The sequence below is a fragment of the Zoogloea sp. genome, assembly GCF_028689785.1.
Taxonomy (GTDB): Bacteria; Pseudomonadota; Gammaproteobacteria; order Burkholderiales; family Rhodocyclaceae; genus Zoogloea.
Map to the genome: position 1 here is coordinate 111,614 of NZ_JAQVCN010000005.1, position 53,965 is coordinate 165,578.

Consider the following 53,965-nt stretch of genomic DNA (forward strand, 5'->3'; position numbering starts at 1 on the left):
GATGGCGCCGGGGGTCACCCCGTCGGAGACGATGTCGGCGCCCAGCCGGCTGTGCTCGAGGCGCGGCCCGGCCAGGCGCAGGCCCATGCGGTCGCGCTGGCGGGTGAGCTGGAAAGCTTCGGTATAGAAGCGCTCGAGGGCGGCGGCGCTGAAGTGTTCGTCCTGGGGGCCGGGGATGACCCGGATCGGGCCGTCTTCATGGCTCAGGGCCAGGTTCTGTCGCTCGCTGCCGTGCCCGCGGGCGGTTTGGCAGGGCAGGGTGGTGGCCAGGTGGATCAGTCCGGCCCGGGCATAGGTGGAGCGGCTGCCGAGCAGGGGCGGGGTGAGCAGGCCGCCCTCGATGGCGATGTAGCCGACGCCCCGGGGGCTGCCCACCTGCAGCTGCTCGCCGGGCTGCAGGGTCAGCGTGGACCAGGCCGGCATGGCCCGGCGGGTGCCCGCGCTGCCCAGGTGCCGGGCGCCCATGGCCCCGGCCAGGGCGATGCGCACCGGCGCGTCGAGGGCCTCCAGAACGGGGCCGGCGAGCAGCACCTCGAGCCCGGCGCTGTCGGCCGGATTGCCCAGCAGGCCGTTGGCCGCAGCCAGGAAGATCGGGTCCAGGGCGCCGGACAGGGGCACGCCGATGTGCCGGTGGCCGTGGCGGCCGCCATCCTGGATGCTGACGCCGAGGCCGGGGGCGCGGATCGCCAGGCGGGCGCTCACGGTGCAGCCAGGGCGTCCGGCCCCACCGCCTGCCAGCGCACCCGGTCGCCCGGGGCGAACAGGGCCGGGCGCGCGGCCCGGGTGGCGTCGAAGAGGCTGACCGGGCTGCGCCCCACCAGGCGCCAGCCGCCGGGGCTGTCCCAGGGGTAGATGGCTCCCATGCGCCCGGCGATGGCCACGGAGCCGGCCGGCACCCGCGGCCGTGGCGTGGCCAGACGGGGCATCTCCAGGCTGGCGGGCAGGCCGCCGAGATAGGGAAAACCGGGCAGAAAGCCAAGCATGCAGACGGTGAATTCAGTGGCGGTGAGCTGCGCCACGACAGCCTCGCGGCTCAGCCCCCGGGCGCTTGCGACGGCCTCCAGGTCGGGGGCGAACTCGCCCTCGAAGCACACCGGGATGGTCCATTCACGCCCGCTGCCGGTGGCCTGCCGGCCTTCGCCGGCCAGGGCCTGCAGGCGGGCGGCGAGGTGGCGGGGCGGGCAGCGGTCGGGGTCGAAATGCACGGTGACCGAGCGGAAGGTGGGCACCCATTCGATCACCCCCGGCAGCGCGCCGGCGGCCTGCAGTTCGGCCAGCCCGGCGGCCAGGCCGAGCACCCGGGCCTGGGTGTCCGGGGTGAGCTGCGGGCCGAACTCCACCGTGAAGGCGGCATCGCCCAGGGCGAGCAGGCGGGGCTGTGGATGCACGGTGGCAGGCGGGGCCGCAGCCCCCGGCAAACCCGGGCTACTGCCCGATGGCGCCGAAGACCTTCTTGGCCAGTCCGCCGGCGGCGCCCACCGGATCCTTGCGGATGGCCTTTTCCTCTTCGGCGATCATCAGGAAGAGGCCGTCCAGGGCCTTGCGGGTCACGTAGTTCTCGATCTTCAGCTCGTCGCCCTTGGCCAGGCCGAACTGGTTGGCCTTGCTGGCGAGCTTGTTGTACTGGGCCGAGAGGGCCAGCTTGTCGGTGGCTTCCTTGACGGTGGGCAGGAAGGACTCGGCCAGCTGGGCGCCGGTCTTGTCCTTGAAGTAGCGGGTGGCAGCGTCGTCGCCACCGCCGAGGATCTTCCTGGCGTCCTCGACGCTCATCTTCTTCACCGCCTCCACCAGCAGCGGTTTGGCCTTGGGCACAGCCTGTTCGGCGGCCTTGTTCATGGTGCTCACCAGGGCGTCCAGGTCCTTGCCGCGGCCCATGGTGCGCAGCATGTCTTCCATGGGCGCCAGGCTGGAAGGCAGGCCGATCTTCACCTTCGGGTTGTTGAGGAAACCACCGTCAGTCCCCAGCTGTCCCACGGCTTTCTCGGCCCCCTGGACGAGGGCTTCCCGCAAACCACCGGAGGCATCCTTGTCGGTGAGGTCGGCAAGACCCAGGGCCCAGGCCTGACCACAGATGACAAGTAGCAGCAAAGCTCGCAGAATCCCACGCACGGCACACCTCTCTCTTCCGGTTAAAAACAATGTTTCTCAAGGCTATCACGCGCCTTCTGGGCGCAGTCGCCCTCCTTGCATTCCTTAACGCTTGCAGCCAGCCCGCGGCGCCGGATGTGCGCTACACCACGCTGGATGGCCAGAGCGCCCGCCTCGGCGCCCTTAAGGGCAAGGTGGTGCTGGTGAACTTCTGGGCCACCACCTGCACCACCTGCGTGGCCGAGATGCCCAGGCTGGTGGAAACCCACCGCAAGTTTGCCGCCAGGGGCTACGAGACCGTGGCCATCGCCATGAACTACGATCCGCCGGAATACGTGCGCAACTACGCCGCCCGCAGCGGCCTGCCCTTCACCGTGGCCCTCGACACCACCGGCGAGGCGGCCAAGGGCTTCGAGGAGGTGCGCCTCACCCCCACCACCTTCATCATCGATCGCCAGGGGCGCATCGTCCAGAAGTTCCTCGGCGAGCCGGACTTTCCCAAGCTCCACGCCCTCCTCGACAAGCTGCTGGCCGAGCCGGCATGAAGCGCCGCAACCTGATCCTGGCGCTGGCCGCGGCCGGCCTGGTGGCGGCGGCCGTGCTGTGGCCGCGGGGGCGTGAGGTGGAGGTGGTGAGCGTTACCCGGGCGGCCTTGACCCAGTCGGTGGTGGCCACCGGGCGCATTGCCACGCCGGCGCGTATCGTCATCGGCAGCCCGCTGGCCGCTACCGTGCTGGAGGTGACGGTGCGCGAGGGCGATCCCGTGCGCCCTGGGCAGCTCTTGGCCCGCCTGCGTGCCGACGACGCCGAGGCCCTGGTGAGTCAGGCTGCCGCGGCCCTGGCCGAGGCCGAGGCACGCTTTGTCCAGATAGAGAGCGTCGGCCGCCCCGTGGCTGCCCAGCAGCTCGCCCAGGCCGAGGCCAACCGCAAGGTGGCCTTGGCCGAGGCAGAGCGGGCACGCCAGCTTGTGGCCAAGGGCTTCTACGCCCAGTCGAAGGCCGACGATGCCCTGCGCAACGCCGCCAATGCCGCGTCCGCGGCCGATACGGCACGTGCCCAGCTGGCCGCCCAGCAGGCTGGCGGCAGCGAGCGCGAGGCCGCCCGTGCCCGGGTCGATCAGGCCCGCGCCCAGCTCGTCAATGCCCGTGCCCGTGCTGCCCAGCTCACCTTGACCGCCCCGGCTGCTGGAGTGGTGCTGACCCGCAAGGCCGAGCCCGGCGATGTGGCCACCGCCGGCAAGGTGCTGCTGGAGCTGGCCGAAGCCGGTGAGACCCGCGTCTACGCCACCGTAGACGAAAAGAATCTGAGTCTCCTCAAGCCCGGCCAGAAGGCCCGCGGCGTGGCTGACGCCTTTCCGGCCCAGCCCTTCGACGCCGAGCTCTACTACCTGGCGCCGGCGGTGGACCCCCAGCGCGGCACCGTCGAGACCCGCTTCCGGGTGCCGGCTGCCCCGCCCTTCCTGCGCCCCGACATGACCGTCTCCGTCGAGACCATCACCGGCCACCGGGATGCCACCCTGGTGCTGCCCGCCGAGGCGGTGCGCGACCCGGACAGCGGCAAGCCCTGGGTGCTGGTGGCCCGGGACGGCATCGCCACCCGCGCCGAGGTCGGCCTCGGCCTGAGCGGCATCGGCCGCGTCGAGATCCTCACCGGCCTGGCCGAGGGTGACCAGGTGCTGCTGCCCGCCGGTGGCGCCCTGGAAGGCGACCGGCTGCGCATCCGCGAAGCCCGCAAGCCCAAGGTGTCGGGCGTGCAGGTGCCCCAGGGCATGACCCGCTGATGGCCGCCCCGGCTGGCCGGCGGAGCACGCTGGGATGAAGTTCCGGCTCCCCTTCGCGCCCCTCGTGGCCCTGCGCTTCCTGCGCGAGGGGCGCATGCAGACCCTGCTGATTCTCGCCGGCACTACCGGCGGCGTGGCGGTGATCGTCTTCCTCACCCAGCTCATCACCCAGCTCCAGGCCCAGATCGTGGACCGGGTGCTGGGCAGCCAGGCTCATGTGGTGATCCGCCCGGCCGAGGAGGTCAACCGGCGCGCCATCGATGATGCCGGCTTTGCCTCCATCATCGAGCCCCGCGCCCAGCGTCTGCGCTCCATCGACCAGTGGGAGAACATCGCCCGGCTGGCTGCCGACATGCCGGGGGTCACCGCCGTGTCGCCGGTGGTCACCGGCCCGGCCTTCGCCGTGCGCGGCCAGGCCAGCAAGTCGGTGGCCCTGATGGGGGTGGACGCCGAACGCTACCGGCGCATCGTGCGCATGGAGGAATACATGGTGGCCGGCCGCTTTGCCGTGGACGGCACCCGGGCGGTGATCGGCTCCGAGCTGGCCAAGGACCTGGGCATCCGCATGGACGACAAGCTGCGGGTGGCCTTGCCCAATGGCCGTGACGAGCTGCTGCAGGTGGGCGGCATCTTCGACATCGGCAACAAGGATCTCAACCGCCGCTGGATCTTCGTGACCCTGCCCCTGGCCCAGAGCCTGCTCGACCTGCCCGGCGGCGTGTCCAACCTGGACCTCACCGTGGCCGACATCTTCGAGGCCCAGCCGGTGGCCGACCGCCTGCGCGGCGCCACCAGCCTGACCGTGGAGAGCTGGATGCAGACCAACGCCCAGCTGCTGGCGGCCCTGCGCAATCAGTCCGTGTCCAACAACCTGATCCGCAGCTTCGTGGTCATCATCGTGGCCCTGGGCATCGCCAGCGTGCTGGTGGTCAGCGTGGTGCAGAAGCAGAAGGAGATCGGCATCCTGCGTGCCATGGGGGCCAGCCGCAGCATGATCCTGCAGGTCTTCCTGATCCAGGGCGCGGTGGTGGGGGCGGTGGGCTCGGTGCTGGGTAGCGCCCTGGCCTTCACCCTGCTCAACGTCTTCTCGGCCATCTACCGCAACGCCGACGGCCAGCCGCTGTTTGCGGCCGAGCTGGAGCCGCGTTTCATCGTGATGGCGGCGGTGGTGGCAACGTTCGTTGGCTTGTTGTCAGCGCTCATTCCCGCGCGCCGGGCGGCGCGCATGGACCCGGTGCAGGCGATCCGCTCGTGAGTACGCCCGTCATCGCGCCCGTCATCGAACTCGCCGGCCTCACCAAGGCCTACAACCTGGGCACGCCGGTGGAGACCGAGGTGCTGCACGGCATCGACCTGAGCCTGGCCGAGGGCGAGTTTGCCGCGCTGATCGGCCCCTCGGGCTCGGGCAAGAGCACCCTGCTCAACATCATCGGCCTGCTGGAGCGCCCCACCGGCGGGCGCCTGTCCATCGGTGGGCGCGACACCGCCAGCCTGTCCGAAGCCGAGATCACCCAGCTGCGGGGGCGCAGCATCGGCTTCGTGTTCCAGTTCCACCACCTCCTGCCGGCCTTCACCGCCCTTGAAAATGTGATGATGCCCACCATCATCGCCCGGGGCCGTGCCGACGATGAGGCCGAGGCCACGGCCCTGGAGCTGCTTGACGCGGTCGGCCTCAAGGCCCACGCCCTCAAGAAGCCGGCGGCGTTGTCCGGCGGCCAGCAGCAGCGCGTCGCCATTGCCCGCGCCCTGGCCTTGCGCCCGCGCCTGATCCTGGCCGACGAGCCCACCGGCAACCTGGACACCCACACCGCCGACGACATTTTTGCCCTGCTGCGGGAGTTCAACCGCCAGAGCAACTGCGCCTGCCTCATCGTCACCCACGATCCGCGCCTGGCCGCCCGTTGCGATCGCATCGTGCGCCTGGTGGATGGGCACATCGCCGACGACAGCCCGGCCTCGGCCTGAGGCCCGATGACGTGCCCGCCCTGCCGCTCCCTGCGCTGACCCGGGCTGCCTGAAGGCAGAAAGTGGCCTTTCCGCAGAGCCTGCCCGTCGGCCATAATCACGCCCACGCTCGCAACCCACCTTACGTTTTCTCGATTCCATGAAGGCCAGGACCACCCTTTACGAACTGCTCGGGCTTGGCCCTGACGCCACCGAGGCCGAGATCCGCGCCGCGCATCTGCTGCTGGTCGAGCGCTACCAGTCGGGCACGCACGGCCTGCCGCCGGTGGATGCGGACAACCGCATCAAGGCCATCAAGGAGGCTTACTGGATTCTCTCCGAGCCCGGCCGGCGTGCCGCCTACGACGCCAGCTTGATCCAGGCCAAGGCTTCATCGCCGCTCCCGCTGGCAGATGGCGGCCTGCCCTTGAAGGTGGAGATCAGTGACGTCAAATGGACACCCGGCCGCATCATGCTGACCATCATCGGCGGCTTGATGATCGTCGGTATGGTCATCCAGATATTTTTCTCCCTGTTCGCCTTCAAGCAGGCCGGGCGGGCGGCCAGCGGCGAGATGGCCGCCGAGGCCCAGGAGCGGGTGATGGCTGCTGAACGGCGTCAGATGTACGGCAACATGAGTGACGCGGAGATCGCCGAGCAGGAGAGCCGGGAGCGTCAGGAACGGGCCGACTCCGCCAGCCGCTACGAGCAGGAGCGCCAGGAGCGGGCCCGCCGGGACGAGGAGCGTCGGCGTGAGGAGGCTTTGCGCGAGCGCACCTACTACGCCGACCGGGTGTCCTCCGACCTGGAGCGTGCCGAGCATGCCGCCCGCCAGCAGGCCGAGCGCGAGAAACGCCAGAAGGAAGAGGCCGAGCGCCGTGTCGAGATGGAAGAGCAGCGGCGCGTGCAGGAGCGCCTGTCCCGGGAGCGCGCGCGCTGGCAGCAGGAGCTGCGCAACTGAGGGGTTGCGCTGGCTGCACATGGTGCCGGCAGTTTTGTGGGTTTGTGGGGGAAGGATCTGCCGTTCGGCCTGATTTCGGCCCCGCTTTCCGGGATAATCCGGCATGAACTCGACCTTGCCCCCGCTGCCGGACGCTGATTCCGGCCAGGCTTCAGACGCCGCCTTCATTCCGCCTCCTGCCGCCGTCGTGGCGGCGCCCTTCGATCAGCTGCCCCTGCCGGCCCCGGTCATCGCCAACCTGGCCCGCCTCGGCTACCACAGCATGACGCCGATCCAGGCCGCGAGCCTGCCGGTTGCCCTGGCCGGGCACGACCTGATTGCCCAGGCCAAGACCGGCAGTGGCAAGACGGCTGCTTTCGCCCTGGCCCTGCTCGACCGCCTCAACCCGCGCAGCTTCGCCGTGCAGGCCCTGGTGCTGTGTCCGACCCGCGAATTGGCCGAGCAGGTCACCCAGGAGATCCGTCGCCTGGCCCGGGCCGAGGAGAACATCAAGATTCTCAGCCTGTGCGGTGGCACGCCGATCCGCCCGCAGGCAGACAGCCTGGAGCACGGTGCCCACATCGTGGTGGGCACGCCGGGGCGCCTGATGGACCACCTCTCCCGCGGCAGCCTCAAGCTCGACGCCCTCCTCACCCTGGTGCTGGACGAGGCCGACCGCATGCTCGACATGGGCTTCTTCGACGACATCGCCTACGTCGCCAAGGCCTGCCCGAAGACGCGCCAGACCCTGCTGTTTTCGGCCACCTATCCGGAGGGCGTGGTGCGCCTGGCGCGCCAGTTCATGCGTCAGCCCCAGGAGATCTCCCTGCCCGAGCAGCACGCCGCCGAGACTATCCGCCAGCGTTTCTACGAAATCACGCCAGAGCAGCGCCTCCACGCGGTGGGCCTGCTGCTGCGCCATTACCGCCCGGAGAGCACCCTGGCCTTCTGCAACACCAAGCAGCAGTGTCGCGACCTGATCGACGTGCTGCACGCTGAAGGCTTCCATGTGCTGGCCCTCCACGGCGAGCTCGACCAGCGTGATCGGGACCAGGTGCTGGTGCAGTTTGCCAACCGCAGCTGCTCGGTGCTGGTGGCCACCGACGTGGCCGCCCGCGGCCTCGACATTGCTCGCCTGGAGGCGGTGATCAACGTGGACGTGACCCCCGACCCGGAAGTGCACGTGCACCGCATCGGCCGCACCGGCCGGGCCGGCGAGGAAGGCTGGGCCCTGAGCCTGGCCAGCCCCAACGAGATGAACCGGGTGAACAACCTGGCCCGGGCCCATGGTTTCGAGCCGGAGTGGGAGTCCATCGACGCCCTCCAGGCCGAAGACCAGACGCCCCTGGTGCCACCCATGGTGACCCTGCAGATCCTCGGCGGGCGCAAAGAGAAGATCCGCCCGGGCGACGTGCTCGGCGCCCTCACCGGCGAGGCCGGCTTTGCCGCCAGTCAGATCGGCAAGATCAACGTGAACGAGCAATCCACCTACGTGGCTGTCGAGCGCAGCATTGCCCGCAAGGCCCTGAAGCGGCTGGGTGACGGCAAGATCAAGGGCAAGAAGGTCCGCGTCCGCCTGCTCGACGAGTAAACTGGCGCGTCCGCTGCAACGACCGATCAACCGCCCTGTACGGGGTCTCCATCATGGCCGACAACGCCCACCGCTTTCCGGATGCCGATGTGGCAGCCATCTACCGCGTGATCGCCGAACGGCGTGACATGCGCCACTTTCGCCCGGATCCGGTCGATCCGGACCTGCTGGCGCGGCTCCTGTGGGCCGCCCACCACGCCCCCAGCGTGGGCTACATGCAGCCCTGGCGCTTCATCCGCATCACCGACCGGGGCCTGCGGGAGCGCATGCATGCGCTGGTCGAGGTGGAGCGCTGTGCCACCGCCCGGGCCTTGGGCGAGCGCGAAGAGGATTTCATGCGTCTCAAGGTGGAAGGCCTGCTGGAGGCCGGTGAGGTGATCGTGGTGGCCCTGGCCGACGGGCGCGAGAAGCACGTCTTCGGCCGCCGCACCCTGCCCGAGATGGACCTGGCCTCGGTGGCCTGTGCCATCCAGAACATGTGGCTGGCGGCGCGGGCCGAGGGCATCGGCCTGGGCTGGGTGTCGATCTTCGACCCGGCGGCCCTGGCCGAGCTGCTGGGCATGCCGGCGGGGGCCAGGCCGGTGGCCATCCTGTGCATCGGCCATGTGGAGGCCTTCTACCCCCGTCCGATGCTGGAGATCCACCAGTGGGCCGAGCGCATGCCCCTGGATACCGTGGTCTTCGAGAACGGCTGGCAGGCGCCCGCGGTTTCTGCCGACGCGGGGTGATTCAGGTGCCGGTGTTGCCGGCCAGCCGGCCCGGCGGGGTGGCCAGGCCGTCGGCCCCGATGGGCAGCAGCTTCTGCAGGGCCTGGATGTAGCGTTGCAGGGCGGCCAGGCCGGTGGGCGTCATGCTGTAGCGGGTTTGGGCCCGGCCGGGCCCTTCGCTGCGTTGCAGGCTCACGTAGTCGGCGGCGATGAGCTTCTTCAGATGTGACTCCAGGTTGCCGTCGGACACCTCCAGGCTGCGCTTGAGTTCAGAAAAGCTGGCCTCACCTGCGCCTGCCAGAAAGGCGGCGAGCTGGGTGCGCAGGGGCTGGTGCAGGAGGGGATCGAGGGCTTCCATGGGCTGCTGGCCCGCCGGAGCGGGCACCGAATGTCTATTTCAGGTTGAATTCTGCCCGCATCGAGCCCGGATTGCGCCCGTCCTGTTCGCCGGGGACGCGGATTTCGAAGTTTCCACCCACAACCTCGTTGCCAGCTTTCCAGTTCTTGCCGTCCAGGCTGGCCCACTGCTTGTAGGTGTAGACGTCCTGGCGGGTGCGCACGGTGAGGGTGCTGCGGGCTTCCCCGTCGAGCAGGCTGCCGTGAATACGCGCCTCGATCGGCAGGGGGGCGCCCGCCGGGTAGAGCAGGATGTAGGGTTGGCCGGCGGGGGCTTGTTCGCCAAAGCGGACAACGGGCAGGCGGGCCAGCTCATCGGCGCCCGGTTTGCCGAAACTGGCGCAGCCCGCCAGGGCGAGGGTGGCAAGGGTGGCCGCAGAAAGACGCAGGATCACGGTAGGACTCCTTAGGGACGTGGGAAAACGGGACTACTGACGGGCGTTGCCGCCGTGGAAATCCACCACCAGGGCGGATTCGACCTGCGGCCCGTGGGCCGGATCGAGACTGGCGCGCATCCACGGAATGGAGATCCAGTGGGTTTCCCGGGCCAGCCGCCAGGGGCCGCCGGGGGCGCGCACGTCGCCGGTGGGTTGGCCATCGCGCAGCAGGACCTCCAGGGGCTGGTCGAGGGTCAGGGGCAGGATGGCATCGGCACTTGGGCGGAAGAGGTCGCCCGACACCTCGACCCGCACCGGCACGCGGGTGCCGGCCGGCAGGCTGACGATGCGGGTGCCCGCCAGATCGGTGCCGGCAAGGAAGGCCTCCAGGGGCGTGACCGGCACCTCGGGCGGCTGCAGTGCAGAGGCGTAGCGGTGGCCGGCGAAGGGGGCGGCCAGCACCAGCACCGTCCAACCGGCGGCCTGGGCCAGGCGCAGGGTGAAGGGGCGCGCACGGCCATGGTCCAGGAGGCCCGACAGCATCGGCAGGCCCAGCCCGAATACCGAGGCGGCGATCCACTTCATGGTCTCGAATGGCAGGCGCGCCGCCAACCCGGCGACCCCGATGGCGATGATGATGCCTCCGGCCCATTCCAGCACTTCTTCCGAGAACAGGCCGTGCACATACAGGGCCAGACCGATCAGTACCAGCCAGACGGTGCACAGCATGTAGGCGCCGCCGAAGAAGAAGGTGGCGAAGGTGAATAGTGTGCCGATGCCCATCAGCAACCACAGCAGCTTGACTACCTGGCGATGGATGAAGGACCAGGTTTCGTCCCGGGCCGCCTTGACCCGGCCTGTCAGGTGCCAGTCGGCCCAGCCGGCGCTCCCCAACACTAGGGCGATCCAGGCCAGCCATATCAGGGCTCGCTGGGTGGTGTCGGGGATCTGTTCGGCGGTGAAGACGGCATCGCTGGACAGAAACAGCCCTGCACCGGCGAGACCCCACAGCACCAGGCTGTGGCGCTCCATGCGCAGGTTGCGCTGGCCGCGCACTAGCATGGACTGGATGGTGTCGAGCTGGCGTGAGATGGGGTCGGCCATGATCGGGAATTCCGCATGAATTAACTCTGTAGTTCAGAGTTATAAGCTCTGAATTGCAGAGTGTCAACGATCGGGTGATCCGCCGAACGGTCTGGCGGTGTCGCGGCGAGCCGCTACAATGCCGCCTCCCTTTCTTCAGCACGGATCGTCTCCCGCCATGTGGTTCCGCAATCTCCAGATCTACCGTCTCCCCGAAAACTGGGGGCTGACCGTCGAAACCCTCAACGAAAAGCTCGCAGCCCGGCCCTTTGCACCCTGTGGCAGTCAGGACATGGCGAGCCGGGGCTGGAGTTCGCCGACCAAGGATGATCGCTTCGTGCTGGCCGTAGGCGGGCACTACCTGGTGGCGCTGATGGTGGAGCAGAAGCTGCTGCCCTCGTCGGTGGTCAATGAAGTGGCGGCCGACAAGGCCGAGCAGATCGAGGCCCAACAGGGCTTCAAGCCCGGCCGCAAGCAGATGAAGGAGATCAAGGAGGCGGTGCTGCAGGAGTTGCTGCCCCGGGCCTTCACCCGGCGCCGCAAGGTGTACAGCTGGATCGACCCGAAGGGCGGCTGGCTGGTGATCGACGCAGCCAGCCCGGCCCGTGCCGAGGAAGTGCTGGATGCCCTGCGTGACACCCTGGACGAACTCCCGGTGAAGATGGTCAAGACCCAGCTTTCGCCAGTATCGGTGATGACCGACTGGTTGGCGGCCAACCAGGCCAGCGGCAACTTCACCATCGACCTGGACTGCGAGCTGCGCGCGGTTACCGACGAGAAGGCCGCCGTGCGTTATGTGCGCCACGCCCTCGATGGCAAGGACGTGCAGGACCACCTGGCTGCCGGCAAGCTGCCGACGCGTCTGGCGATGACCTTCGACGACCGTATCTCGATCATCCTGACCGAAAAAATGGAGATCAAGCGGGTGGCCTTCCTCGACGTGATCAAGGAAGAAGCCGAACGTCAGGCCGACGCCGCCGACATGCAGATGGAAGCCGATTTCGCCCTGATGAGCGGCGAGCTGTCGCGCCTGATCCCGGCATTGCTGGAAGTGTTGGGCGGCGAGGTGAAGGACGCGGTGATCTGAACGGGCGCAGGCTTGACCCCACGGGTACTCCGGTACCCGTAAGGGGGCAGTACATCTGCCAGCCTTGCCTCCCCCTAGGGCAGGAACACCGGATCGGACAGCACCAGGGTGCCGTCGGCGCGCATCATCAGGTTGCGGGGGTTGAGGATGTCCGGCTGCACGGGGTATTCCTCAATGAAGTCAGACAGGGCGGCGACGGCCTGGACCAGGCTCGCAGGCAGGTCGGGCGGCGGTTCGCGGCTGATGTGGTAGAGGGCCAGGCGGCCGCGGTTGACGCCCATGTTGGCCCATTTCTCGCAGCCCTCCCAATAGGCCCGGGAGAGCCGCTGGGCGAGCGCTTCGGCTTCACCCGAAACGGGCAGCAGATGTTCGATCTCGAGCAGGCGGAAGGAGTAGCCAGAGCTGGCCTTGCCAATGATGCCGTGGTCGTGGAACAGGCGCGGAAAGTGGATGCCGGTGGGGCGGTCGTCGGCGGCCAGGTAGAAGTAGTCGGCCGGTGAGCTGACGATCTTGAAGACTCGCTGGCCGTCGCCAGGCGTGAGGACGATGGAGGATTCCCCCCGCCCGAGTTCGGGCAGGCCGTCGAGCAGGGGGTGGGCCGGCACTGGATCAGGCAGGCTGATGCCGGCCTGCCCGGTTCCGGCTGTAGGGGGGATCATGGCGAACCCGAGGATTTACCCGATGATGTTGTATCCGGCATCGACGAAGTGCACGCCACCGGACATGTTGCGGCCGGCGTCGGAGACCAGGAAGGCGGTCAGTGCGCCGATGTCTTCCGGGGTCACCAGGCGGTGCAGCGGGGAACGATCCACTGCCGCCGCCATCAGGCCGTCAAAGCCGGCAATGCCGGAGGCGGCACGGGTCATCAGCGGGCCCGGGGAGATGGCATTGACGCGGATGTTCTTGGGGCCCAGTTCGAAAGCCATGTAGCGGGTGGCGGCTTCGAGCGCGGCCTTGCACAGGCCCATCACGCCGTAGTTGGCGATGACCTTTTCGCTGCCCAGGTAGGTCATGGTGATCAGCGAGCCGCCACCGGCCTTTTCGAACAGGGGCTCGGCCTTGCGGGCCAGGCGCACGAAGGAGTGGGTGGACACGTCCATGGCCAGGGCGAAGCCGTCGGCGGAGGTGTCGACCACGCGGCCGTGCAGGTCGTCGCGCTTGGCGAAGGCCATGGAGTGGATGGCGAAGTCGAGCTTGCCGTACTTGGTGTCGATCTTGGCGAAGACCTCGTCCATGGTCTCGGGCTTGGTCACGTCGAGCAGCAGCACGTCTTCGACACCCAGGCGGCTGACGATGGGCTCCAGGAAGGCGAGGGTCTTCTCGTTCTGGTAGGTGATGACGACTTTTGCGCCAGCCTCGATGCAGGCCTCGGCAACGCCGGTGGAGATGGACTTTTCATTGGCAATGCCGGTGATCAGGCCGACCTTGCCTTCGAGATTGATGATGGGTTTCATGGCTGGACTCCGTTGGAACGAGAAAAATTACCGCACTGCAGCAATCGCTGACCTTAGAATAGTCTAACGTGACTGTTACATAGTCATTTTTCGATTAACGGCAAGTTTCCGCCTTTTCTCAGTGCTCTTGTTGCGATGCATCAAAAAACGGCCGAAAACACGCCTCCGGTGGCTCTCTCCCCGGTCTATGTCTTCCTGGATTTCGACGGGGTGACCCATCCGTGGGGTGAGGCGGAGGACTTCCGCTGCCTGCCCATGCTGGAGTCCGTGCTGCGGGAGTACCCGGAGACGAGGGTCATCATCTCTTCAGACTGGCGCACCTTGTTTTCCCTTCAGAAGCTGTCGGCGCGCTTTTCGGAAGATCTCCGCCCACGGGTGATCGACTGCTCGCCCACCATTTTTCCGCGTACGCCCAACGAGCTTTACGGCCTGCGTGAGCGGGAGGCCCGGCAGTGGCTGGAGCGTCGAGCGCCCACAGCCGAGTGGCTGGCCGTGGATGATGCCCCCGGCAACTGGCCGACCCGCGCCCGGCTGGTGCTGACGGATTTCAAGCAGGGCTTCACCGACGAGGATGCGGGCCGCATGCGGCGCCTGCTTGAGGCTTTTCGCAGCGGGGAGTTCAAGGCGCCGGAGGCGGCAGTCTGACGGGTCAAGCGGAACGGGCGTTCCGGCGGCGGCCACGCTGACCGGAGGGCCCGTGGGGTCGAGTGAATTCGACCCCACAAGGGGCGTGGTGCCAGCTTTCGTGGCTTGAGCGCGACCTTAGAACAGCCGCGTCAGTGGTGATTCTTCCATCAAGGCCACTTGCTCCCGCAGGGACAGGATCATGTCCTGCCAGTAGCGCGGGCTGTCGAACCAGCTGAAGGCGGCCGGAAAGGCCGGGTCGTCCCAGCGGGTGGCGATCCAGCCGGCGTAGTGGATCAGGCGCAGGGTGCGCAGGGCCTCCACCAGGTGCAGGCTGCGCGGATCGAAATCGGCGAACTGCTCGTAGCCTTCCAGCACGCTGTCGAGCTGCCGGGCCATGGCCTGGGCGTCGCCGGAGAGGAGCATCCACAGGTCCTGAACGGCCGGGCCGCAGCGGGCGTCATCGAAGTCGACGAAATGGGGGCCCGCATCGGTCCACAGCACGTTGCCTCCGTGTACATCGCCGTGCAGGCGGATCTGCGGTAGGGGGCCGGCACGCTCGAAGCAGCGGCGCACCCCGTCGAGGGCCTGCTCCACCACCGACAGCCAGGTGTCGCGCAGTTCGGGTGGCAGGAAGGGGGAGGCCAGCAGGGTGTCCCGCGGGGCTTCGCCGAAGCTGCGGATGTCCAGCGTCGGGCGGTGGCTGAAGGGCTGGATGGCACCCACGGCGTGGATGCGTCCGAGGAAGCGCCCCAGCCAGCCCAGCACTTCCGGGCTGTCGAGTTCTGGGGCCCGCCCGCCCCGGCGCGGGAAGAGGGCGATGCGGAAGCCTTCGTGGTGGTGCAGGGTGCGACTGCCGATCTCGATGGCCGCCACTGCCGGGATCTCCGCGTTGGCCAGTTCGGTCAGGAAGGCGTGTTCCTCGAGAATGGCCGCGTCGCTCCACCGCCCGGGGCGGTAGAACTTGGCGATCAGCGGGGCCGCGTCTTCGATGCCCACCTGGTAGACCCGGTTTTCATAACTGTTGAGGGTCAGCAGGCGGCCATCGCAGCGGAGGCCGGAGGCCTCCACTGCGCTGAGGATGAAGTCGGGGGTGAGCGGCCCGAAGGGGGCCGTCACTGGGAGTTGCCTTCACGTACGTAAGGTTCGTGGAGCTGCACAGGCGTGACCTTGGCGGCCTGGCGGCTGCGCATGCGCAGGTTGAGCATCTCGACCATCACGGAGAAGGCCATGGCCGAGTAGATGTAGCCCTTGGGCACGTGGTGGCCGAAGGCGTCGGCGATGAGCACCACACCGATCACCAGCAGGAAGGACAGGGCCAGCATCTTGACGGTGGGGTGTCGGGAGACGAACTCGCCGATCGGCGCGGAGGCCACCATCATCAGGCCCACCGAGGCGACCACTGCGGCGATCATCACCTGCAGGTTGTTGACCATGCCGATGGCGGTGATGATCGAGTCCAGCGAGAAGACGATGTCGATGAGGATGATCTGCACGATCACTGCGCTGAAGGTGGCCTTGACGGCGCTGGAGGCTTCGCCTTCCTCGCCTTCCATCAGCTGATGCACTTCCTGGGTGCTCTTCCAGACGAGGAAGAGGCCCCCGGCGAGCAGGATCAGGTCGCGTCCGGAGAAGCCGTGGCCGAGCAGGGTGAGCATGGGTTCGGTGAGGCCAGCCAGCCAGGAGAGGATCATGAGCAGGCCGATGCGCATGAACATGGCCAGGAAGAGGCCTAGGCGGCGGGCGAAGGCGCGCTGTTCGGGCGGGAGCTTGTCCACCAGGATGGAGATGAAGATCACGTTGTCGATCCCCAGCACCAGTTCGAGCGCGGTGAGGGTGAAGAAGGCGATCAGCAGTTGTGGGTCGGTCAGGAATTCCATGGTCGGGTATGCGGTTGTTGCGGGGACGCAGGCCACGGGGATGGACTGCGCTGCGCATGGTCGCACGAAATCGTGTCCGCGGCGTGCAGGGTGGCGCCGGGGCCAGGGTTGCGGGCGGGCCCAGGAGAAGAACGTAAAGCGTCGTGGAGACGGGCCTCAATGCCGGCGGGCATGCTCCTGCATCCACACCTGCATGTGGGCGGCGGGCATGGGGCGGGCAATGCCGTGGCCCTGGACCTGGTGGCAGCCGAGCTTGAGCAGGGCCTGGCAGTGGCGGGGGGTTTCCACGCCTTCGGCAATGACCTCCCGGTGAAAGGCTGCAGCCAGGCTGATCACCCCCTGTACGGTGGCCAGATCGTCGTCGTCGTCGAGCATGTTGTGGATGAAGGAACGGTCGATCTTGATACTGCGCACGGGCAGGCTGCGCAGGCTGTTGACCGCACCGAAGCCGATGCCGAAGTCGTCGATGGCGAAGCTCACACCGAGGCGGTTGCACTCGGCCATGATGGCGGCGATGCGCTGCAGGTCGCCAAGGGTGGTGGTTTCCAGCACTTCCAGCTGGAGCAGGCCGGCGTCTACCTGAGGGTGGGCGTCGAGCACGGCCTTTAGGTGCGGCACGAAGCCCGGGTGGGCCAGGTGGCGCGCCGAGATATTGACGCTCATGGGGGTGGCAAAGCCGGCCTGGCACCAACTGTCCAGTTGGGCAACGGCGGTGGCCAGCACCCAGTTGCCCAGCTCGATCTCGAAGCGGGATTCGCTGACCATGGGCAGGAATTCACCCGGCATGCGCAGGCCGAGCTGTGGATGCTTCCAGCGGATCAGGGCTTCGACACCGGTCAGGTGATTGGAGCGGGTGTCCAGCTTGGGCTGGTAGTGGAGCTCCAGCTCTCCGCCGTAGAGGGCCGATTCGACCCGGGTCTGGGCGTCCCGGTGGGCGCGCAGGGCGCGGTCGCGCTCGGGGTTGAAGAGGTGGAAGCAGTTGCGGCCGGCCTGTTTGGCCAGGTACATGGCCCGGTCGGCGTGGCTGAGCAGGGTGTCGGGGTCGGAGCCGTCGAGGGGGCACAGGGTCACGCCGACGCTGGCGGTCACGCGCAGTTCGAGGCTGTCGATGACGACCGGTTCGGCAATGCTGGCGAGCAGGCGGGCAAACACTTGTTCGCATTCGTCGCTGTGCTCAAGGCCGTTGTAGATCAGTGCGAATTCATCGCCGCCCAGGCGGGCCACGGTGTCACCGGCCCGGGTCGAGGCCTGCAGGCGGCGGGCGATCTCCACCAGCAGCAAGTCGCCCACGTCATGGCCCAGCCGGTCATTGACGGGCTTGAAACCGTCCAGGTCCAGATAGGCCACGGCGGCCAGGGTGTTGTTGCGTTCGGCCTGGGCGAGGGCCATCTGCATGCGGTCGGCCAGCAGGCTGCGGTTGGGCAGCTGGGTGAGAACGTCGTGGTAGGCCAGGTGCTCCAGGTGGCGCTGGCTCTCCTTGAGATCGGTGATGTCGGTGAACAGGCCCACGTAGTGGGTGGTCTGGCCAGCTTCGTTGCGTACGGCGGAGATGTTGCCGAGCTGGGCGTAGAGCTCGCCGCTCTTCTTGCGGTTCCAGGTTTCGCCCTGCCAGGTGCCGGTGCTGCGCAGTTCCGTCCACATCTGCTCGTAGAAGGCCGGTTCATGCACGCCTGAGCGCAGGATGCGGGTGTTCTGGCCGATGACGTCCTCGCGGGCGTAGCCGGTGAGGACGCAGAAGCTGTCATTGACCTCCAGGATGCGGGAGTGGGGGTCGGTGATGATGATGCCCTCGTGGGCGTGGCGGAACACGCTGGCGGTCAGGCGCAGGTAGTCCTCGGCGGCGACCCGGGCGGTGACGTCATTGAGGGTGCCTGAGGTGCCGATGACTTCGCCGGCCTCGTTGAGCTGGGCGCGGATGAAGATGTCCATCCAGCGGTAGCTGCCGTCGTGACACCGCAGGCGCAGGGTGGCGCTGCAGTGGGGCAGGGTGCGGGCAATGATGGGCTTGAAGGCGCGGTACTTGTGGGGCCGGTCGTCGGGATGAAGGAAGTCGCCGAAGCTGCGGCCGAGGGATTCCTCCACGCTGAAACCGCTGATTTCGGTCCAGGCCGGGTTGAGCAGCTCCCAGTGGCCCAGGGTGTCCGTCTGGAAGATCACCTCGCGCACATTGTCGAAAACCTGCTGGTAGCGGTTCTGGCTCTCCTGCAGGGCCGCGGCGGTTTCGCGGGCGAGGGTGATGTCGGCGATGCTGCCGACCATGCGCAGGGGCTGACCATGTTCGTCCAGTTCCACCACGTCGCCCCGGTCGCGCACCCACAGGTAGTGGCCATCGGCGTGGCGGATGCGGTACTCGCAGCAGAAAGCGCCACCACCGCACAGGCAGGTGTCGATGATCCGTGACAGGCGGGCCCGGTCGTCCGGATGCACCAGGGTCAGGGAGGTCGTGGCCGGATGCGCCAGGTAACGCTCGTCGAGGCCGAGCATTTCGCACCAGCGCGGGTTGTGGCTGACCTGGTCGGAGAGCAGGTCACGGTCCCATACGCCTTCGCCGATGGTGGCCAGCACGTAGGCCAGCGGGGTCTTGTCGTGGCGGGCGCTGGCCTCCTGACGCATCCGCTCGCTGATGTTGCAGGCGAAGCCGAGGGTGCCGAGGATGCGTCCGTCGGCGCTGCGCACGGGAGCCTTGTAGGTCTCGAACCAGGCGGGTATGCCTTTGTCGATGATCTCCTCGATCATCGTGCGGGGGCGTCCGCTGTCCATCACGTCAGCGTCCTGGGCCCGGTACAGCTCGGCTTGCTCCCGTGGCCACAGGTCCAGGTCGGTCTTGCCGAGCACAGACTGGGGGGCGCTGTGGCCACAGGATTCGGCGAAGCTCTGGTTGACCAGCAGGAAGCGCCCCTGGCGATCTTTCATCCATAGCAGCAGGGGCAGGCCGTTGATCAGGGTTTCGGCGCCAGGGGCTTCCGGAAGCGCGGTGTCGGCGGTTTCCAGGTCGAGGGCGGAAAGCGGGGTTTCACCGGGCAGGCCAGCCTGCCAGGCTTTTACCAGAGCTGCAGCGCTGAGGATCTTCTGGCCGTTGCCGGCCTCGCCCACGGGGATGGCACTCAGGCCACGGGTGAGCAGGCAGGAAAGTGCGTCGAACAGGGTGCACTCCGGCGCCAGGTGGCGTCCTGCGTGGCGGGGGGCGTCTGTCGGGTTAGGCTTGTGTTCCATCCTGGTCTGATCCGGGTGATGCAATTTGGCCCCGATCATGCCCGTGTGGCTTGCGGCGGACTAAGGAAGGAAGTCCCGGATTCATGACAGCGGGGTCTACGAAGTGACGAGGATGCGGTCATAGTTCCTGCTTTCAACCGGGGCGGCCGTCCGCCCGGGCTTGCAGATAGACAGGCACCAGGCGCGCGGCCCATGGCACTACCACCGCCAGCCAGCCGAGGCTGCTCAGGGTCAGCAGCAGTTGCGGGTTGCCAGGCAGCAGGTCGGCCAGCACGCGCAGGCCGGCGACGGCGTGCAGGCCCAGGGCCAGGCGCCAGGTCAGGGTGTCGGCCACCAGGGGGCGGCCGGAGTGGCCGAGGCTCACCCGAGACACCATGGCCAGACTCATGGACGCAAAGAAGCCGACCGTCAGGGCATGCTGGGGCGCCAGGCCGAGGGTGCCCAGCCCGCTCACCTGGAGCAGGCCATTCACACCCCCCAGCAGCCAGGCCACCCCCAGCCAAAGAAAGCCCAGATGCAGCATGGCCAATAGCGGCACGGCAAAACTGCGCCGCAGCTGCCAGCGGGCGCTCAGCCAGAAGGCCGTGGCCGCGCCGGCCAGATCGGCCGGCCAGGCCCAGGCGGCGTGGTCGGCGGCGGCACAGGCGCCATGGATGAAGCTGGCCGCCAGCAGGGCCATCAGTGCGCTGTCGGGGCGGATCGCCTCGTAGCGGGGCAGGGCCGAGGCGGAGAAGAAGGGAATCATGCGGTGGCTCACCACCATGAACAGGGGGGTCAGCAGCCACCACAGCCCTATGGCAATGCCTGTCCGGGCGAAGGCTGCTTCGCCGGACAGGGCGTAGCCCATCCACGCCAGCAGCCCGGCGGCGCCGGCCGCCAGTGCCAGCCAGGCGCTGGCCGGGTGGAGGCGTGCGGTACCGGGCTTGAAGGCCACTGGATACAGGCGCCCCAGGGCCAGCACCCAGCCGGTCAGCACCAGCGTCAGGCCACCGACGCGCAGGCCGGGCGAGTTGACCAGCAGCCCGCCGTCGAACAGCAGCCAGCCTGCGCACAGCAGCAGCCACGCCGGCCGTGCTGCCGCGCCCGGCGTGTCGGGCAGGCCCTGCCAGCGGGGCATGGCGGTCAGCAGGAAGCCGAAGACGAAGAAGGGGAAGACGCCGTAGCTGGCCCACAGCCCATGCACCCAGCCGGGCGGCCAGGGCCATGCCGGGCCGGCGAGGAGGCCGCTGCGGGCCAGCATTTCCCAGGTCCAGGGCAGAAAGACGAGGACGGCCTGGAGCATGCCGGCCAGGAACATGGCCCGATGAGGGGCGGCAAACAGGATCGGGCCGGTGGGCCCGCCAGCCGGGGGCGGGGCGGGTTCGCTGGGGCGGGGCTGCAGGCGGAGGGGTTTATCCATAAAGGGGTAGGCGGTGTCTGCCGCGGCGTCGGGAGCTGCGGACGGGGTTAGAATCCCTCGTGGGCATGTCGCCCCAATTGAGAGTCAGTGTCATGTCCACCGAGAAAATCGATATTCCCGGCCTGTTGAGCCGGATGCCGCTCTTCAGCGCCCTGTCCCCGGAAGACCTGTCCCACATGGCGGCGGCCACCCGGGAGCGGCGCCTGCAGAAGGGCGACCGGCTGTTCCAGCGCGGTGACCAGCCCAAAGGCTTCTTCCTGGTCGTGTGGGGGCAGGTCAAGCTGGCCTTCACCTCGGCCCAGGGTAACGAAAAGGTGGTCGAAATTCTCGGCCCGCTGCAGAGTTTCGGCGAGGCGGTGATGTTCCTCGATCAGCCCTATCCGGTGCTGGGCGAGGCCCTGGCCGACACCCTGGTGCTGCACATCGGTGCGGCGGCGGTTTTCGGGCAGACCGAGCAGGACCCGCGTTTTGCGCGCAAGCTGCTGGCCGGCATGTCGATCCGCCTGCATTCCATGGTGCGTGACGTGGAGTCGTATGCCCTGCGCTCGTCCACCCAGCGGGTCATCGGCTATCTGTTGCAACTCGCCGAGAGCGTGCCTTGTGCGCCCCAGCCGGGTGAGCGGGCAGTGGAGCTGCCCACCAGCAAGCAGGTGATCGCATCGCGCCTGAGCCTGACGCCGGAAACCCTGTCGCGCATTTTTCACGAGCTGTCCGATGCCGGGCTGATCTCGGTGCAGGGCAAGCACATCATCATTCATGACGCGGTCCGCCTCGCCGAGCACGACTGAAACTCAGGGGGCCGGCATGGCGCCGGCGTGGCGGATATGGATGGCAAAGGCGCCGTCCTCGCCCGTCTCGGTGCGGTGGGTGTAGCCATTGCGGCGCAGCACGTCATACAGGGGCGTCGGCTCCCGGTACAGCAGCAGGATCACCTCGCCGTCCGGTGGCAGGGTGTCGAGGGCTTCGAGGGTCAGGTTGAGGGGCTCGGGCGGCAGCAGGCCACGGGCATCGACGATCACGGGGGCGGGGCTGGACGACATGTTTTAAGTCCTGATCAAACGGGTGGGTCAGGTGTCACAGAGTGGCCCTGGGGGGCCGGGCCAGCCTTGACCCTGCTCAAGGGACTGATGCTTCTCCGTGTCGGGCGGCGCACCCGGTTTGGGCGCCCGGATGCTACATTCCGCGCCATGCCATACGAGATCACATTGTGAAGGAGGGGTCCGCCCTCCTGGTTGCCCTGCTGCTGGCAGTGGCCATTGCCTATTGGTCCGACCATTACCGACTTGCCGATCAGGCCCTGACGGTGCGTGAAGTCGAGGGCCCGTCGCGCCCGGCTCCGCCGCCGGCCTTGCCCCAGGCCGAGCCTGTCCCGGAGCATCTGGACGTGGTCGCGCCTAGCGACCCGGCGGCCCGGGCGGCCTTGTGCGAGGAGTTGCTGGAGGTGATCCGCGGGGTCGATGCAGCCTTGCAGTTGCCCCAGTCCTCGGCCACCGTCGAACAGCTCACCACCCGTCGCCGGGTGTACCAGGAGAAGCGTGCCACCCTGGACTGCTGATTGCCCCGTGGGGCTTCAGTGGCTGGTGCCTTCGGAGCGCTGGATCTTGTTGAACAGGTTGTACTTGCCGATGGGCTTGCTCGCCGGCAGGCGCTTGATCTCCTTGAAGGTACTGGCGTCGAGGAAGATCAGCGCACCGTCCTTCTCCATCAGGCTGGCGATCACATAGCGGCCGTGGCGGTCGAACTCCACGTGGGCGAAGGTCTTGCCCGGTTCGGGGCGAACCTGTGCCACCACTTCGAGACGCTCCTTGTCGATGACCTGCAGGGTGTCGCGGGCGCTGGGGCTCATCATCGAGTCCACCCAGGCGTAGGGGCTGTTTTCGTGGCTGCGCAGGAAGAAGCCTGGCCCCAGGGTGGGGATGGTGGCTACGGTGTGCCAGTCGCTCATGCGGATCACGCTGACCTGGGCATCCTTCAGGTTGGTGCTGGCCACCACCCGCTGGCCCTTGTGCAGCCAGGAGATGCCCGACCCCAGGTGGGGCATGCCCGGCAGATCCAGGCCGGCGATGGCCCGGCGTACGTCAAGGTTGATTACCTGTCCGTGTCCGTCCCGGCTGGCGCCGACCACGTTGGCGTAGTCCTGGGTGAAGAAGAAATCGTCCAGGGGTTGCTCCAGTGCCGTGCGACGGGGGTTGAGGTAGCCCGGCGTGGCGATGGCTTCGCCCATCTTGTAGTCGTGGACGTAGCCATCGTGGAAGGCGGGGGCGGCCGGGTCGTAGGACAGCTCCCAGATTTCCGGCAGATCCTTCAGCCCGACGATGAAGCTCCGCCGCGGCCCTGCGTCATAGACGGCGGACAGCCGTGAACGCTGATCGCCCTTGAGATTGCGTCCCTCGACGAGCTTGATCAGGCGCAGGTCGGCATCGAAGATTGCCAGGTTGCCGGGCAGGTAGTTGGCTACCGCCACGTAGCGGCCGTCGGCTGACACGGCTGCGTTGCGGGTGTTGATGCCGGCCCGTACCTCGCTCACCACCTGCAGGTTCCAGATGTCGAATTTGCTGATCCAGCCGTCGCGGGAGGCGAAATACACGTAACGCCCGTCCGGGCTGAACTTGGGGCCCCCATGCAGGGCATAGCGGGAGGGGAAACGGTGAATGCGCTCCATGCGGTCGCCGTCAAGCACGCTCACATGGTGATCTCCGGCCTCGACGACGATGAACAGGTTCATCGGATCGGCCTTGGCCACGGCACCCTGGCGGGCGTCGGGCAGGCTGCCCCGGGGGAAGTGCTCGACCCGCGAGGCGCGAATGTCGGCCTCGCTCCAGCTGGGGGCCGGGCTGACCGGGGTGTAGATCCACCCGGAGAGGGCTTCGATCTCGGTGGCGCTGAGGATCTGGCCGAAGGCCGGCATCTGGGTGGCGGGGCGACCGTCGCGGATGGTTGTCTGGGCATCCTTGTGCTTGAGGCGCTCCAGGCTCTCCGGCAGCAGGGCCGGGCCCATGCCGCCAAGGCGGGCGGCGCCATGGCAGGCGATGCAGTGCTGGTTGTAGAGGGCGGCGGCGTCGGCGGCCCGGGCGCTGTGGCTGGAGACGGCCAGCGCGGCCAGGGCGAGGAGGGAGAGCAGGCGGTTCATCGCGAGATTCCGGTGGGGGCTCAGGCGGCGGGTTGCAGACGCACCCAGGGCTTTACTTCCAGGCGCTCGCCTTCGGCCACGCCGATCTCGGCGTTGCCCAGGTAGCAGCCCGGGTCTTCCTGCCAGGGGTCGCCGGTGAGCTGCTGGGCTCGCACCCGGGTGTTGCCATTGCACATGGCCAGGTAGCGGCACTCGGCACAGCGCCCCTTCACCGGACGGGGCGACTGTTTGAGGCCGGCCATCAACGGGTCGGAGGTGTCGCGCCAGATATCACCGAAGGCACGTTCGCGCACGTTGCCCAAGGTGTGGTGCCACCACATGGTGTCGGGGTGCACGTTGCCCAGGTTGTCGATGTTGGCCACGTTCACCCCGCTGGAGTTGCCACCCCACTGCATCAGCTTGGCCTCGATGTGGGTGGCGTGCTGGGGAAAGCGGCGCTGCACCCAGTGCAGGAAGAAGGGGCCGTCGGCATCGTTGTTGCCGGTGGTGAAGTCTTTGTCGAGGCCACGCTGCTCGCAGTTCCAGGCGGTCTCGAAGAGCAGCTCCAGGGCCTCACGGGTCAGCTGATGGCGGGCGTCGTCGGCCCGGTTCTTGTTGCCCCGGCCGGCGTAGTTGAGGTGTGAGAAGTAGAAGCGGTCAATCCCTTCGTCCTCCACCAACTGCAGCACGCCGGGTAGGTCGACTGCGTTGTCCTGGGTCATGGTGAAGCGCACTCCCACCTTGACGCCCAGGTCACGGCAGCGGCGCAGCCCGGCCAGGGAGCGGTCGAAGGCGCCGTTGAGGCGACGGAAGCGGTCGTGGGTGTCGCGGATGCCGTCCAGGCTGACCCCCACATAATCGAAATCGGCGGCGGCGATGCGCTCGATGTTGCCTTCGTCGATGAGGGTGCCGTTGGACGACAGGCCCACGTAGAAGCCCATGGCCTTGGCCCGCCCGGCGATCTCGAAGAGGTCTGGGCGCAGCAGGGGTTCGCCGCCGGAGAGGATCAGCACCGGCACCCGGGAGGCCTTCAGATCGTCCATCACCCGGAACACCTCGGTGGTGTCCAGCTCGCCGGCAAAATCCTTGTCGGTGGAGATGGAGTAGCAGTGCTTGCAGGTCAGGTTGCAGCGACGGATCAGGTTCCAGATGACCACCGGCCCGGGAGGCTGACGGCGCGGGCCGAGGGGGCTGGGGCTGGCGATTTCGCGGATGTAACTGGAGATACGGAACATGACCTTGCCTTCCGGAAGAGTTGGGACGATTGTCCGCGCCTGTCTGCCCCTGCGGCCTTGATGGGTATCAACCTGGCTCGTAGTCTTGTGCAATGTCCGCAGCCATTGCGCCGGGCCCGGGAAGAAGGGGTAATCTGAATGCCGATGCATCGCCCTGGCCCGGCACATGTGCTTGGATCAGGCAATTGATCATGGGCGCACCGCCTGCATAATTGCTAAAATCATCAAAAATAACTAAATCAACGAAGATCCTTGCGGCAGCGGAGTTTGATTATGGATCACGCGGACAGCCACCCCGATGACACCGGGCGCCACCGGCACACCGTTCTGGTAGTGGACGACGAACCCATCAATCGCATGGTGCTGGAGGGGGTGCTGCCCCATCACCTGAAAGTCATTTCGGCGGCCAGTGGCAGCAAGGCCCTCGAGATGGCCGCGGGCGAGCCCCGGCCGGATCTGATCCTGCTCGACATCATGATGCCGGACATGGATGGCTTCGAAGTGCTCAAGCGTTTGCGCGAGGTGCCGGCCACCCGGGACATTCCGGTGATCCTGGTAACCGCCCTGATCGACGAGGACAGCGAGCAGCGCGGCTTCGGCCTGGGGGCAGCCGACTACATCCACAAGCCCATCCACGCCGCCATCGTCAATGCCCGGGTCCAGGTGCAGCTTGAAGCCAAGGCTGCCCGAGACATGCTTGATCGCAACAACCAGCGCCTGCGCCACAAGGTGGAAAGCGGAGCCCAGGCCCTCGAAAAGGCCCAGATGCAGCTCATGCAGGCGGAGAAAATGGCCTCCCTGGGGCAGCTTGCTGCCGGCATTGCCCACGAGATCAACAATCCGGTGGGTTTCGTCGGCTCCAACCTCGGCTCCCTCGAGACCTACGTCAGGGATCTGCTGGCCCTGGTGGATGCCTATGAAGGGGGGGGGCAGCAGGTGGCCGACCCCGCCCCCTTTGCCGAAGCGACAGCCCTGCGTGGCAAGCTCGACTACGCCTTCCTGTGCGAGGACATCCTGTCCTTGCTCCGGGAGTCGGCCGAAGGGGTGGACCGGGTGCGCAAAATAGTCAGCGACCTGAAGGACTACTCCCACACCAGCACCGCGGAATGGCACTGGGCCGACCTGCACCAAGGCCTCGAATCCACGCTCAACATGGCCCGCAATCAGCTCAAGTACCACTGCACGGTGGTCAAGGAGTTCGGCGAGTTGCCGCCGGTTTACTGCTTGGGCTCGCAGCTCAATCAGGTGTTCATGAACCTGCTCGTCAACGCCGCTCAAGCGATCCAGGAGCAGGGCGAGATCCGCCTGCGTACCGGGCGCCAGGGAGATGACAGGGTATGGGTCAGCGTGACGGACACGGGCAAGGGGATTCCGGCCGAGGACCTGCAACGTATCTTTGAACCCTTCTACACCACCAAACCGGTGGGCCAGGGCACCGGCCTGGGTTTGTCCCTGTCATGGGGCATCGTCGAACGCCACCATGGCCGCATCGAGGTGAGTAGCGAAGTGGGCAAGGGCACCACCTTCACCGTCATCCTGCCCATAGAGCCTCCCCCCGAAGCCACCGAGCCCTGAAGGCGCCCCACCAGCGGTCTGCCAAGGGCTCAAGGTGAGGCGGTCGAATGAACTCGACCCCACGGTGCATCCTGTCAGCGCCCACCCCATGGCATCACCGGGACGGTGGAGATGCTGTTGGCGGGGGCGCCTTCAATCAGCTTGCGGCTGATGGCCACGTACACCAGGGTGTTGTTGGCCTTGTCCCACATGCGCACCACGCGGGTTTCCTTGAACACCAGAGAGGTATCCTCCGAGAAGATCGTCTCGCTCTCGGGCAGCTTGGCGGGCAGGGTAATGGGGCCGGTCTGGCGGCAGGCCAGGGAGAACTGGGACGGATCCTGGGCCAGGCCCAGGCTGCCGGACACGCCGCCAGTACGGGCCTGGCTGACGTGACAGGTCACGCCGGGCACCTTGGCATCCTTGAAGGCCTCCACGCACACCTTGTGGTTGGCGCCGATCAGTTTCCAGGTGGTGGTGGTGCAGCCGATCTCGTCGGCCTGGGCGGCGGTGGTCGCCAGCAGGGCGCCCAGCAGGGATAGGGAGAGCAGGGTCTTCATCGGGAGTCCTCGTGCGGGGGCGGCATGGCAGCCGCCGGGAAGTGCTGACAGAATGGATGGCGTGCCGACCTGGCCGCTTCTATCCGAATCACTGTAACCCAAAGTCATGGCCATTGTTCACCCCGAAGGCTGGCGCGAGATGCAGGCGACCGGCGCCGCCCAGCGCGAGATCGAGACCCTTGCCCTGCTCGCTGCCGGGCTGGACGACGCCTACACCATCTATCACGGCGTGCACTGGACCCGGGTGGGGCAGGCCGGGCAGGCCTTCGTCGGCGAGATCGACTTTGCCATCGTCGGCCCCACCGGCAAGGTGCTGCTGGTCGAGCAGAAATCCGGCTTTCTGGCGGAGACGCCGGAGGGGCTGGTCAAGCGCTATGCCGACCGGGAGAAGAATGTGTCCCTGCAGCTGGCCCGCAGCACCGATGCCCTGACCCGCCGACTGCGGGCGGCCTGCGGCGGCGAGCCTGTGCCGGTGGAGGCTCTGCTGTATTGCCCCGATTACCAAGTGAAACAGGCCGGTACCGCGGGGCTGGACCCGGCCCGCATCGTGGACGCGGCCAAGCGCGATTATCTGGTGCCCATCATCCGCAGCATCCTGCCCGCTAGCGGACCGGCGGTGACTGACCGGGCCCGCATCCACCGCTTTCTGGGGGACGTGCTGCAACTGGTACCTGAGGTTCATGCCGTGGTCGGCCAGGCCCACGCCCTGTATACCCGCCTGTCCGGAGGGCTGGCCGAGTGGGCGCGGCGCATCGAGTGCGACCCGTTCCGGCTACGCATCATCGGCACGGCCGGTTCGGGCAAGACCCAGCTGGCCATGGCCGCCTACCGGGATGCGCTGGCGGCCGGGCGGAGGCCTCTCTACGTCTGCTACAACCGGCCCCTGGCCGATCACATCGCCCTCATCGCTCCGCCGGGGGGTGAGGTGGCCACCTATCACCAGCTCGCCGACCGCCTCAGCCGTGCCCTCGGGCAGGTGCCGGATTTCAGTCAACCCGGGGTGTTCGACCGGCTGGAGGCGTTTCTCGATGGGCATGCACCGTCCAACGCAGACTGCTTTGACGAGATCATCATCGACGAGGGGCAGGATTTCCGTGCTGGCTGGGCCGACAACCTGTTGCGCTTCCTGCGCCCCGGGGGGCGGGCGTGGTGGCTGGAAGATCCGCTACAGAACCTCTATGGCCGACCGGCGGCGGCCCTGCCCGGCTGGGTGAGCCTGCGTTCGGACACCAACTACCGCAGCCCCCGGGACATCCTCGCTACCCTGCGCCGGCTGCTGCCGGTGGCGGAGTCGGTGGAGGCGGGCAGCCCCTTGAGTGGTGCTGAGGTGGACATCCTCACCTATGCCAGCCCGGGTGAGCTGGTGAGCAGGTCCGTGAGCGCCATCACCCGGGCCATCGGCCTGGGCTTTAAACGCAGCCATATTGCCCTGATCAGCTACCGGGGGCGGGAGCATTCGGCCCTCAGCCCCTTCACCCGCCTGGGGCCTTACAGCCTCAGGGCGCCCACCGGCCGCTACGACCTGCTGGGCAACCCGGTGCTGACCGAGGGTGACATCCTCATCGACTCGGTGCTGCGCTTCAAGGGTCGGGCCGCGCCCTGCGTGATCCTGACCGAGATCGACTTTGCCGAACTGGACGACAAGGCCATGCGCCGCCTCTTCGTGGGGGCTACCCGGGCAACCATGCGGCTCACCCTGGTGGTGTCGGAAGCCTCGGCCAGGGTGCTGCAGGCCCGGGTGGCTGTGTAACGGTGGGGTCGATTGAATTCGGCCCCGCGGGCACTCCCGTCAGCATCCCTACCCGTGTCAGGGCTCGGAGAACGCCATGTGGAAACCGTCGGTGATGGGGCCGGCCAGGTAGCCGAAGAGGCTGCGTTCGCCGGTCAGGATGGCCACGCTCACCGGTACGCCGGGCATCAGCGGGTAACGTGTACCCCGGTGGTCGAAGGCCGTGCTCTCGGGGGCGATGCGCACCCGGTAGTGGGGCATTTTCTGCTCGTCGAGTACAGAGTCGGGGCTGATATGTACCACCTTGCCCTTGATCGGCTGGAAGCCCCGGGCTACCGACGAAACCAGCTGGATGCGCGCGTCCTGGCCAACCCGCACCATGCCGATGTCCCCAATGGGCAGTTTGGCTTCAATCAGCAGTGGCTCATTCGCCGGAACCAGGGTCATCAGGGTGCCGCCGGGCTGGATCACGCCGCCTTCGGTAACCACCTGCAGGGTCATCACCACGCCGTCGATGGGGGAGCGCACCACCAGGCGTTCCTGGGTGTCGGAGAACTTGCGCATGCGCTCCTGGGCTTCGGCGATCTGCTTGCGGGTGTCGGCCAGGTCTTTCTGGAACTGTTCGCTGTCGCCCGAATCCAGGGAGCGCAGGGAGGCGTCTTCCTGCTTCTGGGCGGCGGCGACCCGGCGCAGGGAGGCGTCGATTTCCTTCAGCGTGCCCCGGGCGAGTTCTTCTTCCTTCAGCAGGTTGAGGTGCTCGTAGCGGTTGGCGAGGCCCTCGGCGAGGAGCTTCTGGCTGATCTCGATCTGCTGGGCCAGCAGGCGCAGCTTGCCCTCGGTGTGGGCGCGGCGGGCATGCAGTTCGGCCTGTTCGGCGCTGCGCTGGCTGATCTTCTGGGACTGGGCCTCGTAGCTGCTGCCGACGCGGGATTTCTGGGCCAGCAGCAGGGCGCGGGCGGTTTCCACCTGGTCGGGGAAGCGCTTGGCCAGGTCGGCTGGCACCTTGAAGTCCGAACGGCGGGCGAGCTGGGCTTCGAGGCGCAGGGCCTTGATCTGCAGGGCGCCGAGCTGGGCTTCGAGCTCGCGCATGTCTGATTCGGCGGCGCTGCGCTCGACTTCGGCCAGGGGCTCGCCAGCCTTCACGCTCTGGCCCTCGCGCACCAGGATGCGGCGCACGATGCCGCCTTCCAGGTGCTGCACCACCTTGGTCTGGCCGGCGGTGGTGACCTCGCCGGTGGAGTGGCTGGCGATGTCGAGGGTGAACAGGAAGGACCACAGCAGCAGGGTGCCCAGCAGCAGGGCCAGCAGGCGGATGGTCAGGCGGCTGCCGACGAGGGCATCGGTGGGCTGGCCGTCTTCCTCGCGGGGGGGCATGATCAGCCGGGTCAGGCGCGACAGCAGGGGGTGGGTCTCGAAGGCGCCGAGGATGCGTTCGAGCAGGCGGCTGGCGGCGGGCGGCGGGGTGTCGGGAAGCAGGGTGGAATCAGTCATGGGTGCTGTCTCCGGCGGCGACGGCGGGCGCTGCTGGGGCGGTCGGTGCGCGGACAACGCGGGGCTGGGGCTTCTGGTTGAGGTCGATCACCGCCTGGGCGGCGGAGATGATGAAGGGCTCGTTGCTCATCACCACCAGGCTGTGGCCTGACTTGACCAGGCGGTTGAGGATGTTGGCGATGGCCTTGCAGCCGTCCGCATCGACGCCCTCGGTGGGGTCGTCCAGCACCACCACGCGGCCCTTGCCCAGCAGGGCCCGGGCCAGGGCCAGGCGACGGCGGATGCCCAGGGGAATGCTGTTGCCGCCGTTGCGCAGGACCAGGCTGAGGCCGTCGGCGCTGCCCTCGACGAAGGGGCCGATGCCCAGCTCACGGCATAGGGCCAGGATCTCGTCGTCCGGCGTATCGGGGGCCATCACCGTGAGGTTCTCCCGCAGGGTGCCGTCGAAGAACAGGGGCTCCTGGGGCAGGTAGGCCACCTGGCGCCGCCACCAGCCCGGGTCGGCCTGGCGCAGGTCCATGCTGTCGGCCAGCAGGCGGCCGCGGATCGGTTCCAGCAGGCCCACCAGAAGGCGGGCCAGTGTGGTTTTGCCGGTGCCGTTGGCGCCGATCACGGCCACCACGCCGCCCGCTGGCAGCTCGAAGTCGAAGTGTTCGAAGATGGGGGTGGGCTGCTTGGAGTAGGCAAAGGCCGCATCCTCGAAGCGCAGGCTGCCGCTGTACTGGCCCAGGGTCATGCCGTCGCTGCGCTCCTGGGGGATGGCGTTGAGCTGGCGGATCAGTTCGAGGGCGCGTTGGCCGCGGCCGATGGCCTCGCCCAGGCCCAGCGCCCGGGTCAGGGCGGCGAGGGCGCGGCCGGCCAGGATGTTGGCGCCGATCAGGCTGCCCACGTCGAGCCGCCCGGCCAGCACCTCCCGGGCACCCATGGCCATGACCAGCATGCCCAGCAGCACGCCGCCGGCGTAGCTGGCGTTCTGGATGGTGTTCTGCAGGCTGCCGAGGGTGGCGCGCAGGCCGGTGAGTTCGGTGGTGCATTGGTTCCAGCGTTCGCGCAGGGCGCCGGCGGCCTGGAAGGCCCGCACCAGTTCGGTGCCCGAGGTGAGGGTCTGCTGGTGGCCGGCGAGCTGGATGGTGCTGCGGCTCTGGGCCTCCATGGGCTCGCGCAGACGGCGCTGGGCGAGCAGGGAGACCAGGATGACGCCGCTCATCACCAGGATGGCGGTGAGGGCCAGGATGGGATTGAGCAGGGCCAGCACGAACAGGAAGACGAAGGCGAAGGGGGCGTCGAGCAGGGTGATCAGGTTGCCGGCGCCAAAGCTCTGCTGGGTGGTGGCGAGGCCGGACAGAATCTCCCGCCGGGCGGCCACCGGCAACTGTTCAAGCAGGGCGTACTGGCCGCGCACGCTGCTGTCGAAGACTGCCTCGCCCAGGGCTGCGTCGGCCCGGGCGCACAGCCACTGGGCGATGCGCAGGCGTGCCGAGCGCAGGGCCAGCTCGAAGACCACGGCGATGATGGCGCCGACGGTGAGGGTCAGCAGGGTGGTGTCGATGCCCAGGGCCAGGTAGCGGTTGAGAACCTGGATGCTGTAGAGGGAGCCGGCCAGACCAAGGAGGTTGATCAGCAGGGAGGACAGGAACAGCTCCATCCGGAGCCGGGGGTGGAGGGCGAGGCGTCGCCAGAATTCGTTCATCGGTTCACGGGGGTGGGTTCATGGGGCACTGCCCCGGCTCCCATGCGGGAGGCCGGGGCAGGCGGGCCTGGGGCTGCCGGGTTCAGACGACCGGATGCGGTGCGATCACATCGGTGGGCAGGGTGTCGGCATGGGGCTGGTTGGCCAGCTCCGCCAGGGCGACCAGCCCGCTGCCATCGGTGCCGGTGCTGGTGTCGGCATCATAGTACAGGCGGGTGACGTCGCCGTTGGAGATCAGGAAGAAGGCCGAGCCGGTGTGGTTGGCGCCGGTGATGGCCGCCTCCAGCTCGTCGAGCTGGCCGCTGCCGCCGGTGCCGAACTGGAAGCTGCCCGCCGCAAAGGCTACCCGATAGACGCTGGCGTCGGCCTGAGCGGCGAGGGCTTGGAGGGTGGTCAGGGCATCGGTATCGAAGGACTGGGATACTGAAGTGAGGCTGTTCAGCCCGCCGAAGTTGGCCGGATCGAAGCTCAGGTGGTCGGTACCGGCGACGAAATCGCTGATGACGTCCATGCCGTCGGTCGGACGCTCGAAGTGGAAGCGATCTGCACCGGCCCCACCGCTGAGGGTGTCCGCTCCGGCGCCGCCGGTCAGCACGTCGTCGCCGTCACCGCCCTGTAGCGTGTCCGCCCCGGCATAGCCGTACAGAAGGTCGTTGCCGCCCAGCCCTTGCAGGGTGTCTTCGCTCGAAGTCCCCGAGAGGATGTCGTTTCCGGCGCCGGCCACGTCATTATTGGTGATCTGGGCGACTGCGGAGGTCAGGGCTACGGGGCTTGAGGCACTGGAGGTGACCACGGCCAGCAGGGACTCGTTGTTTTCCACCAGGGTATCGCCGGCGATGTTGATGCTGAAGCTGGTGCTGCTCTGGCCGGCGTTGAAGGTGACGCTGCCGGTGGGGAAGACGCCGCCGGCGAAGTCGTTGGCGTCCACGCTGTGCAGCGCGCCGCCGAGGATCTTCCAGTAGAAGGTCTCGGTGGTGCTGGTGTCGCCGCGGGTGAGCTGGAAGGTGGCCGTGGTGCTGCCCGAGTCACCCTCGATGATGCTGGCGGGTGCGGTGAGCTGCAGCCCCTGGTCGTCGTCGCGAATGGTGCCGGCGAGCACGGTGCTGCCGCCGGTGATGGCCGGGTGGCTGAAGGTGACGTTGAAGGCCTCGTCGCCTTCGCGTACGGCATCGCCCTTCACCTGCAGGGTGAAGAGGCTTTCGCTGACGCCGGCGGCCAGGGTGATGGTGCCGGTAAGCGGGGTGAGGAAGTCGTCCGCATTCACGGCGCCGGTGATGTTGTAATTGACGGTGATGGCTTCGCTGTCCGGGCCGGCACGCAGCACGCGGAAGGTGAAGGGGGTGGTGGCGCCGGAGGCACCCTCGCCCCGGTCCACGTCCAGGGCCAGCACGGTGACGGCCATGTCGTCGCCGATGATGGTGGCGGCGGCACTGGACTGCAGCGGATTGACCGTGACCCCGCCGCCGAGGCTGGAGAGCAGCACTGAGAATTGCTCGTCGGATTCGCCGATGGTGTCGGCTGCAACTTGGATGACGAGTTCCTTGCTGGTCTCGCCAGCGAGGAAGTGCAGGGTTCCCTGAGGCAGCATGCCGCCCAGGAAGTCGGCGCCGTTGGCAGGGGCCGAACCACTGCCTGTGACCTGCCAGTTGATATCGGCAGCCAGTTCGTCGGCTCCCGCGCGGGTAACGGTGAAGCGGAAGGCGGTGGTGCCGCCACTGTTGCCTTCTTCGAGGCTGGTGTCGATGGCGGTGACGCTGAACTGGCTGTCATCATTCAGGACAACGCCCGCAGCTTGGTCATTGATCAGATCGATGCCGATGGCGTCCGTGAGCACGACCCGGAAGTTCTGGTCGGGGCCCAGTACATTGTCGCCGGCCACCGGAATCAGGATGTCGTAAATCGTCTGGCCAGGACTCAGGGTGATGCTGCCGCTGGGGAGCACGTCGCCTACGAAATCGCTGGCCGTGACCGGATAGCTGCCGACGCCTTCCACATGCCAGTTCACGGTGACGGTATCCGTGTTGTTGCCGAGGCGTTCGAGCCGGTAGGTGAAGAGGGTGGTGCCGCTGTCACCCTCGTACTTCTCCGCGCCACCGATGGCGGTGAGGGTCAGGCCGGTGTCGTCGTTGCCGATCAGGGTGCTGGCCGTGCCTTCGAGGATAGTGGCGCCGGCTGCGTCGCTGAGTACCACCGAGAAGCCCTCGGCGGTTTCGCCAGTGTTGTCGCCGGCCACGGTGATGGTGATGGTCTTGGTGGTTTCGCCAATCCCGAATGCGACCGCGCCGGTCTGGAAGACACCGCCGAAATCCTGGCTGTTGGCCGGGTTGGTTCCGCTGGGGATCACTTCCCAGAGTACGCTGGAGGTGACCGAGGTGTCGCCGCTGCGGGTGACGGTGAAGGTGAAGGGGGTCTCCTCGCCGGTGTTCCCTTCGGGGGTGGATGCGGCGTCGGCGGAGATCAGCAGCACGGCATCGTCATTGATGACGGTGCCGGTGGCGGTTGTGGCCGATGCTGTTGAGCCGTAGCTGGGATTGCTCAGGGAGACGCTGAAGGTTTCGTCGTATTCGCCGAGGGTGTCGGCGTTTACATAAACGGTGAACTCCTTGCTGGTCTCGCCGTCGGCGAAGGTGACGGTGCCGGTCTGGGCGACGAACTCGCCATCGCCCACCGGGCGCGGGCCGGAGCCGGCGGCGTTCCAGTCGACGCTGGCGCTGCCTGTGGAGGTGCCGCTGCGGTCGATGCGGAAGGTGAAGGCGGTGGTGCCGCTATTGCCTTCCAGCTGGGATGCGGAGACGGCGGACACGGTCAGCGTGTCGTCGTCGTCAATGATGGTGCCGATCACGTTGTTGTTGGTGATGTCGGCGTGGGCGCTCTGGCCGGAGAGCTGAACGGTGAAGTCCTGGTTGCCTTCGTCCAGGCCGTCGCCGGCCACGTTGACCAGGATGGTCTTGGTGGTTTCACCCGGGGCGAAGGTGATGCTGCCGGAGGGCAGCACACCGCCGGGGAAGTCTGCGGCCACGGCGCTGCCGGCCACCACGTTCCAGTTGACCGAGGTGCTCACCGACAGGTCGCCACTCCGGGTGACGGTGAAGCTGAGCTGGCCGGGGTTGCCGGTATCGCCTTCGACGGCGGAGCCGATGGTGGCCGACAGGGCCAGATCCACGTCGTCGTTGCGAATGATGCCGGCGGCGGTGGACGCATTGGCATCCACCGTGCTGCCAGTGCCCGGGTTGTAGAGCTCGACGCTGAAGCCTTCGTCCAGTTCCACGTTGCGGTCGCCGGCGATGGCGATGTTGAGTACGGCACTGTCCTGGCCATCGGCAAAAGTGACGGTGCCCGAGGTGGCGACGAAGTCGCCGGCCACGGTGTCGCCATGGACGATGCGCCAGCCCACGCTGGAGCTGCCGGCGGTGCTGCCGGTGCGGGTGACGGTGAAGCTCAGCGTGCCGGGCGCGCCGGAGCCTTCGGCCCCGTCAGCGGCCAGGGCAGCGATGGACATCACGTCGTCGTCATTGACGAGGGTGGCGTTGGCGCTCTGGCTGGTGAAGCTGTGCACCAGGCTGTCGGTGGGGGCGGTGAGGGTGACGGTGAAGCCTTCGTCGTTCTCGAGCAGGCTGTCGCCGGCCACCTGGACGACGATGTCCTGGGACATCACGCCCTGGGCAAAGCTGAGGGTGCCGTTGGGGAAGAAGCCACCCAGGAAGTCGTTGGCATCGGCCGCATGGGTGCCCGAGCCGGCCACGCTCCAGTCGAGGGTGGTGGCGGCGGTGCCGCCAGTGCGGGTGACGCGGAAGACGAAGTTGTGGCTGGCACCATCGCCTTCGACCGTCGGGATGCTGAAACCGGTGATGGTCCAGTCCACATCGTCGCTGGTGATGGTGCCGGTGGCGCTGCCGATGATGATGTCGGCGCCGGTGGAGGCGTTGGACAGATCGATGGTGAAGTGTTCGTTGCCTTCCACCTCCACGTCGCCCTGCACGGTGACGGTGATGGTCTTGCTGAGCTCGCCGCTGGCAAAGGCCAGGCTGCCGCTGGGCAGTACGCCACCCAGGAAGTCGGCGGCGTCGGCGGTGCCGGCGGTGGCCGTCCAGTCCACCGTGGCGGCCAGGTTGAGGTTGCCGCTGCGGGTGACCGTGAAGGTGAGGTCGGTGGTGGTGCCCTCGTGGCCTTCGACGCGGGTGGCGGTGGTGCCGCTGATGCGCAGGGAGGCTTCGTCGTCGGTGATGGTGGCGTCGGCGGTGCTGTGGGTGAACACCACGCCATTGGGGCCGCTGAGGCTGAGACGGAAGCTCTCGTTGGCTTCACCCGAGTAGTCGCCCTTGACCGGCACGCGGATGGTCTTGCTGGTCTCGTTGGCCGCAAAGGTGATGCTGCCACTGGTGGCGTCGAAGTCGGCCGCGCTGGTGGGGTCGGCGCCGATGCCGGCGACGCTCCAGTCCAGGGTCTGGGAGGCACTCAGGTTGCCGCTGCGGGTGACGACGAAGTCGAAATAGGTGGTTTCGCCCGGGTTGCCTTCCAGCGCGGTGCCCGGCGCGGTGACGTCGAACACCACGTCGTCGGCCTGGATGGTGCCGTTGGCGGTGGCGGTGGTGATGGTGACGCCGGTGGATGGGTTGGACAGGGTGACGGTGAAGTCTTCGTCGGGCTCGCCGGCCAGGTCGCCGCTGACCAGCACGGTGAGGGTCACGCTGCTTTGGCCGGCGGGCAGGGTCAGGGTGCCGGAGGGCAGGCTGCCGCCGAAGTCGGCGCCGTCGGCCGGGTTGAGGCCCGTGCCGGTGATGGCGTAGTCCACCGTTTCTGCCTCGCCCAGGTAGCCGCTGCGGGTGATGGTGAAGGTGTAGGCGGTGGTGCCGCTGTTGCCTTCGGCCTTGGCCGCCGACAGGGCGCTGATGGCGATGGTGGCGTCGTCGTTGAGGATGTTGGTGATGGCGGTGGCGGTCTGGATCTGGCCGCCGCTGGCATTGGAGAGGGTCACGGTGACGCTCTCGTCGCTTTCCACGTTCAGGTCGCCGACCACCTGGATGGTGATGGTCTTGGTGGATTCGCCATCGGCAAAACTGACCGTGCCGCTGGGCAGGCCGGCGTTGCTGCCGAGGGTGTCGCCAGTGGCAAAGTCGGCCACGTTGGCGCTGGCCGAGCTGAGCTTCCAGTCCACGCTGCCGGCGCCACTGGTGTCGCCGCCGCGGGTGACGGTGAAGGTCAGGCTGGTGGTGCCACTGTGCCCTTCCTGGATCGTCGCCTGATCGCCCGCAATGTGGAACACGGCGTCGTCGTTCTCGATGGTGCCGGTGGCCGTGGCTGTGGTGATGCTGTCGCCAGTGGTGCCGGCGCCCAGCGCGATCTGGACGGTGTAGGTCTCGTCGGTCTCGGGGGTGGTGTCGCTGGTGGGCGTGATGGTGATGGTCTTGCTCATCTCGCCCGGGGCAAAGGTGACCGAGCCGGAGGGCAGGCTGCCGCCGAAGTCGGCTGCGTCCACCGTGCCATTGGCGCCTCCGGTGAGCACCGACCAGTTGATGGTCTGGCTCTGGTTGGTGCTGTGGGTGCGGGTGATGGTGAAGGTCTGGCTGCTGCTTTCGGCGGTGCTGGCGGTGGTGCCGGCGATGGCGAAGGCGGAGTCGTCGTTGGTGATGACGCCCGCGGCGGTGATGTCGATCGCCTCGTCGATGCCCGACAGGTTGCTCAGTTGGACGGTGAAGGTCTCGTTGGCTTCGGGGGTGGTGTCGCCCACTACGGTGATGCTGATGGTCTTGCTGCTCTCGCCGGCGGCAAAGCTCACGGTACCGGTGGTGGCGCCGCTGAAGTCACCGGCCGCGGTGGTGCCGTTGAACAAGGTCCAGGTCATGGACGAAGCACCCGACAGGTCGCCGCTGCGGGTGACCGTGAAGTTCATGGTCTGGTTGCTGTCGCTTTCGACGATGGACGAGTCGGCGATGCTGATGCCGGTGTCGTCGGTGAGTACGGTGAGGGTGCTGGTGGCCAGGTTCTGGGTGTTGGTGATGTTGGGTGAGGCGCTGGTGAGCACGTCCTCGTAGATCACGACCCGGAAGGTTTCGTTGGTTTCGGCGATCAGGTCGCCCTTGACCAGCACGTTGAAGTTGGCGGTGAGTACACCGTTGGCGAAGCTCACGGTGCCCGAGGGCAGGCCGCCATTGTTGCCCAGGGTGTCGGTGCTGGTGAAGTCGGCGGCGTTGGTGGGGTTGGCGCCGACGGCCTCGACGCGCCAGCGCAGGGTGGCAGCGCCCGAGTAGCCCGTACCGCTGCGGGTAACGTCGAAGGAGAAGGTCTGGTTGGCGCCCTGGTCGGTTTCCACCAGGCTGGTGGCGGTGGGGGTCAGAGTGTAGGTGGTGTCGTCGTCGTAGATGGTGCCGCGGAGGTCCAGGGTGGTGGTCGGCGATGTGTAGCTGTTGCTGTAGTCGGTGTAGGAGCTCTGGAAGCGGACATAGGAACCCGCCACGTCGCCGGGGGCACTCAGACGGAGAGTGAAGGTCTCGTTGGCCTCCACGGTGGCGTCGTCGTTCAGGATGTCGGCCAGGGAGATGTTGTAGTTGTAGGTGCCGTAGGCGGTGGCCTGGGCGGCCAGGGTGATGTTGCCGCTGGTGTACAGGAAGTCGCCGGCTGCCGTGCTGCCGTTGATCAGGGTGTAGCTGACCACGATGTCGCTGTCGAGGCGCCCCGCCCGGTTGATAGTGAAGGTCAGCGGGTTGCCTTCGTAGGCGCTGGTCTGCACGTTGGTGTAGTAGCCGTTGGCGTCACCAGCGTAGGTGTCCCAGCCACCGACGAAGAGGCGGATGTCGTCGTTGCGTACATTGACCGTGACGCTGGCAGCGGTATTGTCCACGTTGGCGGGGCCGTAGCCGTTCTGGGTGCCGGCGCCATATACATCATAGAGCCAGCTCTCGCCCGCACTCGCCGAGACCACGTTGAAGGTGATCGGGGTCTCGCTTTCGACGTAGTTGTCACCATAGAAGGTGACGGTGACCTGCTTCTGGGTTTCCCCGGCGTTGAACACGACGTTGCCATAGGTGGCGTTCGAGGTGTATTCGTTGGTGTGGTTGGCGCCGCCGTAGGTCTTGACCAGTTCGTTGGCGGAGCCGCCCCAGTTGATGGCCGAGCCGCTGAGGTACCAGCCGACGGTGGTGGGGTAGTTCAGGGCGCCATCGAGCCCGGCCTGGTCGGTGCGGGTGATGGTGAAGGTGACGGTGTTGCCGTCGGCCGAGTTGTTGGCGCCGGTGCCTTCGAAGATTGTGGTGGTGCTGGCCGTAACGCTGATCAGAGGGTCGGCGTCGTTGTCATAGACGTAGGCGGTGTCTAGATAGCCGACGGATGGTGTTTCCAGGTCGTGATTGGCTTCGCCGGCGTCCACGTTGGTGGGGTTGCTGAGTACGATGCTCAGGTTTTCACGCCAGCTTTCGGTCCAGGTGTCGTCCAGGGTCTGGACGCTGATGGTCTTGGTGGTTTCGCCGTCTTCAAAAGTCAGGGTGCCGGTCCAGGCTCCGGCATTGAAGGTCGCCGTGCCGTTGCTGGTGGTCACGCCCGAAATGTCGCTGGGGTCGAGCTTGTACCAGCTGCTGGTGTTGGTATTGCCTTCGTTGGTGGTTTCGGAGCCGGGCAGGGTCAGTGACCAGTCCACGGTGTCGGTGCCGCGCGTGTCGCCTTGTCGCGTGATGGTGAAGGTGATGATGCTGCCCTCGGTAGCATCGTTGGCGCTGGCGTCGAAGCGGGTGTCGTCGTTGGTGAGGACAAGGTAGTTGTTGTTGTAGCCGGCGCCGTCCGGGTTGGCGTTGAAGCTGCTGCCACCGCTGGTGCCGGTGAGATAGACCCGGAAGGCCTCGTCGTACTCACCCACGTTGTCGCGGGCGGTGTAGACCTTGATGTAGCCCCACTCCTGGCCGTCGGCGAAGTTGAGCCGGCCGGAGGCAAAGCCGCCGTTGGTGCCCAGGGCATCCTGGCCGGGCTTGAAGTCGTTGATGTCGGTGGCGACGTAGCCGGCCACAGTGGTGCCGAGCTTCCATTCCACCCAGGCAGTGCCGGAGGTGGCGATGGTGCGGTGCACGGCAAAGATGTGCTCGACGTAGTCGTCGGTCGGGCCGCCGTCGGCCAGAGTGTCGCCTTCGAGCTTGCTGCTCACGTAGTTGAACGAGCCCGTTTCCCCGGTGTTGGCCAGATCACCCAGGTCGAACAGGGCTTCGTCCCGCTCGATTTCCCCGAACAGGTAGCCGGAGTTTGTGTTGCTGAGTTGGGCATTGTCGGCGACCCAGCTGCCAAGCGTGTAGCTGTAGAACGCGTTGCCGCCGTTGATACGGGGGTCATTGTGCACCGTGGTGACCTGATCCACGCCCGTGCCGCCGGACAGGGCGATCTGGAACCACTCGTCGTTCTCCACCACGTCGTCACCGGACACGGTGATGGTGATGGTCTTGCTGGTCTCGCCGCTGGCGAAGCTGACGGTGCCGGAGGGCAGGCTGCCGCCGAAGTCGCTGGCATTGGCGGAGTCTGCGGTGGTGCTCTCCTCCAGATCGAGGATGGTGGTGCCCTGCACCGCCCAGTTGAGGGACGAGGCCTTGTTGAGATCGCCGGAGCGGGTGAAGGTGACCGTGAAGGTGGAGGACTGGCCCGCCACCGTCTCGGCGACGCGCATGTCGTCGATGGAGGCGGTGATCTGGGTGTCGTCGTTCTGGATGGTGCTGGTGTAGCTGCCGGTGGCGCCGATGGAACTGCCGGCGTTGGCACCGCTCAGGTTGATGTTGAAGGTTTCGTTGTTTTCGATGCTGCCCACGCCGGTGTCACCGTAGGCATAAACGGTGATGGTCTGGGTAGTGGCGCCGGAGTTGAAGGTGAGCGTGCCACTGGGCGTGATGTTGGCGTTGCTGCCGTTGGAGAAGTCGTAGATGTTGGTGGTGACGTGGCCCACACCCCAGTTCACCGTGTTGGTCTGGCTCAAGTAGCCGGTGCGGGTGACGGTGTAGGTCATGGCCGTGCCGGTGAAGCCGTTGTCACCTTCCACCACCGAGGCGGTGCCGGCGGTGATGTTGAACTCGGCGTCGTCGTTGCGCACGTAGCCGTCGGCGGAGCCATCCAGGATTTCGGTGCCCGCGGACGGGTTGGACAGGTTGACCCGCAGGGTTTCGTCCCCTTCCAGGGTGCTGTCGCCGGCAATGCGCAGGGTGATGGTCTTGCTGGTCTCGCCGCTGGCAAAAATCAGGGTGCCGTATGGAATCCCATTACCGTCCTTCGAGACGCCGGCTGGCTGGCTGGCGTAGAAGTCTGTGCCATTCACGGCATTGGCAATGCTTGCATCCACCGCCCAATTCACCGTGGAGGTCTGGGACGAATTCCCTGAGCGGGTGACCGTGAAGGTGAAGTCCACGTAGGTGGAGTTGCCTTCGTTCTTGTCGGCGAGCAGCGGGGAAATGGTCAGGCCGGCGTCGTCGTTGGTGAGCACCGTGGACGCGGCGGCGGTGACGATGTTGCTGTTTGCCGGTGCGTTGGACAGGGTGACGGTCATCGTCTCGTCGGATTCGACGGTGGAGTCACCCTTGATGTTGACCACGATGGTGGCGCTGGTCTGGCCGTCGGCGAAACTGACCGTGCCGGTGGATGCCTGGCCAGCAGCCAGGTCGGTGCCGGTGGCGAAGCCGTTGGTTCCGGTGATGGTCCAGGTCAGGTCACGGGCACCGTCGAGGGAGCCGGTACGGGTCACCGTATAGGTGATTGTGCTGTCGGTGTTGCCCTCGGCCCGGGTGGTGGTGGCAGTGCTGATGCTGAAGTTGTCGTCGTCGGTGAGCAGGACCGTGCTCTTGCTGCCGTCACCCGGCTGGATGGTGCCGTTGACGGGCGTGCCCAGTACCACCTGCAGGGTTTCGTCGCTCTCGATGGTCAGGTCACCCTGGACGTTGAGGGTGATGGTCTTGCTGGTTTCGCCAGCAGCAAAGCTGACGGTGCCGCTGGGCAGCCCGCTGTTGGTGCCGAGCGCGTCCTGGTTGCCGACGAAGTCGGCGGTGGTGAGCCCGGCCGCGGCGGCGAGGGCCCAGGTGACGCTGCCGCTGCCGCTGGTGTCGCCGTTTCGGGTGACGGTGAACACCACAGGGGTGGTGCCGCTGCCACCTTCGGCGATGTTGGCCGGGGCGCTCAGCACGAAGTTGGTGTCATCGTTGGTGATGATCGTGCTGGCGGTGGACGTACCAAGGGTGGTGTTGGCGGAGGGGTTGCTGAGGGTGAGGGTGAAGGTCTCGTTGTTGGCCTCGGCAACGGTGTCGCCGCTGACGTTGAAGGTCACCGCCAGCTCGCTGACGCCCACTCCGAAGGTGAGGGTGCCGGTGGGCAGTACGCCGCCGGCCACATCGGCTGCGTTGGCGCCGTTGCTGCCGGTGACGGCGTAGTCCACGGTGGCGGCGACGCTGAGATCGCCGCTGCGGGTGATGGTATAAGCCACCTGGGTCGTGCCGCTGTTGCCTTCGGCAATGGCGGCGTTGGCGGCGCTGACGGAGAAGCGCTGGTCGTCATTGACGATGCGCCCGGTGGCGGTGGCGTCGACGATTGTCTGTGCGGTGTTGCCGACGTCGAGTAGATGGGCGTTGCTGATGGTGACGGTAAAGCCTTCATCGAGCTCTACGGTCAGATCGCTGGCCACGCTGATGCTGATGGTCTTGGTGGTTTCGTTGGCGGCGAAGGACAAGGTGCCGGCGGGCAGGCTGCCGCCGAAGTCGGCTGCGTCGGCCGCGCTGGCACCGCTGCCGGTGACCGCCCAGTCCACGGTGGCGGCTTCGTTGACGAAGCCGGCACGGGTCACGGTGAAGGTATAGGTGGTGGTGCCACTCTGGCCTTCGGCCTTGTCCGCACTGGCGGCGGCGATGGAGAAGCCGGTGTCGTCGTTGGTGATGGTGGCGCTGGCGGTGGTGCCGGTGAGGGCGGTGTTGGCCCCGGCCGGCTGCAGGACGATATTGAAGGATTCGTCCAGTTCCACCTGGTCGTCGGTCTTGACCTGCACGGTGACGGTGGCCGTGTTGGCTCCGGCGGCAAAGCTGACGGTGCCTGAGGGCAGGCCGCCATTGGAGCCCAGAAGATCCTGGCCGGTGATGAAATCGCCAATGGAGGCAGAGTTGGTGCCGCCCGGCAGTTCGAGCATCCAGTCGATGTCCTGGGCCTGGGATAGGTCGCCACCCCGGGTGACGGTGAAGGTGAAGGCGGTGGAGGCGCCGTCGCCGGTGTTGCGTTCGGCCTGGATGGGGGTGGTGGCCGTGATGCCGAAGGTCGAGTCGTCGTTAATGACGTCGGTGCTGGCTGTGCCGGTGGTGATGTAGGTCCGGTCGTGGGCCGGGTTGCCGACCGGGTTGGAGAGCGTGATGAGGAGGGTTTCGTCGCTCTCGTTCAGATCATCGCCGGTCTGGGTGAGGCTGATGACCTTGACGGTTTCATTGGCCGCGAAGCTGAGGGTGCCCGACAGGGGCGTGCCGACGCCGAAATCGTCGGCGTCCATGCCGCTGGCAGCCCAGTCGATGACGACGGGCGAGGCTGTGTCGCCCGTGCGGGTGACGGTGAATTGCAGCACGCGGGACTGGCCGGCGCTGCCTTCGAGCACGGATGTGGCACCGGCGCTGATGCTGATGCCGATATCGTCGGCCACGATGCTGCCGGTGGCGCTGGGGGTGACGATCTCGGTGTTGCCGTCGGCGCCCGACAGGGTGATGGTGAAACCTTCGGTGCTTTCGACCGTGGTGTCGCCGCTGCTGTATACCGTGATGGTCTGGGTCAGCACACCCGGTGCGAAGCTCAGGCTGCCCGAGGGCAGGGTGCCGCCGAAGTCGGCTGCATCGACAGGCTGGCCGCCGCTGCCGGTGAGGGCCCAGTCGACGGTGGTGGTGCCGGTGGTGACGCCGGTGCGGGTCACGGTGAAGGTGTGGGCCTGGGTGCCGCTGTCGCCCTCCACGAGGGCGGTGCTGGTGGCGCTGATGGAGAGGCCGGTGTCGTCGTTGACGATGGTGCCGGTGGCGCTGGCCGTGCCGATGGTGGAGCCGGTGGCCGGGCTTGACAGGGTAACGGTGAAGTCTTCGTCGCGTTCGTCGGAGTAATCGCCGGCGACCTGCACGGTGATGGTCTTGCTGACTTCGTTGGCAGCAAAGCTGAGCAGGCCGGAGGGCAGCGTGCCACCGACAAAATCGCTCGCATCGGCAGCGTGGGTGCCACTGCCTGCGACGCTCCAGGCCACCTGACCGGCGCGGGTCAGATCACCTGTACGGGTGACGACATAGGTGAAGCTGGTCACCGCGCCATTCACCCCTTCGCTGGCGATGCCACTCTGGACAGCGATGTGGAACTGGTGGTCGTCGTTGATCAGGGTTCCGGTGGCGGTGCCGTTGGCCACGGTGGCGCCCGGCTCGGGGCTGCCCAGGGTCAGGGTCAGGCCCTCGTTGGCTTCCAGGTCGGAGTCGCTGGCGATCTGCAGCACGATCTCCTTGCTGCTCTCGCCCGGTGCGAAGGTGATGGAGCCGACGGGCAAAACGCCACCCACGAAGTCGGCGCCGTCTACCGGATTGGCACCGCTTCCGCTGATGCTGTAGGTGATGGTGTCGCTGCCATCCAGATCACCGCTGCGCTGGACGGTGTAGCGGAGTTCGGTAAGACCGCCGCTACCTTCCTCAATGGCGGCAGAGGGTAGCAAGGTGATGATGACGTCGTCGTTGCGGATCAGGCCGGCGGATTCGCCGATGGAAATCTCGGAGCCAGCGGAGGGGTTGGATAGACGGACTGTGAAGCCTTCGTTGGCTTCGACGACATGATCGGGGGTGAGCGGCAGGTTCACCACCAGGCTGTTCACCCCGCGACCAAATTCCAGCCTGCCCGAGAATTGGGTGCCGGGCAGGAAGTCGCTGGCATCGACGCCGTTCAGCGCCGCAAATTCCAGGACCCAGTCTACGCTGGCGACCACCGTCAGGTCACCGGTTCGGGTCACGGTAAAGCTGGCTTGGCGTGGGCCGTTGCTATTGCCTTCGTTGGTGGTGAGGGCCGTGCCATCGAGCACAAACCCGGAGTCGTCGTTGAGCACGATGCCGATGGCGCTGCCCTGGAGCACCATGGTTCCCGGGGTGCTGCTGGTGATCGAAACGGTGAAGTCTTCCCGGGTTTCCAGATGGCTGTCGGGGGTCGGAGTGATGGCGATGACGATCTCGCTCTGGCCCGGGGCAAAGGTGACCGTGCCGGAGGGCAGGGTGCCTCCGAAGTCGGCGGCATTGGTTGGGTTGGCGCCGCTGCCATTGACCTGCCACTCGACGGTGGCGGTACCGGACAGGTCACCTACGCGGGTGATGGCGAACAGTTGGGGTTGGTCAACGGCCGAGCCTTCCTTGCGGACGGCGTCACGGGCGACGATGGAGATGGCTTGGTCGTCCGGGTCGATCACGGCGAGCGCCGTGCCGACGTCGATCTGGGTGTTGGCGTTGAGTGGGTTGAGGGTGAAGGCGAAAGTCTCGAAACCCTCCAGGATGCTATCGCCGGACAGGTCCACGTAGACGATCTTGCTGGATTCGCCAGCGGCGAAGCTGACCGTGCCGGTGAGGGCCTGGCCGGGGGCGAAGTCGTCGGGCGTGGTGGGTGATTCGCCGTAGCCAGAGATGCTGTAGCCGATGGCGCCCGCCTGGCTCAGATCGCCGGCGCGGGTGACGTTGAAGGCCTGACGCCCGCCGGTGCCGTTGCCCTCAAGGGTGGACGGGGTGACGGCGGCGACATTGAAGAGAGTCTCGTCGGTGTAGATGTTGCCATAGGCTTCACCGTTGATGATCTGCACGCCGGGGGGCGGATTGACGAGCACAATGCCGAAGGTCTCGTCGTACTCCTGCAGTGCGTCGCCCTGCACATAGACGGTGACGGTCTTGGAGATCTCATTTGCGCCGAAGTGGAGACTGCCACTGGGCAGGCCCTCGTTTCCGCCCAGCGCGTCCTGGCCACTGACGAAGTCGTTGGCGTCGGCTGCGCGTACCCCCACGCGCACGAAGCGCCAGGAGATGTCGGCTTCCTGGCCGAAGGTTTCGGAGCGGGTGACGTGGAAGGTCAGGGCGACCTGGGTGCCGGCGGCCCCTTCGACAACATTGAGTGTGTCTCCAACCAGGCTGAAGCCCACGTCGTCATTGATGATGTTGGTGGATGCCACCGCATCCCCCAGGCGCAGGTTACCTTGGGGGTTGGACAAGGTGGCGGTGAGCACGGCGTCGGGCTCGACGATGCGGTCACCAGCAAAGGCCACGGTAATGACACGGCTGGTTTCACCCACCGCGAAGTTGACCGTGCCGGAAGGCAGGGTGCCGCCGAAGTCGGAGGCGGGCAGACCACTGACAGACCAGTCTACGGAGGATGCTGCGCTGCCGTCAGCGCGGCTGATGGTGAAGCTGACCTGGGTCTGGGTGCCCGTGTCGCCTTCAAGCACCTGGGTGGCGTTCGCGGAGATGGATACCAGGCTGTCGTCGTCCAGCACGACCGTGCTGGCGGTGGCGATCCCCAGATGCAGGTTGGGGCCTGGATTGGAGAGGGTTACGACAAGGGTCTCGTCAGGCTCAATGCTTCGATCACCGACGATGGGCACGGTGATGGTTTTGCTCAGTTCGCCAACGGCGAAGGTGACGGTACCGCTGGGCAGGGGGCCGCCTACGTCGGCCTCGTCGAGTCCGCTGGCGACCCAGTCCACCGTGCTGGTGGCAAGGCCGTTGTCGCGGGTGAGGGTGAAACTGATGAACTGGGTGTCGCCTTCGTCCCCTTCGGGCACGTCAACGGCGACGGCGGCGATGCTTACGGTGGCGTCGTCGTTGAGCACGGTGGTGCTGGCGCTGCCGACCCCGATGCCCAGGCTCTGGCCGGGGTTGGACAGGGTGACGGTGAGGCTCTTGTCTACGTCGATGACGTGGTCGCCGGTGAAGCTGACGGTGATGGTCTTGCTGGTTTCGCCGACCCCGAAACTGACGGTGCCGCTGGGCAGGGTGCCGCCGAAGGCCGCGGCATCGAGGCCGCTGACGGCCCAGTCCACGGTGCTGGCGTTGAGGCCGATGTCGCGCACCACGTTGAAGGTGAGGGTCCGGGTGTCGGCTTCGCCCCCTTCGGCGATGGACGTGGTGACGGCGCTGATGTTGACGGTGGCGTCGTCGTTGAGGATGGTGGTGACGGCGCTGGCCGTGGCCAGGGTGAGGTTGGGCCCCGGGTTGGACAGGGTGACGGTGAGGATTTCGTCGGCCTCGGGGGTGCCGTCGCCGGTGAGGGTCAGGGTGATGGTCTTGGTGGTTTCGCCGATGGCGAAGTCCACGGTGCCCGAGGGCAGGGTGCCACCGAAGTCGGCGGCGTTGACGCCCGATACGGTCCAGTCAACGGTGCTGGCAAAGCCGGACTGGGTGCGGGTGACGGTGTAGGTGAGGGTCCGGGTGTCGCCAGTGAAGCCTTCGACCACGCTGGCCTGATCGGCGCTGATGCTGACGCTGCCGTCGTCGTTGAGCACTTCGGTGGACGCAGAGGCCGGGGGGATGTCATTGCCGCCGAGGGTCACGGTGACCGTTTCATCGGGTTCGACAAGACGGTCGCCTGCGAGAGGCAGGGTGATGGTCTTGCTGGTTTCACCGGGTGCGAAGTCGAGGGTGCCGGAGGGCAGTACGCCGCCCACAAAGTCCGAGGCATCCATGCCGGAGGCACTCCAGCTCACTTGGTCGGCGCCCACGGAATTGCTGCGGGTGACGGTGTAGGTGAGAAGCTGGGTGCTGCCCTGGTCGCCTTCGCTGACGCTCGTCTGGTTGGCGATGATGCTGAAGGTGCCGTCGTCGTTGAGCACTGTGGTGCTGGCGCGGTCGGTGCCCAGGCTGAGATTGGCGCCCGGGTTGCTGAGAATCACGCTGAGGGTTTCGTCCGCCTCGATGGTCCGGTCGCCGCTGAGGGTGATTTCGATGACCTTGATGGTTTCGCCGTTGGCAAACTGCAGGCTGCCGGCGGGCAGGGTGCCACCGAAATCGGCGGCGTCCATGCCGTTGAGGGTCCAGTCCACCGACGATGCGCCGACGCCGGTGCTGCGCACCACCGTGAAGCTGAGGATCTGGCTGCTGCCGGTGTGCCCTTCGACGACGCTGCCCTGGCCAGCACTGATGCTCACCGTACCATCGTCATCGACGACCTGGGTGCTGGCAGTGGGCTGGTCGATCACCAGGCCCTGGCTGGGGGACTGGAGCTGCAGGGTGACACTGCGGTTGGCCTCAATGCTCCGGTTGCCGGTGAGAGGGATGCTGATGCGTGCTTCGGTTTCCCCAGCGGCAAAGCTAACCGTGCCCGTGAGAGCACCGTCGGCAAGCTGGCTGACGTCGATACCGGTGAGCGTCCATTGGGCCGATGCGGCAGTGAAAGGGTTGTCGCGGGTCACCACGAAGACCAGCACGCCGGCGCTGCCGGTATCGCCTTCGAGCACCTGGGGCTGGGCGGCGCTGACGCTGGCGTGACTGTCGGTAATGGTGGCGGGAGGGGGAGCCTCATTGCTGCCGGGAGTGCCGTTGGGGGTGGTGGACGGGGTGCCACCGATGCCCGAGAACAGGCTGCTGCCGGTGCCGTTGCCATCCCCCGCGCTGAAAGTGCTGAAGACGCCCAGGCCTCCACCGCTGACGCCACCCGTGCCCTGGCTGGCGAGACCGCTGCCGGTGCCGGAGCTGCTTCCGCCCAGCACACCGGGGTTCATGCCGTCCAGGGTCAGAACGGACAGCTCGGTGGGGGTGCCGGGGCGCGGCATGCCGCTGCCGGTGGCGTCGCCGGTGAGCTGGGTGCGTTCGGGGGCCAGGGGGCCGGATTGGGTGCTGCTGCCTTCACCGGTCAGGCCGGTGATTTCGGGGCGGTAGGTGCTGTCGAGAGGGGCGGGCGGGGAGAACTGGCTGCCGGACTGGCTGCCCCGCGGGCCGCTGTCGCCCTGGCCGGGGTTGAACGGGTTGCCCTGGCCGCCGAAACCGTCACCCGGGTTGCTGCCGGGGGGGCGCAGCCCGTCACCCCCCTGCAGGAAGGAGGGCAGACGGTCGCCGAGCAGGTTGCGGGCGATTTCGAAGGGGCTGAACGGACTGCCGGCATCCCGGCCGCCCGTGGAGAGCAGGATCTGTTGCGACATGTCCTTCGCTGCAGCCGGGCTGAGGCCCGCCTTGACGAGGGCCGCCTCGGCACGGGCGATGGCCTGTTCGAGGGAGGCCACGCCCTGCTGCGGTCTGCCGGCGAGAAAGTCGGTGACGATCTGAATGGCGCGGGCAAGGGTGTCGATCTGGGGATTGGTCTGGTCAGCCATTTCCTGCTACTCCTGGTGCAGCAACACGCCCGCCGACTATGTATTGGGGGCTGGACGTGGCTCTAGCGGTCTGGAAAATCCGGGGAGGTCTGTATTGGCACGCCTGCAGCAGCGGAGCTTGGCGGGCGTGCCGTGGGACTTGCCCTATTTATTGGCGGAGGTGTTGAAGGCGCCGTCGGTGCTGAAGGGCAGCAGCTTGTCGGCAGGGATCACCAGGCCCGGGTTGCGCACCACGTCGGGGTTGAGCCCCCCGATGGCACGCAGCAGGCGATAGGAGGCGATCACCTCATCCACGCGGGCCGCTGCGGCGTCGCTCTGGGCGTTGATCAGGGCCACTTCGCCGTTGAGCAGATCAAGCAGGGAGCGCCGGCCGAGCTCGCGCTCCTTGCGGGCGAGTTCGAGGAAGTTGCCGGAGATCTGGGCCTGGTTGATCAGATAGTTGGTGCGTTCCCGGGCAGTCTGCCAGCCAACCCAAGCGTTGCGGCCTTCTTCAAGGGCCTGGACGCGGACGTAGCCCGCCTTTTCCTTGGCGGACAGGACCGACAGGTCGGCGGCCTCGGTGACGCGAGCCGCCTTCATGCCCAGGTCGAGGGTCCAGTCAAAGCGGACCATCGCCTTGGTGTCGTTGCGGTCGCCCTTGATGCCGTCGTAGTCCTGGTAGTGGATCTGGTTGAGCTGCAGGGCCAGACGCGGCATCAGCTCCCGGGCACGCTGTACGTGCCGTTCGGCGAGGGTCACTTCGGCCCGGCCGTCTGCGGCGACTACGTCCGGGTTCTGCTTGAGGATGATGTCGGCGATCTCGGCTTCGGAACGGGGCAGCCGGGCCTCGGGCACGCCCACGGCCTGCAGCCCGGCCAGGTCGACCGGGGTTTCGCCGAAGACGGCGCGGTAGCGGTTGCGGGCCTCGCTCATGCGGCTCTCGGCGATCACTCGACGGGCTTCGGCGCCGGCGAGCTGGGCTTTGGCCTGCAGCACGTCGGTGGCGTAGCCGCGGCCGGCTTCCATACGGGCGTTTTCGAGGGAGGTCTGACGTTTGATGTTGAGTTCAGACTGCTGGGCGTAACGCAGGGTGCGATCAGCGCGGATGATCTGCAGCTGGGCCTCGATGGCTGCCAGGACCAGATTCTGGCGCTGCAAGTCCCGCTCCTTGCCTTCCTTGTCGAGAATGGTCTCGGCGGCCTGGACTCGCAGGCCGGTATGGCCGAAGTCGGTGATGAGCTGATTGAGGCCGACATTTACGTCGGAAGGGTCAAAATTGCCCTTGGTACCGATGTCCCGGTCGATATGCTGTCGGCCGATGCCGGCGCCGACGGTGAGCTTGGGGAAATAGGCGGTCTTCTCGACGCCGATCTGGGCATTGGCGGTTGCCACGTCGGCATCCACCATGCGCATCAGGTTGTGTTCCTTGAGAATGCGGTCAAGCTTTTCGGGGAAGTTCTCGGCGGCGTGGGCGCTCCCGATGCACAGGATGGAGCCCGCGAGGGCGGCGACGGCGATCAGGTTGTGCTTATGGCCCATGGCGCTGGATTTCACGGCAGACATCTGGAAACTCCCTGGTTTTTTGAGTTCGGCTTTGAAAAGCACGGTGCGTACTCCTCCACCGTATCAAACATGGCATATTTGAAACTTACAAAAACTTACATTAAGGCATGCAAGCTTCCTTGACCCTGCGTTTATTTGTCTTGCGGAATTCTGCGCGGCTCCTGGACGGGGGCCGCGTTTGCCGGACCGGATATGAGGTTTGTCCGGGCGTGATTCGGCGGGTGTTCGTTTCTCTGTTTGCTGCTTGCGCCGGGTTGTTCTTCGCCGGTCTGTGTGTGGCTGATGGTCGGAGTGCCGACGTGCCTCTGGTGTTGCTTAACGGTAGGGCGGACGCATTCCTGTATAGCGGTGTGTGGCTTGATTCCGGCAAGCGCGCCGACATCGTTGATGTGGTGGCACACCCCGAACGCTTTACCCCGCCCGAGGGGCCGGAAGAGCAGGTCATTAACGCGGGCTATAAGGACGCCATAGTGTGGATCCGGGTCCCTGTGCATGTGGCCGCGGACGCTCCCCGTGACTGGTTGCTGGAGGTGGGTTACCCCACACTGGATCAGGTGACCCTTTACCGGCGCGAGGCGTCGGGTCAATGGCGCGCTGTCGAGTCGGGCGATTTCGTGCCACGTTCGCGGCGGCCGTTCGAGCACCACAATCTGGTCTTTCCGCTGCTACTGGAGCCCGGGGCCGAAGAGGTGATGTTTCTGCGCGTCGAATCCCAGGGGAACCTGACCATCCCCCTGACTTTCTGGCAGCCGAAGGATCTCCTCGCCGCTGATCGCAGTCTGTATGCCTGGCAGGCTCTGTATTTTGGGGCGCTGCTGGCCTTGCTCAGCTATAACCTGATGCTGTTTCTGGCTATCCGGGACCCCCTTTACCTGACCTACTCCCTGATGGTGCTGGGGATGGGCAGCGGCCTTCTGACGATGAAGGGCTTTGGCAGCCTGTTGCTCTGGGGTGACGCCGTCTCCCTGGACAATGTGGCCTTTCCTCTGTCCTTGGCCCTGTGCGGGCTGGCGGGGGCACTGTTTACAAGGCGCTTCCTGGATTCGCGGCATCGGGCGCCGCTGCTGGATCGGGTCGTCCTCGTCCTGACGGCTTTGTTTGCGGTGGAGACCTTGTCTGGTTACTGGTTGCCCTACGCCCTGCTGGCTCGTCTGGTGAGTGCCACGGGTTTGTGCTTTTCGGTGGTGGCAGTGGTGCTGGCGCTACAAAGCCTGATCAGGGGGCAGCGCTCTGCGCGCCTGTTTCTGGCAGGGTGGTTGTTGTTGCTGGTAGGCGTGGCGGTCACGGCCTTGAGAAACTTCGGCTGGTTGCCGACCAATGCGCTGACCAGCAACATCATGCAGATTGGCTCTGCTCTCGAGATGCTGCTCCTGTCGCTGGCGTTGGCGGATCGCATCAACAGCCTGCGCCAGGAAAAGGATCTGGCGCATGCCGATGCGGTACGGGCAGAGCGGAAGCTGGTCGATACGCTGCGCGACTGGGGTGTATCCCTTGAGCGGGAAGTCGTGCGTCAGACCCACGAACTCCGCCAGGCCAATCTGCGTCTTGCTGCCAGTGAGGCGATCGAACGTCGCGGACGTGAGGAGCAGACCCATTTCATCGCCATGATTGCCCATGACATCCGTACCCCCCTCGCCATCATCAAGGCGGCCGTGCAATCCCTTCAGGATATGGATGCCTCGCCCCCGCCGCCCGAGCATCAAAAGCGCTACGACCGGATCCAGCGTGCCCTGCAGCGTCTGAATGCGTTGTTGGAAATCGCCCTGATGCAGGATCGAACCAACGTGGACGACTGGCGGATGGAGATGGCTGAGATTCAGCTTGGCGCACTGACGGAGGAGTTGCTTCAGCTCCTGAGTCCGGCCGACGAGGCCCGTCTGTGTTGTCGACTCGCCGACGGACTTCCGGCATTGCGGGGGGATCCGCGAATGCTCCGCGTGATGCTGCTCAATATTGTAGAGAATGCGCTGAAGTACAGCCCCCGGGAGTCAGACGTGCGCCTGGAGATCGAGACGGGCATCCACGCCGGTTCGGCAGGTGTGTTTATCAGGGTCATTGACCATGGGCCAGGCATTGCACCGGGGCAGGAAGAGCGAATCTTCCAAAAGTACTATAGAAGCCCGGATGCGGTAGGGCAGCCGGGCCTGGGGATCGGCCTGTTCCTCGCGCGCTTCATCTGCCGACGTCACGGCGGGATCCTGCATGTCGTGGCGCGCTCCGGGGAGCTTGGAGCCTGCTTCGAAGCCTGGCTGCCGCTGGAGAAGGGGGATGGAGCATGAGTCCACGTCTGGCGCTGGTGGAGGATGACGAGGATCTCCGCGATGAAATGTGCTTTCAGCTGGGCAGGGCAGGCTTCGATGTCTTCGGCTGTGAGGACGGAGTGAGCCTGGATCGGCATCTCGCTAATAGCGGATGTGAGCTTGTCGTGATGGATCTGGGCCTGCCCGGTGAGGACGGGTTGTCCATCTCCGCTCGGCTTCGCGCCTCCCGCCCCGGTTTGGGTTTGGTGATGTTGACTGCGCGAGGTCGTCTGCAGGACCGCCTGGATGGCCTGGACCGCGGCGCAGACGCCTATCTGGTCAAGCCAGTGGATACGCGGGAGCTGATTGCGGTGATACAGACAGTGCTGAGACGCTTGGCGGCACCGGCTTCGCCTCTCGGCCGGCAGGAATGGCTTCTGCGGTACAGATCGCTGGAGATCGTCTCGCCGGAGGGGCGGGTTATATCGATCTCCGGCATGGAGGTGATTCTCCTTCGTGAGTTGGCCAAGACGGGCACCGAAGTCGTTGCTCGCCGGCAGCTGATCGAGGCGCTTGGGCATGACTACCTGCTATTCGATCAACGCCGGTTGGATACTGCGATGAGCCGCCTGCGCCACAAACTGGAAGAGGTGTCACCGGACAAGAGTCCGATCCGTGCAGTAAGAGGTGTCGGCTATGTATTTGCCACGCCCTTGCGAGAGGACGACGAGACTGTCTAGGTCCCCGGTGCTGAACAAGTCAGGGGGGCAAGGGCAGTGCATAGGGTGGCGGTGTTTGTGACGTTCAAGATTTATTTTCTTAATCTTGTTGACACGTGGTGATTGTTGTTTATAATTCGGCCTCTCTTCGCTGCGGCGCACGATGAAGTGCTCCGGAGCGGTGAAGAGGAAGGTGTCGCGGGGTAGTGTTGCGATGCTGGCGTTAAGTAGATTGTTTCGGTGGTTAAGAAGTTTTCG

Annotated in this window: 35 protein-coding genes (1 of these 35 only partly in view); 15 read left to right on the forward strand and 20 right to left on the reverse strand. The window is 66.7% G+C overall.

Features of this window, described 5'->3' with window-relative positions; translation table 11 throughout:
- The 3 genes in view from PHI64_RS04475 to PHI64_RS04485 are tightly spaced (at most 37 nt apart) and all read right to left on the reverse strand, a layout consistent with a single transcriptional unit that may run on beyond the window.
- Positions 1–702, reverse strand: partial view of a biotin-dependent carboxyltransferase family protein gene (locus PHI64_RS04475; RefSeq protein ID WP_299879217.1) — the 5' portion only. It extends 339 nt beyond the left edge of the window; 702 of the gene's 1,041 nt are visible here — the first part of the coding sequence; the start codon lies at positions 700–702; its stop codon lies beyond the left edge, outside the window.
- Positions 699–1,388, reverse strand: coding sequence for a 5-oxoprolinase subunit PxpB (pxpB, locus tag PHI64_RS04480; RefSeq protein ID WP_299879219.1), 690 nt, complete (start codon positions 1,386–1,388; stop codon positions 699–701). The genes PHI64_RS04475 and pxpB overlap by 4 nt, the downstream gene beginning before the upstream one ends.
- Before the next feature lie 37 nt (positions 1,389–1,425).
- On the reverse strand, positions 1,426–2,088 hold the full coding sequence (locus PHI64_RS04485; protein ID WP_299879222.1) for a DUF4197 domain-containing protein: 663 nt from the start codon (positions 2,086–2,088) through the stop codon (positions 1,426–1,428).
- Between the two features lie 50 nt (positions 2,089–2,138).
- Here PHI64_RS04485 and PHI64_RS04490 point away from each other — a divergent pair, with 50 nt between their 5' ends.
- The 7 genes from PHI64_RS04490 to bluB all read left to right on the forward strand — a co-directional run bounded on the left by PHI64_RS04490 (position 2,139) and on the right by bluB (position 9,071).
- Positions 2,139–2,633, forward strand: coding sequence for a peroxiredoxin (locus PHI64_RS04490; protein WP_299879225.1), 495 nt, complete (start codon positions 2,139–2,141; stop codon positions 2,631–2,633).
- Positions 2,630–3,868: an efflux RND transporter periplasmic adaptor subunit gene (locus PHI64_RS04495; protein ID WP_299879228.1), complete on the forward strand. Its 1,239-nt coding sequence runs from the start codon at positions 2,630–2,632 to the stop codon at positions 3,866–3,868. The genes PHI64_RS04490 and PHI64_RS04495 overlap by 4 nt, the downstream gene beginning before the upstream one ends.
- Before the next feature lie 34 nt (positions 3,869–3,902).
- Positions 3,903–5,123, forward strand: a complete 1,221-nt coding sequence (locus PHI64_RS04500; protein WP_299879231.1) for an ABC transporter permease — start codon at positions 3,903–3,905, stop codon at positions 5,121–5,123.
- Positions 5,120–5,833: an ABC transporter ATP-binding protein gene (locus tag PHI64_RS04505; RefSeq protein WP_299879234.1), complete on the forward strand. Its 714-nt coding sequence runs from the start codon at positions 5,120–5,122 to the stop codon at positions 5,831–5,833. Before PHI64_RS04500 ends, PHI64_RS04505 begins: the two co-directional genes overlap by 4 nt.
- 139 nt (positions 5,834–5,972) lie before the next feature.
- The gene (locus PHI64_RS04510; protein ID WP_299879237.1) at positions 5,973–6,773 is read left to right on the forward strand and encodes a DnaJ domain-containing protein; all 801 of its coding nucleotides are present in this window, start codon (positions 5,973–5,975) and stop codon (positions 6,771–6,773) included.
- 103 nt (positions 6,774–6,876) lie between these two features.
- A complete protein-coding gene (gene dbpA, locus PHI64_RS04515; RefSeq protein ID WP_299879240.1) occupies positions 6,877–8,343 on the forward strand; it encodes an ATP-dependent RNA helicase DbpA in 1,467 nt (488 codons plus the stop codon).
- A 53-nt stretch (positions 8,344–8,396) separates the two neighbouring features.
- Positions 8,397–9,071, forward strand: a complete 675-nt coding sequence (bluB, locus tag PHI64_RS04520; protein WP_299879243.1) for a 5,6-dimethylbenzimidazole synthase — start codon at positions 8,397–8,399, stop codon at positions 9,069–9,071.
- 1 nt (position 9,072) lies between these two features.
- Here bluB and PHI64_RS04525 read toward each other — a convergent pair whose 3' ends face one another.
- Genes PHI64_RS04525 through PHI64_RS04535 form a run of 3 tightly spaced genes read right to left on the reverse strand, consistent with a single transcriptional unit; the run spans position 9,073 to position 10,927 of the window.
- Positions 9,073–9,408 carry a transcriptional regulator gene (locus PHI64_RS04525; RefSeq protein WP_299879249.1) on the reverse strand — a complete coding sequence of 112 codons (336 nt, stop codon included), beginning with the start codon at positions 9,406–9,408 and terminating at the stop codon, positions 9,073–9,075.
- Positions 9,409–9,442: 34 nt separating this feature from the next.
- On the reverse strand, positions 9,443–9,841 hold the full coding sequence (locus PHI64_RS04530) for a hypothetical protein (protein ID WP_299879252.1): 399 nt from the start codon (positions 9,839–9,841) through the stop codon (positions 9,443–9,445).
- 33 nt (positions 9,842–9,874) lie between these two features.
- On the reverse strand, positions 9,875–10,927 hold the full coding sequence (locus PHI64_RS04535) for a hypothetical protein (protein WP_299879255.1): 1,053 nt from the start codon (positions 10,925–10,927) through the stop codon (positions 9,875–9,877).
- A gap of 157 nt (positions 10,928–11,084) precedes the next feature.
- On the opposite strand from PHI64_RS04535, the gene PHI64_RS04540 reads away from it, so the two are divergent.
- Positions 11,085–11,993: a recombination-associated protein RdgC gene (locus PHI64_RS04540; protein WP_299879258.1), complete on the forward strand. Its 909-nt coding sequence runs from the start codon at positions 11,085–11,087 to the stop codon at positions 11,991–11,993.
- Positions 11,994–12,067: 74 nt separating this feature from the next.
- Here the strand turns inward: PHI64_RS04540 and PHI64_RS04545 are convergent, their stop codons facing one another.
- On the reverse strand, positions 12,068–12,652 hold the full coding sequence (locus PHI64_RS04545; RefSeq protein WP_299879261.1) for a hypothetical protein: 585 nt from the start codon (positions 12,650–12,652) through the stop codon (positions 12,068–12,070).
- 15 nt (positions 12,653–12,667) lie between these two features.
- Positions 12,668–13,447, reverse strand: coding sequence for an enoyl-ACP reductase FabI (gene fabI / locus PHI64_RS04550; protein ID WP_299879264.1), 780 nt, complete (start codon positions 13,445–13,447; stop codon positions 12,668–12,670).
- Between the two features lie 168 nt (positions 13,448–13,615).
- On the opposite strand from fabI, the gene PHI64_RS04555 reads away from it, so the two are divergent.
- Positions 13,616–14,092 (forward strand): HAD domain-containing protein, encoded by a 477-nt coding sequence (locus tag PHI64_RS04555; protein ID WP_299879267.1) that lies wholly within the window; start codon positions 13,616–13,618, stop codon positions 14,090–14,092.
- Positions 14,093–14,209: 117 nt separating this feature from the next.
- Here PHI64_RS04555 and PHI64_RS04560 read toward each other — a convergent pair whose 3' ends face one another.
- From PHI64_RS04560 to PHI64_RS04575, 4 genes are all read right to left on the reverse strand, one after another.
- Entirely contained in the window at positions 14,210–15,190 is a 981-nt protein-coding gene (locus tag PHI64_RS04560) for a serine/threonine protein kinase (RefSeq protein ID WP_299879271.1), read from the reverse strand.
- Positions 15,187–15,951 carry a TerC family protein gene (locus PHI64_RS04565; RefSeq protein WP_299879274.1) on the reverse strand — a complete coding sequence of 255 codons (765 nt, stop codon included), beginning with the start codon at positions 15,949–15,951 and terminating at the stop codon, positions 15,187–15,189. The genes PHI64_RS04560 and PHI64_RS04565 overlap by 4 nt, the downstream gene beginning before the upstream one ends.
- A gap of 156 nt (positions 15,952–16,107) precedes the next feature.
- Positions 16,108–19,164, reverse strand: a complete 3,057-nt coding sequence (locus PHI64_RS04570; RefSeq protein WP_299879277.1) for an EAL domain-containing protein — start codon at positions 19,162–19,164, stop codon at positions 16,108–16,110.
- A gap of 133 nt (positions 19,165–19,297) precedes the next feature.
- Positions 19,298–20,563 (reverse strand): NnrS family protein, encoded by a 1,266-nt coding sequence (locus PHI64_RS04575; protein ID WP_299879280.1) that lies wholly within the window; start codon positions 20,561–20,563, stop codon positions 19,298–19,300.
- A 92-nt stretch (positions 20,564–20,655) separates the two neighbouring features.
- Between PHI64_RS04575 and PHI64_RS04580 the strand changes: the two genes are divergently transcribed.
- Complete coding sequence (locus PHI64_RS04580) at positions 20,656–21,351, forward strand: Crp/Fnr family transcriptional regulator (RefSeq protein ID WP_299879283.1); 696 nt, start codon at positions 20,656–20,658, stop codon at positions 21,349–21,351.
- A gap of 3 nt (positions 21,352–21,354) precedes the next feature.
- Here the strand turns inward: PHI64_RS04580 and PHI64_RS04585 are convergent, their stop codons facing one another.
- The gene (locus PHI64_RS04585) at positions 21,355–21,603 is read right to left on the reverse strand and encodes a DUF2249 domain-containing protein (RefSeq protein ID WP_299879286.1); all 249 of its coding nucleotides are present in this window, start codon (positions 21,601–21,603) and stop codon (positions 21,355–21,357) included.
- Positions 21,604–21,770: 167 nt separating this feature from the next.
- On the opposite strand from PHI64_RS04585, the gene PHI64_RS04590 reads away from it, so the two are divergent.
- On the forward strand, positions 21,771–22,118 hold the full coding sequence (locus PHI64_RS04590; RefSeq protein WP_299879289.1) for a hypothetical protein: 348 nt from the start codon (positions 21,771–21,773) through the stop codon (positions 22,116–22,118).
- A gap of 15 nt (positions 22,119–22,133) precedes the next feature.
- Here the strand turns inward: PHI64_RS04590 and PHI64_RS04595 are convergent, their stop codons facing one another.
- Together PHI64_RS04595 and nirJ are read right to left on the reverse strand one after the other, a co-directional pair.
- Positions 22,134–23,693 (reverse strand): cytochrome D1 domain-containing protein, encoded by a 1,560-nt coding sequence (locus tag PHI64_RS04595; RefSeq protein ID WP_299879292.1) that lies wholly within the window; start codon positions 23,691–23,693, stop codon positions 22,134–22,136.
- Positions 23,694–23,713: 20 nt separating this feature from the next.
- Positions 23,714–24,907 carry a heme d1 biosynthesis radical SAM protein NirJ gene (nirJ, locus tag PHI64_RS04600; RefSeq protein ID WP_299879295.1) on the reverse strand — a complete coding sequence of 398 codons (1,194 nt, stop codon included), beginning with the start codon at positions 24,905–24,907 and terminating at the stop codon, positions 23,714–23,716.
- A 273-nt stretch (positions 24,908–25,180) separates the two neighbouring features.
- Here nirJ and PHI64_RS04605 point away from each other — a divergent pair, with 273 nt between their 5' ends.
- The gene (locus PHI64_RS04605; protein WP_299879298.1) at positions 25,181–26,482 is read left to right on the forward strand and encodes an ATP-binding protein; all 1,302 of its coding nucleotides are present in this window, start codon (positions 25,181–25,183) and stop codon (positions 26,480–26,482) included.
- Positions 26,483–26,556: 74 nt separating this feature from the next.
- On the opposite strand, the gene PHI64_RS04610 is transcribed toward PHI64_RS04605, so the two are convergent.
- The gene (locus PHI64_RS04610) at positions 26,557–27,021 is read right to left on the reverse strand and encodes a CreA family protein (protein ID WP_299879301.1); all 465 of its coding nucleotides are present in this window, start codon (positions 27,019–27,021) and stop codon (positions 26,557–26,559) included.
- Between the two features lie 106 nt (positions 27,022–27,127).
- Here PHI64_RS04610 and PHI64_RS04615 point away from each other — a divergent pair, with 106 nt between their 5' ends.
- A complete protein-coding gene (locus PHI64_RS04615) occupies positions 27,128–28,771 on the forward strand; it encodes an ATP-binding domain-containing protein (protein WP_299879304.1) in 1,644 nt (547 codons plus the stop codon).
- A 57-nt stretch (positions 28,772–28,828) separates the two neighbouring features.
- Here the strand turns inward: PHI64_RS04615 and PHI64_RS04620 are convergent, their stop codons facing one another.
- From PHI64_RS04620 to PHI64_RS04635, 4 genes are all read right to left on the reverse strand, one after another.
- A complete protein-coding gene (locus PHI64_RS04620; protein WP_299879307.1) occupies positions 28,829–30,241 on the reverse strand; it encodes an HlyD family type I secretion periplasmic adaptor subunit in 1,413 nt (470 codons plus the stop codon).
- The gene (locus PHI64_RS04625) at positions 30,234–31,931 is read right to left on the reverse strand and encodes an ATP-binding cassette domain-containing protein (RefSeq protein ID WP_299879310.1); all 1,698 of its coding nucleotides are present in this window, start codon (positions 31,929–31,931) and stop codon (positions 30,234–30,236) included. The genes PHI64_RS04620 and PHI64_RS04625 overlap by 8 nt, the downstream gene beginning before the upstream one ends.
- Before the next feature lie 82 nt (positions 31,932–32,013).
- Positions 32,014–49,206, reverse strand: coding sequence for a Calx-beta domain-containing protein (locus PHI64_RS04630; RefSeq protein ID WP_299879313.1), 17,193 nt, complete (start codon positions 49,204–49,206; stop codon positions 32,014–32,016).
- Positions 49,207–49,350: 144 nt separating this feature from the next.
- On the reverse strand, positions 49,351–50,748 hold the full coding sequence (locus PHI64_RS04635; protein ID WP_299879315.1) for a TolC family protein: 1,398 nt from the start codon (positions 50,746–50,748) through the stop codon (positions 49,351–49,353).
- 221 nt (positions 50,749–50,969) lie between these two features.
- Here PHI64_RS04635 and PHI64_RS04640 point away from each other — a divergent pair, with 221 nt between their 5' ends.
- Both PHI64_RS04640 and PHI64_RS04645 read left to right on the forward strand, forming a co-directional pair.
- Positions 50,970–53,027, forward strand: a complete 2,058-nt coding sequence (locus tag PHI64_RS04640) for a sensor histidine kinase (protein ID WP_299879317.1) — start codon at positions 50,970–50,972, stop codon at positions 53,025–53,027.
- On the forward strand, positions 53,024–53,728 hold the full coding sequence (locus PHI64_RS04645; protein ID WP_299879319.1) for a response regulator transcription factor: 705 nt from the start codon (positions 53,024–53,026) through the stop codon (positions 53,726–53,728). The genes PHI64_RS04640 and PHI64_RS04645 overlap by 4 nt, the downstream gene beginning before the upstream one ends.
- The last annotated feature ends 237 nt before the right edge of the window (positions 53,729–53,965 follow it).

What these genes read in the sequence shown, in the direction of transcription:
- bluB (WP_299879243.1), top strand. Translation starts at nt 8,397, where the DNA reads ATGGCCGACAACGCCCACCGCTTTCCGGATGCCGATGTGGCAGCCATC.
- PHI64_RS04565 (WP_299879274.1), bottom strand. Translation starts at nt 15,951, where the DNA reads ATGGAATTCCTGACCGACCCACAACTGCTGATCGCCTTCTTCACCCTC.
- PHI64_RS04575 (WP_299879280.1), bottom strand. Translation starts at nt 20,563, where the DNA reads ATGGATAAACCCCTCCGCCTGCAGCCCCGCCCCAGCGAACCCGCCCCG.
- PHI64_RS04625 (WP_299879310.1), bottom strand. Translation starts at nt 31,931, where the DNA reads ATGAACGAATTCTGGCGACGCCTCGCCCTCCACCCCCGGCTCCGGATG.
- PHI64_RS04605 (WP_299879298.1), top strand. Translation starts at nt 25,181, where the DNA reads ATGGATCACGCGGACAGCCACCCCGATGACACCGGGCGCCACCGGCAC.
- PHI64_RS04620 (WP_299879307.1), bottom strand. Translation starts at nt 30,241, where the DNA reads ATGACTGATTCCACCCTGCTTCCCGACACCCCGCCGCCCGCCGCCAGC.
- PHI64_RS04490 (WP_299879225.1), top strand. Translation starts at nt 2,139, where the DNA reads ATGTTTCTCAAGGCTATCACGCGCCTTCTGGGCGCAGTCGCCCTCCTT.
- PHI64_RS04615 (WP_299879304.1), top strand. Translation starts at nt 27,128, where the DNA reads ATGGCCATTGTTCACCCCGAAGGCTGGCGCGAGATGCAGGCGACCGGC.
- PHI64_RS04540 (WP_299879258.1), top strand. Translation starts at nt 11,085, where the DNA reads ATGTGGTTCCGCAATCTCCAGATCTACCGTCTCCCCGAAAACTGGGGG.
- PHI64_RS04645 (WP_299879319.1), top strand. Translation starts at nt 53,024, where the DNA reads ATGAGTCCACGTCTGGCGCTGGTGGAGGATGACGAGGATCTCCGCGAT.
- PHI64_RS04535 (WP_299879255.1), bottom strand. Translation starts at nt 10,927, where the DNA reads ATGGCCGACCCCATCTCACGCCAGCTCGACACCATCCAGTCCATGCTA.
- PHI64_RS04610 (WP_299879301.1), bottom strand. Translation starts at nt 27,021, where the DNA reads ATGAAGACCCTGCTCTCCCTATCCCTGCTGGGCGCCCTGCTGGCGACC.
- PHI64_RS04545 (WP_299879261.1), bottom strand. Translation starts at nt 12,652, where the DNA reads ATGATCCCCCCTACAGCCGGAACCGGGCAGGCCGGCATCAGCCTGCCT.
- PHI64_RS04585 (WP_299879286.1), bottom strand. Translation starts at nt 21,603, where the DNA reads ATGTCGTCCAGCCCCGCCCCCGTGATCGTCGATGCCCGTGGCCTGCTG.
- PHI64_RS04525 (WP_299879249.1), bottom strand. Translation starts at nt 9,408, where the DNA reads ATGGAAGCCCTCGATCCCCTCCTGCACCAGCCCCTGCGCACCCAGCTC.
- PHI64_RS04635 (WP_299879315.1), bottom strand. Translation starts at nt 50,748, where the DNA reads ATGTCTGCCGTGAAATCCAGCGCCATGGGCCATAAGCACAACCTGATC.
- nirJ (WP_299879295.1), bottom strand. Translation starts at nt 24,907, where the DNA reads ATGTTCCGTATCTCCAGTTACATCCGCGAAATCGCCAGCCCCAGCCCC.
- PHI64_RS04580 (WP_299879283.1), top strand. Translation starts at nt 20,656, where the DNA reads ATGTCCACCGAGAAAATCGATATTCCCGGCCTGTTGAGCCGGATGCCG.
- dbpA (WP_299879240.1), top strand. Translation starts at nt 6,877, where the DNA reads ATGAACTCGACCTTGCCCCCGCTGCCGGACGCTGATTCCGGCCAGGCT.
- PHI64_RS04570 (WP_299879277.1), bottom strand. Translation starts at nt 19,164, where the DNA reads ATGGAACACAAGCCTAACCCGACAGACGCCCCCCGCCACGCAGGACGC.
- PHI64_RS04595 (WP_299879292.1), bottom strand. Translation starts at nt 23,693, where the DNA reads ATGAACCGCCTGCTCTCCCTCCTCGCCCTGGCCGCGCTGGCCGTCTCC.
- PHI64_RS04500 (WP_299879231.1), top strand. Translation starts at nt 3,903, where the DNA reads ATGAAGTTCCGGCTCCCCTTCGCGCCCCTCGTGGCCCTGCGCTTCCTG.
- fabI (WP_299879264.1), bottom strand. Translation starts at nt 13,447, where the DNA reads ATGAAACCCATCATCAATCTCGAAGGCAAGGTCGGCCTGATCACCGGC.
- PHI64_RS04495 (WP_299879228.1), top strand. Translation starts at nt 2,630, where the DNA reads ATGAAGCGCCGCAACCTGATCCTGGCGCTGGCCGCGGCCGGCCTGGTG.
- PHI64_RS04510 (WP_299879237.1), top strand. Translation starts at nt 5,973, where the DNA reads ATGAAGGCCAGGACCACCCTTTACGAACTGCTCGGGCTTGGCCCTGAC.
- PHI64_RS04630 (WP_299879313.1), bottom strand. Translation starts at nt 49,206, where the DNA reads ATGGCTGACCAGACCAATCCCCAGATCGACACCCTTGCCCGCGCCATT.